Origin of the sequence: Sphingomonas sp. SUN039 (assembly GCF_024758725.1) — a bacterium.
In the GTDB taxonomy this organism is placed as follows: domain Bacteria; phylum Pseudomonadota; class Alphaproteobacteria; order Sphingomonadales; family Sphingomonadaceae; genus Sphingomonas_O.
This window is the reverse complement of the sequence record NZ_CP096972.1, coordinates 55406-111148: the sequence shown is the minus strand read 5'-3', so window position 1 is coordinate 111148 and position 55743 is coordinate 55406. Positions and strand designations below refer to the sequence as shown.

General features: G+C 64.8%; 58 protein-coding genes (1 of these 58 running past the window's edge). 31 read left to right on the top strand and 27 right to left on the bottom strand.

Features of this window, described 5'->3' with window-relative positions; genetic code table 11:
• On the top strand, positions 1-631 hold the 3' portion of the coding sequence (locus tag M0209_RS00580; RefSeq protein ID WP_258886234.1) for an enoyl-CoA hydratase. It extends 143 nt beyond the left edge of the window; the window shows 631 of its 774 coding nt (coding positions 144-774); its start codon lies beyond the left edge, outside the window; its stop codon occupies positions 629-631.
• Between the two features lies 1 nt (position 632).
• Entirely contained in the window at positions 633-1517 is an 885-nt protein-coding gene (gene mmsB, locus M0209_RS00575; RefSeq protein ID WP_258886233.1) for a 3-hydroxyisobutyrate dehydrogenase, read from the top strand.
• Here mmsB and M0209_RS00570 read toward each other — a convergent pair.
• Entirely contained in the window at positions 1514-2542 is a 1029-nt protein-coding gene (locus tag M0209_RS00570; protein WP_258886232.1) for a dihydrodipicolinate reductase, read from the bottom strand. The two genes, mmsB and M0209_RS00570, sit on opposite strands and share 4 nt — an antisense overlap.
• Before the next feature lie 11 nt (positions 2543-2553).
• Entirely contained in the window at positions 2554-4218 is a 1665-nt protein-coding gene (locus tag M0209_RS00565) for an MFS transporter (RefSeq protein WP_258886231.1), read from the bottom strand.
• Between the two features lie 256 nt (positions 4219-4474).
• Here M0209_RS00565 and M0209_RS00560 point away from each other — a divergent pair, with 256 nt between their 5' ends.
• The 3 genes from M0209_RS00560 to M0209_RS00550 all read left to right on the top strand — a co-directional run bounded on the left by M0209_RS00560 (position 4475) and on the right by M0209_RS00550 (position 7466).
• Complete coding sequence (locus M0209_RS00560) at positions 4475-5731, top strand: acetyl-CoA C-acetyltransferase (protein WP_258886230.1); 1257 nt, start codon at positions 4475-4477, stop codon at positions 5729-5731.
• Positions 5732-5811: 80 nt separating this feature from the next.
• Complete coding sequence (locus M0209_RS00555; protein WP_258886229.1) at positions 5812-6957, top strand: aldo/keto reductase; 1146 nt, start codon at positions 5812-5814, stop codon at positions 6955-6957.
• Entirely contained in the window at positions 6954-7466 is a 513-nt protein-coding gene (locus M0209_RS00550) for a heme-binding protein (protein ID WP_258886228.1), read from the top strand. Before M0209_RS00555 ends, M0209_RS00550 begins: the two co-directional genes overlap by 4 nt.
• A gap of 345 nt (positions 7467-7811) precedes the next feature.
• Here the strand turns inward: M0209_RS00550 and M0209_RS00545 are convergent, their stop codons facing one another.
• A complete protein-coding gene (locus M0209_RS00545) occupies positions 7812-8603 on the bottom strand; it encodes an SDR family oxidoreductase (RefSeq protein WP_258886227.1) in 792 nt (263 codons plus the stop codon).
• A 187-nt stretch (positions 8604-8790) separates the two neighbouring features.
• Here M0209_RS00545 and M0209_RS00540 point away from each other — a divergent pair, with 187 nt between their 5' ends.
• The 5 genes from M0209_RS00540 to M0209_RS00520 are packed head-to-tail and all read left to right on the top strand — an operon-like array spanning position 8791 to position 14191.
• Positions 8791-10017, top strand: a complete 1227-nt coding sequence (locus M0209_RS00540; protein ID WP_258886226.1) for a CaiB/BaiF CoA-transferase family protein — start codon at positions 8791-8793, stop codon at positions 10015-10017.
• A 10-nt stretch (positions 10018-10027) separates the two neighbouring features.
• Entirely contained in the window at positions 10028-10318 is a 291-nt protein-coding gene (locus M0209_RS00535; protein ID WP_258886225.1) for a hypothetical protein, read from the top strand.
• An 18-nt stretch (positions 10319-10336) separates the two neighbouring features.
• The gene (locus tag M0209_RS00530) at positions 10337-11833 is read left to right on the top strand and encodes a class I adenylate-forming enzyme family protein (protein ID WP_258886224.1); all 1497 of its coding nucleotides are present in this window, start codon (positions 10337-10339) and stop codon (positions 11831-11833) included.
• Positions 11826-12815, top strand: a complete 990-nt coding sequence (locus tag M0209_RS00525) for a CoA transferase (protein ID WP_258886223.1) — start codon at positions 11826-11828, stop codon at positions 12813-12815. Before M0209_RS00530 ends, M0209_RS00525 begins: the two co-directional genes overlap by 8 nt.
• Complete coding sequence (locus M0209_RS00520) at positions 12809-14191, top strand: amidohydrolase family protein (RefSeq protein WP_258886222.1); 1383 nt, start codon at positions 12809-12811, stop codon at positions 14189-14191. The genes M0209_RS00525 and M0209_RS00520 overlap by 7 nt, the downstream gene beginning before the upstream one ends.
• On the opposite strand, the gene M0209_RS00515 is transcribed toward M0209_RS00520, so the two are convergent.
• Positions 14117-14953: an enoyl-CoA hydratase/isomerase family protein gene (locus M0209_RS00515; protein ID WP_258889528.1), complete on the bottom strand. Its 837-nt coding sequence runs from the start codon at positions 14951-14953 to the stop codon at positions 14117-14119. The two genes, M0209_RS00520 and M0209_RS00515, sit on opposite strands and share 75 nt — an antisense overlap.
• A gap of 42 nt (positions 14954-14995) precedes the next feature.
• Between M0209_RS00515 and M0209_RS00510 the strand changes: the two genes are divergently transcribed.
• The 3 genes from M0209_RS00510 to M0209_RS00500 all read left to right on the top strand — a co-directional run bounded on the left by M0209_RS00510 (position 14996) and on the right by M0209_RS00500 (position 18691).
• The gene (locus tag M0209_RS00510; protein WP_258886221.1) at positions 14996-16474 is read left to right on the top strand and encodes a class I adenylate-forming enzyme family protein; all 1479 of its coding nucleotides are present in this window, start codon (positions 14996-14998) and stop codon (positions 16472-16474) included.
• A gap of 110 nt (positions 16475-16584) precedes the next feature.
• Positions 16585-17391 carry a helix-turn-helix domain-containing protein gene (locus M0209_RS00505; protein ID WP_258886220.1) on the top strand — a complete coding sequence of 269 codons (807 nt, stop codon included), beginning with the start codon at positions 16585-16587 and terminating at the stop codon, positions 17389-17391.
• Between the two features lie 31 nt (positions 17392-17422).
• Positions 17423-18691, top strand: a complete 1269-nt coding sequence (locus M0209_RS00500; RefSeq protein ID WP_258886219.1) for an amidohydrolase family protein — start codon at positions 17423-17425, stop codon at positions 18689-18691.
• On the opposite strand, the gene M0209_RS00495 is transcribed toward M0209_RS00500, so the two are convergent.
• Genes M0209_RS00495 through M0209_RS00485 form a run of 3 tightly spaced genes read right to left on the bottom strand, consistent with a single transcriptional unit; the run spans position 18688 to position 20965 of the window.
• A complete protein-coding gene (locus M0209_RS00495) occupies positions 18688-19398 on the bottom strand; it encodes a DUF2889 domain-containing protein (protein ID WP_258886218.1) in 711 nt (236 codons plus the stop codon). The two genes, M0209_RS00500 and M0209_RS00495, sit on opposite strands and share 4 nt — an antisense overlap.
• Before the next feature lie 2 nt (positions 19399-19400).
• Complete coding sequence (locus tag M0209_RS00490; protein WP_258886217.1) at positions 19401-20561, bottom strand: thiolase family protein; 1161 nt, start codon at positions 20559-20561, stop codon at positions 19401-19403.
• Positions 20561-20965 carry a Zn-ribbon domain-containing OB-fold protein gene (locus M0209_RS00485; protein WP_258886216.1) on the bottom strand — a complete coding sequence of 135 codons (405 nt, stop codon included), beginning with the start codon at positions 20963-20965 and terminating at the stop codon, positions 20561-20563. The genes M0209_RS00490 and M0209_RS00485 overlap by 1 nt, the downstream gene beginning before the upstream one ends.
• Positions 20966-21107: 142 nt before the next feature.
• Between M0209_RS00485 and M0209_RS00480 the strand changes: the two genes are divergently transcribed.
• Genes M0209_RS00480 through M0209_RS00470 form a run of 3 tightly spaced genes read left to right on the top strand, consistent with a single transcriptional unit; the run spans position 21108 to position 24954 of the window.
• Complete coding sequence (locus M0209_RS00480) at positions 21108-21932, top strand: coniferyl-alcohol dehydrogenase (protein WP_258886215.1); 825 nt, start codon at positions 21108-21110, stop codon at positions 21930-21932.
• 10 nt (positions 21933-21942) lie between these two features.
• Positions 21943-24144: an acyl-CoA dehydrogenase family protein gene (locus tag M0209_RS00475; RefSeq protein ID WP_258886214.1), complete on the top strand. Its 2202-nt coding sequence runs from the start codon at positions 21943-21945 to the stop codon at positions 24142-24144.
• 9 nt (positions 24145-24153) lie between these two features.
• Positions 24154-24954 (top strand): enoyl-CoA hydratase/isomerase family protein, encoded by an 801-nt coding sequence (locus M0209_RS00470; protein ID WP_258886213.1) that lies wholly within the window; start codon positions 24154-24156, stop codon positions 24952-24954.
• A 5-nt stretch (positions 24955-24959) separates the two neighbouring features.
• On the opposite strand, the gene M0209_RS00465 is transcribed toward M0209_RS00470, so the two are convergent.
• The 7 genes from M0209_RS00465 to M0209_RS00435 form a co-directional block, all read right to left on the bottom strand.
• Positions 24960-25673 carry a TetR/AcrR family transcriptional regulator gene (locus tag M0209_RS00465; RefSeq protein WP_258886212.1) on the bottom strand — a complete coding sequence of 238 codons (714 nt, stop codon included), beginning with the start codon at positions 25671-25673 and terminating at the stop codon, positions 24960-24962.
• Between the two features lie 30 nt (positions 25674-25703).
• Positions 25704-27170, bottom strand: a complete 1467-nt coding sequence (locus M0209_RS00460) for an aldehyde dehydrogenase family protein (RefSeq protein WP_258886211.1) — start codon at positions 27168-27170, stop codon at positions 25704-25706.
• Positions 27171-27179: 9 nt separating this feature from the next.
• Positions 27180-27920, bottom strand: coding sequence for an SDR family oxidoreductase (locus M0209_RS00455; RefSeq protein WP_258886210.1), 741 nt, complete (start codon positions 27918-27920; stop codon positions 27180-27182).
• Between the two features lie 95 nt (positions 27921-28015).
• Positions 28016-28798, bottom strand: coding sequence for a hypothetical protein (locus M0209_RS00450; protein ID WP_258886209.1), 783 nt, complete (start codon positions 28796-28798; stop codon positions 28016-28018).
• A gap of 18 nt (positions 28799-28816) precedes the next feature.
• Complete coding sequence (locus M0209_RS00445; protein ID WP_258886208.1) at positions 28817-30406, bottom strand: MDR family MFS transporter; 1590 nt, start codon at positions 30404-30406, stop codon at positions 28817-28819.
• Positions 30381-31445 (bottom strand): HlyD family secretion protein, encoded by a 1065-nt coding sequence (locus M0209_RS00440; protein WP_258886207.1) that lies wholly within the window; start codon positions 31443-31445, stop codon positions 30381-30383. The genes M0209_RS00445 and M0209_RS00440 overlap by 26 nt, the downstream gene beginning before the upstream one ends.
• Positions 31438-31884 (bottom strand): MarR family winged helix-turn-helix transcriptional regulator, encoded by a 447-nt coding sequence (locus M0209_RS00435; RefSeq protein ID WP_258886206.1) that lies wholly within the window; start codon positions 31882-31884, stop codon positions 31438-31440. Before M0209_RS00435 ends, M0209_RS00440 begins: the two co-directional genes overlap by 8 nt.
• Positions 31885-32052: 168 nt before the next feature.
• On the opposite strand from M0209_RS00435, the gene M0209_RS00430 reads away from it, so the two are divergent.
• Complete coding sequence (locus tag M0209_RS00430; protein WP_258886205.1) at positions 32053-33369, top strand: cytochrome P450; 1317 nt, start codon at positions 32053-32055, stop codon at positions 33367-33369.
• Positions 33366-33572: a ferredoxin gene (locus M0209_RS00425; protein ID WP_258886204.1), complete on the top strand. Its 207-nt coding sequence runs from the start codon at positions 33366-33368 to the stop codon at positions 33570-33572. Before M0209_RS00430 ends, M0209_RS00425 begins: the two co-directional genes overlap by 4 nt.
• A gap of 14 nt (positions 33573-33586) precedes the next feature.
• Here M0209_RS00425 and M0209_RS00420 read toward each other — a convergent pair whose 3' ends face one another.
• From M0209_RS00420 to M0209_RS00395, 6 genes are all read right to left on the bottom strand, one after another.
• Positions 33587-34012 carry a nuclear transport factor 2 family protein gene (locus M0209_RS00420; RefSeq protein WP_258886203.1) on the bottom strand — a complete coding sequence of 142 codons (426 nt, stop codon included), beginning with the start codon at positions 34010-34012 and terminating at the stop codon, positions 33587-33589.
• A complete protein-coding gene (locus M0209_RS00415) occupies positions 34009-34782 on the bottom strand; it encodes an SDR family NAD(P)-dependent oxidoreductase (RefSeq protein ID WP_258886202.1) in 774 nt (257 codons plus the stop codon). The genes M0209_RS00420 and M0209_RS00415 overlap by 4 nt, the downstream gene beginning before the upstream one ends.
• Positions 34772-36415, bottom strand: coding sequence for a class I adenylate-forming enzyme family protein (locus M0209_RS00410; RefSeq protein ID WP_258886201.1), 1644 nt, complete (start codon positions 36413-36415; stop codon positions 34772-34774). The genes M0209_RS00415 and M0209_RS00410 overlap by 11 nt, the downstream gene beginning before the upstream one ends.
• Positions 36402-37385, bottom strand: a complete 984-nt coding sequence (locus M0209_RS00405; protein ID WP_258886200.1) for an MDR family oxidoreductase — start codon at positions 37383-37385, stop codon at positions 36402-36404. Before M0209_RS00405 ends, M0209_RS00410 begins: the two co-directional genes overlap by 14 nt.
• A gap of 32 nt (positions 37386-37417) precedes the next feature.
• Positions 37418-38104: a TetR/AcrR family transcriptional regulator gene (locus M0209_RS00400; protein ID WP_258886199.1), complete on the bottom strand. Its 687-nt coding sequence runs from the start codon at positions 38102-38104 to the stop codon at positions 37418-37420.
• A 168-nt stretch (positions 38105-38272) separates the two neighbouring features.
• Entirely contained in the window at positions 38273-41026 is a 2754-nt protein-coding gene (locus M0209_RS00395) for a TonB-dependent receptor domain-containing protein (RefSeq protein ID WP_258886198.1), read from the bottom strand.
• A 66-nt stretch (positions 41027-41092) separates the two neighbouring features.
• On the opposite strand from M0209_RS00395, the gene M0209_RS00390 reads away from it, so the two are divergent.
• From M0209_RS00390 to M0209_RS00330, 13 genes are all read left to right on the top strand, one after another.
• Entirely contained in the window at positions 41093-41251 is a 159-nt protein-coding gene (locus M0209_RS00390) for a hypothetical protein (protein WP_258886197.1), read from the top strand.
• A 69-nt stretch (positions 41252-41320) separates the two neighbouring features.
• A complete protein-coding gene (locus M0209_RS00385) occupies positions 41321-41794 on the top strand; it encodes a cytochrome c (RefSeq protein WP_258886196.1) in 474 nt (157 codons plus the stop codon).
• Complete coding sequence (locus M0209_RS00380) at positions 41791-42516, top strand: hypothetical protein (protein ID WP_258886195.1); 726 nt, start codon at positions 41791-41793, stop codon at positions 42514-42516. The genes M0209_RS00385 and M0209_RS00380 overlap by 4 nt, the downstream gene beginning before the upstream one ends.
• Entirely contained in the window at positions 42513-43652 is a 1140-nt protein-coding gene (locus M0209_RS00375; protein WP_258886194.1) for a hypothetical protein, read from the top strand. The genes M0209_RS00380 and M0209_RS00375 overlap by 4 nt, the downstream gene beginning before the upstream one ends.
• Positions 43649-45328 carry a DUF1592 domain-containing protein gene (locus M0209_RS00370; protein ID WP_258886193.1) on the top strand — a complete coding sequence of 560 codons (1680 nt, stop codon included), beginning with the start codon at positions 43649-43651 and terminating at the stop codon, positions 45326-45328. The genes M0209_RS00375 and M0209_RS00370 overlap by 4 nt, the downstream gene beginning before the upstream one ends.
• The gene (locus M0209_RS00365) at positions 45325-46665 is read left to right on the top strand and encodes a DUF1552 domain-containing protein (RefSeq protein ID WP_258886192.1); all 1341 of its coding nucleotides are present in this window, start codon (positions 45325-45327) and stop codon (positions 46663-46665) included. Before M0209_RS00370 ends, M0209_RS00365 begins: the two co-directional genes overlap by 4 nt.
• Entirely contained in the window at positions 46662-47132 is a 471-nt protein-coding gene (locus M0209_RS00360; protein ID WP_258886191.1) for a VOC family protein, read from the top strand. Before M0209_RS00365 ends, M0209_RS00360 begins: the two co-directional genes overlap by 4 nt.
• On the top strand, positions 47116-47421 hold the full coding sequence (locus M0209_RS00355; RefSeq protein ID WP_258886190.1) for a high-potential iron-sulfur protein: 306 nt from the start codon (positions 47116-47118) through the stop codon (positions 47419-47421). The genes M0209_RS00360 and M0209_RS00355 overlap by 17 nt, the downstream gene beginning before the upstream one ends.
• An 83-nt stretch (positions 47422-47504) precedes the next feature.
• Positions 47505-47978 (top strand): MarR family winged helix-turn-helix transcriptional regulator, encoded by a 474-nt coding sequence (locus M0209_RS00350; RefSeq protein ID WP_258886189.1) that lies wholly within the window; start codon positions 47505-47507, stop codon positions 47976-47978.
• A gap of 34 nt (positions 47979-48012) precedes the next feature.
• Positions 48013-49200, top strand: a complete 1188-nt coding sequence (locus M0209_RS00345) for an SRPBCC family protein (RefSeq protein WP_258886188.1) — start codon at positions 48013-48015, stop codon at positions 49198-49200.
• Positions 49197-49541, top strand: coding sequence for a hypothetical protein (locus M0209_RS00340; RefSeq protein WP_258886187.1), 345 nt, complete (start codon positions 49197-49199; stop codon positions 49539-49541). The genes M0209_RS00345 and M0209_RS00340 overlap by 4 nt, the downstream gene beginning before the upstream one ends.
• A complete protein-coding gene (locus M0209_RS00335; RefSeq protein WP_258886186.1) occupies positions 49538-50344 on the top strand; it encodes an SDR family NAD(P)-dependent oxidoreductase in 807 nt (268 codons plus the stop codon). Before M0209_RS00340 ends, M0209_RS00335 begins: the two co-directional genes overlap by 4 nt.
• Positions 50341-50673 carry a nuclear transport factor 2 family protein gene (locus M0209_RS00330; protein ID WP_258886185.1) on the top strand — a complete coding sequence of 111 codons (333 nt, stop codon included), beginning with the start codon at positions 50341-50343 and terminating at the stop codon, positions 50671-50673. Before M0209_RS00335 ends, M0209_RS00330 begins: the two co-directional genes overlap by 4 nt.
• Here M0209_RS00330 and M0209_RS00325 read toward each other — a convergent pair.
• The 7 genes from M0209_RS00325 to M0209_RS00295 form a co-directional block, all read right to left on the bottom strand.
• Positions 50664-51473: an NAD(P)-dependent oxidoreductase gene (locus M0209_RS00325; protein ID WP_258886184.1), complete on the bottom strand. Its 810-nt coding sequence runs from the start codon at positions 51471-51473 to the stop codon at positions 50664-50666. The two genes, M0209_RS00330 and M0209_RS00325, sit on opposite strands and share 10 nt — an antisense overlap.
• A complete protein-coding gene (locus M0209_RS00320) occupies positions 51473-52507 on the bottom strand; it encodes a zinc-binding dehydrogenase (protein ID WP_258886183.1) in 1035 nt (344 codons plus the stop codon). The genes M0209_RS00325 and M0209_RS00320 overlap by 1 nt, the downstream gene beginning before the upstream one ends.
• Positions 52504-52977 carry a nuclear transport factor 2 family protein gene (locus tag M0209_RS00315; protein WP_258886182.1) on the bottom strand — a complete coding sequence of 158 codons (474 nt, stop codon included), beginning with the start codon at positions 52975-52977 and terminating at the stop codon, positions 52504-52506. The genes M0209_RS00320 and M0209_RS00315 overlap by 4 nt, the downstream gene beginning before the upstream one ends.
• On the bottom strand, positions 52974-53786 hold the full coding sequence (locus M0209_RS00310) for an SDR family oxidoreductase (RefSeq protein WP_258886181.1): 813 nt from the start codon (positions 53784-53786) through the stop codon (positions 52974-52976). Before M0209_RS00310 ends, M0209_RS00315 begins: the two co-directional genes overlap by 4 nt.
• The gene (locus tag M0209_RS00305) at positions 53783-54166 is read right to left on the bottom strand and encodes a VOC family protein (protein WP_258886180.1); all 384 of its coding nucleotides are present in this window, start codon (positions 54164-54166) and stop codon (positions 53783-53785) included. The genes M0209_RS00310 and M0209_RS00305 overlap by 4 nt, the downstream gene beginning before the upstream one ends.
• Positions 54163-54633, bottom strand: a complete 471-nt coding sequence (locus tag M0209_RS00300) for a VOC family protein (RefSeq protein ID WP_258886179.1) — start codon at positions 54631-54633, stop codon at positions 54163-54165. Before M0209_RS00300 ends, M0209_RS00305 begins: the two co-directional genes overlap by 4 nt.
• Positions 54634-54736: 103 nt before the next feature.
• Positions 54737-55606 carry an AraC family transcriptional regulator gene (locus M0209_RS00295; protein WP_258886178.1) on the bottom strand — a complete coding sequence of 290 codons (870 nt, stop codon included), beginning with the start codon at positions 55604-55606 and terminating at the stop codon, positions 54737-54739.
• Positions 55607-55743 lie beyond the last annotated feature (137 nt).

Here is a 55743-nt window from a genome sequence, read left to right as displayed (position 1 = left end):
CCAGCGTTGCCTCGTCCTGACTGGCAGCGAAAAGGCGTTCGCGGCGGGCGCGGACATCAAGGAAATGTCGGACCAGTCGTTCGCCTCGATGTACGCCGCGAACTTTTTCGCGGGCTGGGAACGCATCACCGCGATCCGCAAGCCCTGGATTGCCGCCGTCAACGGCTTTGCGCTGGGCGGCGGGTGCGAGGTTGCGATGATGGCCGACTTCATCATTGCGGGCGATAACGCCAAGTTCGGTCAGCCCGAGATCAAGCTGGGCGTCACCCCCGGCATGGGCGGCTCGCAACGCCTGACCCGCGCCATCGGCAAGGCCAAGGCGATGGAGATGTGCCTGACCGGCCGGATGATGGGCGCGGAGGAAGCCGAGCGCAGCGGCCTCGTCGCACGCGTCGTGCCCGCCGCCGATCTGGTCGAGGAAGCGGTCAAGACCGCAACCGCCATTGCGGCGATGCCGCCGCTTGCCGCCATCGCCAACAAGGAAATGGTCAACGCCGCGTTCGAGACAAATCTCGCGCAGGGCATCCTTTTCGAGCGGCGGTTGTTTCACGGCCTGTTCGGCACCGACGACCAGAGCGAAGGCATGAGCGCTTTCGTCGAGAAGCGGCCGGGCAACTGGACGGGAAAATAGCATGACCACGATCGCCTTCATCGGCCTCGGCCACATGGGCGGCGGCATGGCCGCGAACCTGGCGAAATCCGGCCATGATGTCCGCGCGTTCGACTTGTCTTCCGAAGCCCTCCACCGCGCCAAGACCGCCGGATGCCTGCCCGCCGCCAGCGCAGCCGAAGCCGTGGCCGACGCCGAAGCGGTCGTGACCATGCTGCCCGCCGGCAAGCACGTCCGCGAGATCTACGAAACGATCCTCGCCCCGCACGCCAAAGCCGGGACGCTACTCCTCGACTGTTCGACCATCGACGTCACCACCGCGCGTGACGTGGCGACGCTTGCCGAGACCAAAGGGCTGATCGCGGTCGATGCCCCCGTCTCGGGCGGGATTGCTGCCGCTAACGCGGGCACGCTCACCTTCATGGTCGGCGGATCGGCAGAGGCCTTCGCGCGCGCCGAGCCGATCCTGTCGAACATGGGCAAGGCCGTCATCCACGCGGGCGCGAACGGCGCAGGCCAGGCCGCCAAAATCTGTAACAACATGCTGCTCGGCGCATCGATGATCGCGACATGCGAGGCGTTCGCGCTCGCCGACAAGCTCGGCCTCGACCTGCAACGCTTTTACGACATCGCCAGCGTGTCGTCGGGACAGAGCTGGTCGATGACAAGCTATTGCCCCATCCCCGGCGTCGGTCCCGAAACGCCCGCCGACCGCAACTACGAAGGCGGGTTTGCCGCCGCGCTGATGCTGAAAGACCTGTCGCTCGCCCGCCAAGCTGCCGCTTCGGTCGATGCCGACACCCCGATGGGCGCGCGCGCCGCCGAACTCTATCAGGCATTCGTTGACGGTGGCGCGGGGGGCCGCGACTTTTCCGCAATCATCACGACGCTGCGCGGCGAAAGCTAAAGCGCCGCAACCACCTGCGGCAGATCGACGGTTGTTCTGATCCCCGGCGCCGCTTCGCACACCGCCGCCACCGCATTGACCGCCCGGTGCCCGGTCAACCCCGGCGTGAACGCGGCATAATCCTCAGGCGCGACGGGGAAGGTGATGTTGACGTCGAGCGGCGTGTCGCCCTCGACCTGCACCCGCCAGCCGGACTCGCGCAGATTCCAGTCGGTGTCTTCGATATCGGTCGCGCAATACCAGTTGGCGCGAAACCGCAGCCGGGGCTTGCCGTCCTTCATGCCGCTGATGGTGATGCGCTGTGCAGCGACCGTGCCTGCCTCGATGACGCCCGCCGCAATCTCGACGCGGTTGCGCGCGGCGGACAGCTCACCGAAAGCGTCCCAGCTGTCGATCTCGATCCCGATCGCGTCGGCCACCTGCGCGAGCGACCCGGCGAAATCATGTTTCACGTAATCGACCTTGCGCTGGTCGAATTGCCCGGGCGACACGCCATAGCCCATCACATTGAACAGCAGGTCGGGCGAGTTGCGGCTGGTCATGTCGGCATATTCGTCGATCGTCAGGCAATCGAGCCGCCGCGACAGCGACAACAGCGGCAAGACCAGCGCCTCGGTCACGAAACCGGGACTCGATCCTGTACTGTAGATCGACGTGCCGCCCGCCGCGCACGCCGCCTCGATCTGCGCGCGCACGTCCGGGTCCATCGAGCGCGGATGATGGAAATCACCCCGCGTGGTGACGACATTCTTGCCCGAAGCCAGCAACCGGCACAGTTCGCCGATGTCGGTCCCCTGTCGCATGTACAACACGCAATCGGCTTCAGTCGCGACGAGCGCATCGACCGAGTTCGTTGCGATAACGCCGCACGGCGCAGTCCCGGCCAGTTCGCTCGCGTCCCGCCCGACCTTGTCCGGATTGCTCACCCACAGCCCGACGAGGTCCATGTCCGGATGCTCGATCACTGCGCGCAGCGACCGTGTCCCGATATTGCCGGTTGCCCATTGGATGACGCGATATCGCATGGTTTGCCTCCTTAAGGTCCGATGTAGCCGATAGTGCCGTGGCGCGGATCGGGCGTGTCGGCCTTCCACCGCACCGAGCCGAACGGGCGTTCGAGCTTTCGCCGGATGCGCAGATCGCCCGTGTTGCGGTGGAAGCTGCGCGCCGCCTCGTGCAGCGCGATATCGGCCTGGCTGAACCGGTCGCGCATCCTGAGATAGTCGCCCCAGGTCGGGCATTTATAGCGTTCGGTCCACAGCGCCGGATTGGCGATGTCGCGCGACATCGACCAGTCGAACCCGCCGTTCCGCAGGCGCGTTCGCTGGACCTGAAGCATTGCCATGTAGAAATCGCGCGCGCTGTCCGGATCGACGTCGTAGTCGATCTCGATCACGACCGGCCCCGACCGCATGGTCAGCGCCATGCCGACCTCGGGCTGGTGCGCGATCTCGACCGTTGCAACATCGGCTTCGGTCGATTCGGGCAAAGGCATCAACACCGACAACAGCGCCGTCGCGAGCAACGTCACGCCGGAGGCGACGACCGCAACCTGAACATCGGTCATGCTGGCCAGCACGCCCCAGAACACGGCACCGATGGCGATCCCGCCGGTCAGCGCCGAGGTGAACAGCGACAGGGCGCGCGCCGTCACCCATCGCGGCGCGGCCGTCTGAACCGATATGTTGAACAGCGCGATGGTCAGGATGTTTGCGCCGCCGCCGATGAACAGGCCGAGGCAGGTCAGCGGCAGCGAGCGGCTGAACCCGGTCAGCACCAGCGCCAGTCCCCCTGCGATAGCAAGCAATCGCGTCGCCCCTTCGGTGCCGAAGCGATTGCGAAACCAGCCGACCAGCAACGCGCCGGTCACTGCGCCGACGCCGCCCGCACCCAGCAATATGCCATAGGTATCGGCGTTGCCGCGCAGCAAATCCTTGGCGATCAGCGGTGCCAGCGCGGTTGCCGTCGCGCCCGCCAGTCCGAACATGAACGTGCGGAACAAGGCAGTGCGGATCGGTCCCGAATGGCGGATATAACGCATGCCCGACACGATCGCGCGGTCGAGCCGTTCAGGCGGCAAGCGCGACGGGACCTGGCGGCGCTTCCAGAAAAAGAACGCCAGCAGCAAGGGAAGGTAGAACAGCGCGTTGATCGCGAACGCCGCCTTCGCGCCGGCCGCCAGCACGATGAACCCCCCGATGGCCGGACCGAAGCTGCGCGCGACGCTCGAGCTGATCGTGCCGAGCGCGATGGCAGCGGGCACATTCGGCCCCTCGACCTGTTCGCTGATCGAGGCCTGCCAGGCGGGCGCATAGATCGCGACACCCGCGCCGATCAGCGCGCAAAAGGCAAGAATGACCCAGGGAGTCGTCAGCCCGGCAAAAGCGAGGGCAGTCAGCATCGCACCGCACAGCGACGAAAGGGCGAGACCCGACATTGCGATGCGACGGCGGTCGAACATGTCGGCAATTGCGCCGGCCGGCACTGCGACCAGCATCAGCGGCAGCATCGATGCGGTCTGGACGAGCGCAACCATGCTGGGCGACGAGGTCAGCCGCGTCATTTCCCACGCCGCCCCGACCGCAAGAATCAGCTGGCCGAAATTGGAAAGCAGGCTCGCCGACCAGATCGTGCGGAAAGTGCGCTCGCGCAGAGGCGCGAAGGTGCCGCCGAAGGGTGCGGCATCGGTGCTTTCCGTCATTGCCGCCCCCTTTCCTTCTTCGAGCGTTAGCGAGAAGCCCCACCGAGCGTCAGCGAGGTTTCCCGCAATGGTTCTCGCTAACGCTCGAACGAGCACCTCGCTGGCGCTCGGCGAAGAGCAGTTGTTCTAAACACCACGCGAGACGCTGAAAGCCCGCGCGCCATCAATCGCCTGCACGATTGGCGAAGGCGCGGCGGCCATGCCATATCGATCAGCGAAGGGCCGCGCGCCCGCTGCACATCCACGGAGCACCGACATGGCCGAAGCCTATATCATCGACGCCGTCCGCACGCCGCGCAGTATCGGCAAGATGGGCAAAGGCGCGCTGTCGCACATGCACCCGCAGCATCTGGCGGCGACGGTGCTCAAGGCGCTGAAGGACCGCAACAATCTGAACACCGCCGATGTCGATGACATCATCTGGGGCACAAGTGCGCAGATGGGGCAACAGGGCGGCGACATGGGCCGCATGGCCGCGCTCGACGCGGGATACGACCAGAAAGCCAGCGGCGTCACGCTGGATCGTTTCTGTGGCTCGGGCGTCACCGCGACCAACCTCGCCGCCGGGCAGATCATGTCGGGTATGGAAGACCTGGTCATTGCCGGCGGGACCGAGATGATGTCGTACGTAGCACATTACGGCGGCAAAGTCCGCGAGGCGGGTCTTGGCTCATCGGGCGGCATGAGCAACGGCAATGCGCGACTACAGGCGGCGCATCCGCAGTCGCACCAGGGCGTCGCCGCCGACGCGATTGCGGCGAAGGAAGGCATTTCGCGCGCCGAACTCGAAGCCTTCGGCGTGGAAAGCCAGCGCCGCGCAGGGGTCGCGATCAAGGAAGGCCGCTTCGCCAAATCGGTGGTCCCAGTGGTCGACGACGACGGCAATGTCGTGCTCGATCACGAGGAATATCCGCGCCCCGACACGACGGCGGAGACGCTTGCGGCGATGAAGCCCGCATTCGAGATGTTCGGCGCGATGCCCTCCGCGCCCGACGGTCCGACCTTCGCAGGGCTGATCAACCAGAAATACCCCGACCTGAAGATCGAGCATGTCCACCATGTCGGCACGTCATCGGGGGTGGTCGATGGCGCGGCGGCGATCCTGCTCGCGTCGAAGGACTATGCCGACAAGCACGGCCTCAAACCCCGCGCGCGCATCGTTGCGATGGCAAACGTCGGCGACTGCCCGACCCTGATGCTCAATGCGCCGGTTCCTGCGGCCAAGAAAGTGCTCGCCAAGGCCGGGCTGACCGTCGCCGATATCGATGTGTTCGAAGTCAACGAGGCTTTCGCGGTCGTGACCGAGAAGTTCATCCGCGACCTCGGCATCGACCGCGCCAAGCTCAACATCAACGGCGGCGCGATTGCGCTCGGCCACCCCATCGGCGCGACCGGCGCGGTTCTGATCGGCACCGCGCTCGACGAACTCGAACGCAGCGGCGGGCGCTACGCGCTGATCACGATGTGCGCGGCAGGGGGGATGGCCCCGGCAATTGTGATCGAGCGGGTCTAAAACAAAGGGGAAGCCGCCGTTGGCGCAATGCAGCAGAATGCTGGTAGGCAGGAGGAATTGCACAACGGGAGTGAGTCGAGATGTCTGACGAACGCACGACCGGGATAGGTCGTCGGGCAATCCTCGCCGCCGCCGCCGCCGGGCCACTTATGACACAAGCGGCCCGCGCCGCAGCCCCGCGCGCCGGTCGTTCGACGCAAGGCACCGTAGCGGGACGACGGCGGCTGGGTTCGCTCGAGGTTTCGAGCATCGGCCTCGGCGTCCAAAACAACCGCCGCAAGTATACGACCGAGACGCCCTATCGCCCCGAACAGGTCGCGCTGATTCGGACCGCGTTCGATCATGGCGTCACATTCTTCGACTGCGCCGAAGCTTACGGGCCGCACGAATGCGAGCGCATCCTCGGTGAGGCGATCCAGCCGTTCCGGGACCGGGTCGTGATCACCTCGAAGTTCGGCTGGAACATCGACCAGCAAACGGGCGAGCGGCGGCCGGGCCTCAACAGCCGCCCCGACCATATCAAACTGGTCGTCGATAATATGCTGCGACGCCTCCGCACGGACCGGATCGACCTACTCTACCAGCACCGCGTCGATCCCGACGTGCCGATAGAGGAGGTCGCCGGTGCGGTTCAAGACCTGATGCGACAGGGTAAGGTGCGGCATTGGGGCCTTTCGGAAATGGGCCTGAATACGCTGCGCCGCGCCCATGCGGCATTGCCGGTCACGGCAGTCCAGAATGAATATTCGATGCTGTGGCGCGGGCCGGAAGCCGAAGTGCTGCCGCTGTGCGAGCAACTGGGCATCGGCTTCGTCCCTTGGAGTCCGCTCGGCGCGCAGTTCCTGACCGGCTGGATCGATGCGAACACGCGGTTCGCGCCCGGTGACATCCGCGCGGTGGAAGGGCGGTTCACCCCCGAGAACCTGCCGCATAACCTGCAACTGGTGGCGGTTCTCACGCAATGGGCCGCGCGCAAAGCGGCAGCCCCGGCACAGATCGCCCTCGCCTGGCTGATGGCGCAAAAGCCCTGGATCGTCCCGATTCCGGGGACAACGAACGCGACTCACATGTTGCAAAATATCGGAGCCTCCAGCGTGCATTTTTCTGGCAGCGAATTGGTCGATTTGAACGCTCAGGTTCGTGCCATCGAGGTACGCGGGCAACGACTGCCCGATGCGGTCCTCGTTCATTCGGGCCGCGAGGCACCCTTGGCGGCCCGTAAATGATCAGGATGGCAATTGCTGCATCGGTGTTGGCGGGCTGCGCCATTCCGGCGACTGTCTTGGCGCAAACGGCTGCAGCCGGGGCGAACCCCGGCGCTCCCGCACCTGCCGTGCGACTGACGCGCTACGGCCTCGCGATATCGGTCGACGACGCCTTGGCGCTCATCGGACGCGCGCGGGCGTTTGCCACGGAAAAGAGCATGTCGATGGCCTTCGCTGTGGTCGATCCGTCGGGCGAACTTATCGCCTTCGCCCGGATGGAAGATGCCCCCTATGCGTCGATCCGGCTTGCCCAACAAAAGGCGCGCACGGCCGCACGGCTGAGGGTGTCCACGGCGACACTTCAGGAACGCGTGACCGCCGGTGAAGTACGGCTAATGTCGTCGGACGAGGTGATCGCGATCGGCGGTGGCGTACCGATTATCGTGAATGGTCGCGTCGTCGGTGCGCTGGGTGTCTCGGGTGGAACGGCAGCCGAAGATGCTGCACTCGCTGCGGCCGCTACGCGCTGATCACGATGTGCGCGGCGGGGCGTATCCGCTTTCGAGTGAGCAGATTACGCGCTGGAACGAGCGAAATGTCGGCGACAACCGAGATGCGACCAACCGGTCCTATTTCGGTCCAAAACGTGAACAAAAATGCTTTCCTACACTTGCGCCCTCAGCCAGCATGTTACGTGATTCGATATCCGTGCCGCTCTTTCAAACCTGTCTATCCGTCCCACGGACGCAGAATTCGCACCGCGCGCGCGGTCGAGCGCACGGGGCTTCGCAAGCACCTCGGCTATATCGTTTCAGGTGTGACCTTTGTGACCTTTGGCGGAAATCTGCCAAAAACGGCGCGTCAGCGCCGATCCCTTATCGCGGCGGCATCCGGATTGCGCCATCCAGCCGCACGCACTGACCGTTGAAATAGGTATTGCGGACCAGTTCCATCATCAGGCTGCCGAACTCGTCGGGCTTGCCGAGGCGCTTCGGGAACGGCACCGCTGCCTCCAGCCCCGCGAACACGGCGGGCGCGCGGTCCTTCACCCCCAGCATCGGCGGGGTCGCGAAGGTACCGGGGAGGATCGCGTTCACGCGGATGCCGAGGTCCATCAGGTCGCGGGCCATCGGCAGGACCATCGCGTTGACGGCACCCTTGCCCGATCCATAGGTCACCTGCCCGATCTGCCCGTCCTGCGAAGCACAGGACGAGGTCAGGATAATCGTCCCGCGCTCGCCGTCGTCGTTGAGCGGATCCTCACCCGCCATGCCGAGCGCCGCAATCGACGCCATGCGGTAGCTCGCGACTGCGATGCCCAACATGCCGCGCTCGAACCCCTCCGTCGGCGCACGCTTGAAACCGCCGGTGGTCTTGTCGAAGCCGACGGTCTTCCCCCCGCCCGCGACCATCGCGCAGTGAACCAAAATGCGTTCCTGCCCGTTCGCCGCGCGCGCCGCGTCGAAGCCGGCGACCACGCTCTCCTCCGACATGATATCGACCCGGTGGAAAGTCGCGCCGATTTCTTCCGCGATGGCGGGACCAGCCTCGGCAATGTCGAAAATCGCCACCTTTACCCCCGCCGCGCGCAACGCCTTTGCGCTCGCGAGCCCGAGGCCGGATGCGCCGCCGGTTACGACAGCGGCAAGTGAGGACGTGATTTCCATGGCAGCTCTCCCGACTAGTGCCCGATCCGTTATCGCCCTGACGCTCGATAGCAAATCGCGTCCGTCCGGCATCGTGCGAGCGATAGCGCCCGCGACAGCCGCGATGCGGGGTTGCGGCGCGGGGGACAGCTTCTAGTCGTAAGGCAACAAGGGTGCGGCTGCCGCGCCGAGGGGAGATCGAGCGACCATGACCCATGTCATGAAAGGTGTGCGTGTGCTGGAAGTAGCGCAGTTCACCTTCGTGCCTGCTGCAGGCGGCATCCTCGCCGATTGGGGCGCGGACGTCATCAAGGTCGAGCATCCCAAGCGCGGCGATACCCAGCGCGGTTTCCTGAATATGGGGGGCGTGACGCTCGATCCGCTGCGCCACACGCTGATCGAACATCCCAACCGCGGCAAGCGCAGCGTCGGCATCGATATCTCGACGCCCGACGGACAGGAAGTGCTCTACGAGCTCGCCAAGACCTGCGACGTGTTCCTGACCAATTACCTTCCGCAGGTGCGCCAGAAGAACAAGTTCGACGTCGAGCATATCCGCGCGGTCAATCCCGACATCATCTATGCGCGCGGCAGCGCGCTGGGCGACAAGGGCGACGAGCGCGAGGTCGGCGGGTTCGACGGCACCTGCTTCTGGTCGCGTAGCGGTATCGCCCACGCCATGACACCCGAGGAACTGCCGGGGCCGCTGGGCCAAGGAATCCCGGCATTTGGCGACTCCATCGGCGGTATGTTTATCGCGGGCGGCATTTCGGGCGCGCTCTACCACCGCGAAAAAACGGGCGAGGCGACCGAGATCGACGTCTCCCTGCTTAGCACGGCATGGTGGGCATCGGGCGCGGTCATTTCACAGCTGATGGAAACCGGCGTCTCGGTCCGCAACTCGATGCCGGTTTCCGGCGGTGGCGCGCGCAGCCCGTTCAACGGCAATTACCGCACATCGGACGGGGGGACGATCAACCTGTGCATCAACAGCCCGACCGGCCTGATCCGCGACACCTTCGAGCATTTGGGTATCCCCGAACTCGCTGACGACCCGCGCTTTTCCGAGCCGCTGGCACTATTCGACAATGCCCGCACCGCCAGCGACCTGATGGTCGAGGCGTTTGCCAAACAGCCCTTCGCTTATTGGAAAGAGCATTTGCGGACGATGCGCGGGCAATGGGCCCCAGTGCAGAGCTTCGAGGACTTACTGAAAGACAATCAGGTGCTCGCCAACGACATGATCGTCGAGGTCGAGGCGGCGGACGGCGGCGCGCCGCTGAAACTGGTGCGCGGGCCGGTGCAGTTCGATCACAAGCCGCTCGAAACGACGCGCGCCCCGCAGGCGTCGGAGCACACCGAACTGGTCCTGATGGAACTCGGTCTTGAATGGGACCGGATCGAGGACCTAAAAGCCAAGGGCGCGATTGCTTGAGGATGATATCATGAAGCCCGGAACCAAACTCAAGAGCCAGGTCTGCGATACGGAGGTGATGGTCATCCGCGCAGGCGCCGGGACGATCGAGTGCGGCGGCACGGCGATGGCCGAGGGCAAGCCGGACACGCCGGGTTCGCTGAGTAGCGACCATGCCAACGGATCGCTGATCGGCAAGCGCTACGTCGATGCGGCGAACACTTTCGAACTGCTGTGCGTCAAGCCGGGCAAGGGGTCGCTGTCGGTCGATGGCGCCGCGCTGGGCATCAAGGACGCCAAACCCCTGCCTGCGTCCGACTGATCGGCGAGCGGCAGCCCAATGAACATCGCGCTGCTGCTTGAAATGGCGGGGGACTCGGCTCCTGACCGCATCGGCCTTGTCTGCGATGGCACACGCTGGACCTATGGCGAACTGCTGACCGCTGCGCGCGGCGCCGCAGAGTTGATCGAGGCCAGCGGCGCGAGCCATGTCGCTCTGCTCGACGAAAGCAGCGAAGCCGCAGTGATCGCGCTGTTCGGTGCAGCGCTCGCGGGCGTGCCCTATTGCCCGCTCAACTATCGGCTCGCCGATGCCGATCTTGCCGCGCTGCTCGGGCGGATTGCGCCTGCGCTGATCGTCGGCGATGTCGCACGGGTCGAGGCACTGGCCGGGGGGCAGGTGCACAAGACCTATGCCCGCGCCGATTTCACCGCAGCGGCGCAGGCCGCGACCGTAGCCGAAGGCCGCGATTACGACAGCGGCAAGGGCATCGCCGTCCAGCTGTTCACCAGCGGCACCACGGCCGCGCCCAAAGCGGCAATCCTGCGCCATGCCAACCTGCTGTCGTACATCCTCGGCACGGTCGAGTTTGCGTCCGCCGAGGAGAGCGATGCCGCGCTGGTCTCGGTGCCGCCCTATCATATCGCGGGCATTTCCGCGTTGATGAGTTCGATCTACGCACAGCGCCGCATCGTCATGCTCCCCGCCTTTTCACCCGAAGGCTGGGTCGCACTGGCGGGGACCGAGCGCGTCACCAACGCCTTTGTCGTGCCGACAATGCTGTCGCGGATCATCGAGGCGATGGACAAGGGGACATCGGCGGACATCTCCAACCTGCGCGCCATTTCCTATGGCGGCGGCAAGATGCCGCTCGAACTCATCCACCGCGCGCTCGACCTGTTTCCCGCGACCGGCTTCACCAACGCCTATGGTCTTACCGAAACCAGCTCGACCGTCGCCCTGCTCGGCCCCGACGAACACCGCGCGGCGCATGCCTCCGACGACCCGACGGTTCGCGCGCGGCTATCGTCAGTGGGGCGGCCGCTGCCGACCATCGAGCTCGAAATCCGCGACGAGGACGGGCGTTGCTGCCCGGTCGGCGAGGCAGGCGAAATCTACCTGCGCGGCGACCAGGTGTCGGGCGAGTATCGCGAGAAGAGTGCGCTGGACGCCGACGGCTGGTTCCCGACACGCGACGCCGGATACATCGACGACGAGGGCTATCTGTTCCTCAGCGGCCGGGCCGACGACGTCATCGTGCGCGGCGGCGAGAACATGTCGCCGGGCGAGATCGAGGACGTGCTGCTGGCCCACGACGCCATTGCCGATGCGGCGGCGGTTGCGGTGCCGTCGGTCGAATGGGGCGAAGCAGTCGGCGTGGCGCTCGTTGTCCGCGACGGCCATACGCGCCCTGCCGAAGCCGACCTCAAGGAACTCGTCCGCGCCCGCCTTCGCTCCTCGCGCGTTCCCGAACGGCTCCTGTTCGTTGACGCCTTGCCCTACAATGAAATGGGCAAGCTGCTCCGCCGCGAAGTCAAAACACTATTCGGTGGATGACCTCCACGCTTCGCTGACGCGCTGGGCCGACAAGCAGCTTGCGGCGCTGGCCGCACTGACCGGATCGAATGCGATTTCGTGTATGAGCGGCGCGCAGACGATGAAACGAACACCTCGCCAAAGCAGCTGCCGTTTCCACGCTGCTAGCGACGGACATGTGGCGCTTAACCTGGCGCGGGCCGACGATCTCGACCTGCTGCCCGCGCTGTTCGGAGAGAAGGACGTTACCGAGGCCGACATCGCGGCGCACATGACAGGGGTGCAAGCTGGCGAAATCGTGGCGCACGGGCGCGCGCTGGGGCTTGCCGTCGCGCATCTCGACGAGCAGCCGGTGAGCCTCGCGTGCATTGTCAAAACGGTCGGCCTGCCGCGCGGGCCATCGCGTGAACGGCCGCGCGTCATCGACCTTTCGGCGCTCTGGGCAGGGCCGCTCTGTGCGCATCTGCTCGGGGCAAGCGGTGCGGAGGTGGTCAAAGCCGAAAGCCCGAACCGTCCCGACGCGCTGCGCTCCGGCGATCCGGCGCTCTACACCCGGCTCAATGGTGCCAAGGAGCATCGAACGCTCGACTTCCGCACGGCGGAAGGTCGCGACGCCCTAATCGCGCTGATCCGTGGCGCGGATTATGTAGTCGAGGCCGCGCGACCGCGTGCGCTGCTGCAGACGGGGATCGATGCCGATGCGCTGGTGCGCGAAGTGCCGGGGCTGATCTGGATCACGATCACGGCGCACGGCATCGCGGGCGATGCCGCCAACTGGATCGGGTTCGGTGACGATTGCGGCGTGGCAGGCGGGCTGAGCGCTGGGGAATTTCGGGCGACGGGCAAGGTCGGCATCGTCGGCGATGCGATCGCCGATCCGCTGACTGGACTCTACGCGGCGCGGATGGCGCTGGAGCAGCGACAACGCGGCACCGGCGCACGCCTTGTCCTGTCGATGAGTGGCGTAGCTGCGCTGGCGCTGAGCGAAGCGCGGTTATGCTGATCAGAGGCGCCGAGGTCTGGCAGCAGGGCATTGCCGATGTCCGCATCGCCGGAGAGCGGATCGCGGCGGTCGGGCGACTGGATGCGAACGATGGCGAGCCCGTGATCGAGGCGCAGGGCGGCGCACTGCTCCCTGGCCTGCACGACCATCATATCCATCTCGCCGCGCTGGCCGCCAAGGCTGCATCGGTGGCGTGCGGTCCGCCCGAGGTCTCGGACGAGGCGGCACTGGCCAAAGCGCTCGCGCGACCCGGCGAGGGCTGGATGCGCGGTATCGGCTATCACGAGAGCGTCGCGGGGATGCTCGACACGGCGATGCTCGACGGACTCGTGCCGCATCGCCCGGTTCGCATCCAGCATCGTTCGGGGCGGATGTGGTTTCTCAACAGCCTCGCAATCGACGAACTGCTCAGGCGTGCCGCGCCGCCGCCGGGGTTCGACCGCACGACCGGGCGATTGTTCGACGAAGACCCCTGGCTGCGCGAAACACTCGTCAGCATCCCGCCCCGATTCGAAACGGTCAGCGCGCAACTCGCCGCAATGGGGGTGACCGGCCTGACCGACATGACCCCCGCCAACGACATCGCGACCGTCGCGCACTTCCGCACGGAACAGGCGGCAGGTCGGCTCGTCCAAAAAACGGTACTGGCCGGGTCGTTGATGCTGGCAGGTGCCGATTTCGACCCGTGTCTGATGCTTGGCCCGGCCAAGCTGCATCTGCACGAAGCCGCCTTCCCCGACCTCGACGCCACGATTGCCTTTGCGCGGGCCGCGCATGAACAGGGACGCGGCGTCGCGGTGCATTGCACGACCGAGGCCGAACTGGTGTTCGCACTCACCGTGCTCGACGCCGGCGGACCGATGCGCGGCGATCGCATCGAACATGCCGGAATCGCGCCCGATACGCTGGTCGCCGAAATCGCACGGATGGGTTTGTGGGCGGTGTCGCAGCCGCATTTCATTGCCGAGCGCGGCGACCGTTATGCGCGTGACGTCGAGCCGCGCGATCTGCCCGCACTCTACCGGCTGCGCGCCTTCACCGATGCGGGCGTAACCTTGGCAGCGGGCAGCGACGCGCCGTTCGGCGGGGCCGACCCTTGGGCGTCGATGGCCGCCGCCGTTTCGCGCACGACGCGTGACGGGCCGATGCTCGGTGCGGCGGAGGCGTTGACGCCCGAGGCGGCGCTCGGCCTGTTCCTCGCCGACCCGCACGATCTGACCTGCGAACGTCGCATCCAACCGGGCGCGCCGGCCGATCTGTGCCTGCTCGACCGCGACTGGGCGGCGGCGCGGATACGGCTGTCAGCCGCCGATGTCCGCCTGACCATGATCGACGGGAACATCGTCCATGATCGCGTCGATCAGGCCCCAGGCTAACGCCGTGCGCGCACCGATCCGCTTGCCCGACAGGATCATCGCCGCCGTCCGCGCGCGCCCGATGCGGCGCGGCACCGACACGCACCCGCCTGCGCCGGGGATCAGCCCCATCGCCAGTTCGGGGAGCTGGAACCAGGCATCGGCTGTCGCCGTGAAGCGATGCGCGAACGCCGCCATCTCGAGCCCGGCGCCGACGCAGCCGCCCTGCACATGCGCCGTGAACTTCCCGCCGCATCGGACGATGGCATGCGCGGGAAGTGTCTCCATCCGGATCGCATGGGCCACCGCCGGATCGCGGGTCGTGCCGAATTCGTCGAGGTCCCCCCCTATACAGAACGCCCGCCCCGCACCGCGCAAGCGGACCGCCATCACTTCCGGATCGAGCGCGGCAACGGTGAACCCCTCATGCAACGCATCGCGCATCGGGCGATCGATAGCATTGAGCGCCCACGGTCGGTCGAGGACGATGTCGATGACATTGCCAATTCGTTCGATCCGGACGCGCCCGGGTTCGCGGTACACAGCAGCCGGTATGCGCTGTGCCAGCCAACGCCCGTGCGCGTCGCTTCCCTGCAGCCGGCCATATTCAAGCGATTCCTGCTCCAGCCCGTGCATCGCATCATCGAGATCGATCATGGCCAGCAGATCGAGCAGCGCGCGCGCCGCCGCCGGTTGCGCCGCCATCCCGGCGCGCACGGCGTCTGCCGATATCGGCGGCGCGGCGAGGAGAGCGGGATCGTCGGAAAGGCTATCGGGCCGCATCACCGCGACTTACTCCCGAATACGTCCGAAGGAACTGTCCGATTGACCAGTCTGCAGCAACTGAGCACCGACGCACTGGCACGTGATCCCGCCCGTCCGGCGATCGAATTCGGCGGGGATTGGTACGGCTGGGGCGATCTCGCGCGCGTGGCGGGCGAAGTCCATGCGTTGCTCGTCGCCAGCGGAATCGGCCCCGGCGCGCCGGTCGCCTTTATCCCGCGCAATCGCCCCGCCGCGCTTGCTGCCCTGCTCGCGCTCATCGCGGACGGACGCACGATCCGCATGGTCTATGCGTTCCAGTCGGGCGCTGGCATGGCCCGCGACGTCGCACGGTTGCAACCGGCGGCGCTCATCGTCGAGGCGCAAGACTTCGCCCCCGAGCTTGACGCGCTAGGGATACCGGCCATCATCCTCGACGGCATGGGCGCGCGTGCGGCACCCGAGTCTGGCCCGAAGGGGCGATCCACGGCACCGTCCGGCCCGCCACAGATCGAAATCCTGACCAGCGGCACCACCGGTCCACCCAAGCAGTTCGCGATCCCCTATGCGCTGATCGAACGGCATTTCGTCGACAGTGCGCTCGCGCGGCAACAGGGAAACAATCCCGAAACGCTGCCGCCGTTCCTGCTGTATTTCCCGCTCGGCAACATCACCGGTCTGTATTCGACGTTGCCGATGCTGCTGCGCGGGCAGCGCATCGTCCTGCTCGAACGCTTCGCGCTGGCGGATTGGCACACTTATGTGAAGCAATACCGACCGACCCATTCGGGTCTGCCGCCGTCGTTCGTGCAGCAGGTGATCGATGCGGATGTGCCCGTTGACGACCTGTCGTCGCTGCGGGTGCTGGGCGTCGGCGCCGCGCCGCTCGACCCCGTAGTGCAGGCGGCTTTCGAGGATCGCTACGGCATCCCGATCCTCATCTCCTATGGCGCAACCGAATTTGCCGGGCCGGTCGCGGCGATGACGCTGGACCTTCACGCGGAATGGGGACGCCGCAAGCTCGGAACCGTCGGGCGCGCGATGCCCGGGGCACAGCTGCGGATCGTCGATCCGTATAGCGGCATCGTCCTTGCCGCCGGTCGGGAGGGTCTGCTCGAAGTCGTCTCGCCGCGACTCGGAGCCGACTGGATCCGTACGTCGGACATCGCGCGGATCGATACCGACGGCTTTCTGTACATCCACGGGCGCGCCGACGGGGCGATCATGCGCGGCGGTTTCAAGGTGCTGCCCGAGTCGGTCGAACGCGCGCTGATGCTGCATCCCGATGTCGCCGAAGCCGCCGTCACCGGCATCGCCGATGCGCGTCTGGGACAGGTCCCGGTTGCGGCGCTGCGCCTGAAACCCGGAGTCGCGACTCCCGCCATCGACTCGCTCGACTCGCATTTGCGTCGTCATCTGCTCGCGCCCCATATCCCGACCAAGTATCTGTTTTTCGAAGATATTCCGCGCACGCCATCGCTGAAGATCGACCGGCCCGCTGTCCGCCGCCTGTTCGAGTCCGACAAGATAGTCCGTGCCTGAAAGATCGAAAGACCGTGTAAAAACGACATGATGTCATTTTTCGTTTGACAGACCCCCGTCGCTTAATGAACAACCCTGTTCATATAAAAAAGAGCGAGAGGAGAAGGACCGTGGCGTCAGTCGAGTCGAACAAGGCAAAAATTGCCAAGCGCGTAATCGAAGTGCTCGAATTCTTTGACGAGGAGCATCCCGAGGCCACGGTGATGGACATCGTCCGCCGCTTCAACCGCCCGCAGTCGAGCACCTCCGAACTTCTCTCCAGCCTGGTCGATCTCGGGCTGCTCTACAAAAATCCCTGTTCCCGCTCCTATGCGCCGACGCCGCGGGCCGCGATGCTCGGCACGGCGGTGCAGCCCGGTATGGTCCGCGACGGTCGCCTGACCGGCCTGATCGACCGCCTGTCGGCACAGACAGGACTCGGCGTTGCCGTGTTCGGTATGGTCGGGCTGAAGGCGCAGATCTTCAACTGGCGTGCCGGCAAGCGCCCACTGCGGACCTCCGGTCCCGCCGGCTTCTGCGGCGGCCAGCAGGAACATCTGTCGGACAGCGCCATCGGCTGGTTGCTCCTTTCGACCGTCGCCGCGCCGCGCCGCGAAGGGATGATCCGTCGCCTCAACGCCGAGGCTTCGCCGGAACGGAAGTTCTCGACCTCGGAAATGTCGGCCATCGTCCAGCAGTGCCGCGACCATGGGCATGCCAGCGGCGTTGCCGGGTTCGGTTCGATTGCCGATATCACTGCCGTACTGCTCCCCGACCAGCCCGAGAACCAGCCGCTGGCGATCGGCCTTGTGTATGAGCCCTCGGCTGCCATCGATGCCTCGGCATTGCTCCACAGCCTGTCCGATGCAGTCGGGCGTTCGGCCGAGGGCGACACCGCCCCCGTTGCCATGGTCCAGCCGCTGTTCCACGCCGCCTGAACCCGCCCGAAATCGCGAACGGAGAGCAATCATGGCTGAAACCGATGCCGCCGAAATGGCGCAGGCCGCGAAGAAATACTGGTCGGCCGAAGGATACACCGAAGGCGGCGTGATCCGCGAGGTCGATTACGCGACCCAGTCAGGCGGTCTCGACCCGTCGCTGGCGGGGATCAAGATCGTCGATACCGACACCCACATCACCGAAGCACCCGATCTGTTCACCAGCCGCGCGCCCGCGCGCTACAAAGACAAGGTGCCCTATGTGAAGCTCGACAATGATGGGGTCGAGCGCTGGTATGTCGGCGACCGCAACTTCGGGTCGATGGGCGGCAATGTCATCCGCAAGGACAACAACAAGCTGCTCGGCCGACTTGCCTTCCCCAAACTCGAACAGGCGCACCCCGGCGGCCATTTGATGAAGGAGCGGCTGCAGGCGATGGATGACATGGGCGTCTATGCCCAGGTCTGCTATCAGAATAGCGGCGTAACCCAGGCGGGGTCGCTGATGTCCCTCGGCGATCCCGAACTCGCCGAGACGATCATCCGCATCTACAACGACGCATCGATGGAATTTCAGCAGGTTTCGAACCAGCGCATCTTCAACATGGGGCACCTACCCTTCTGGAGCCAGGAAGCGCTCAACCGCGAGGCACGGCGCTGCATCGACAACGGGATCAAGGGCTTCGTTCTGCCCGACACGCCCGAGCGCGTTGGCGTGCCGAGCTTCCTCAGCGATTACTGGACGCCGTTCCTCGAAATGTGTTCGGACACCGGCACGCCGATCAACTTCCATCTCAATTCGGGCGTAGATCCCAACACGATCACCTGGGAGGGCTTCGGCTTCGAACAGACGCTGGCGGTGGTGGCGACGATGTTCAGCATCGGCAATGCCGCGACGCTGGGTAACTGGATGGTGTCGGGACGGCTCGACCGCCATCCGAACCTCAAGATCGGCCTGATCGAAAGCGGCATGGGCTGGGTGCCCTTCGCGGTCGAGGCGCTGGAGCACCAGTTCCGGGAGATGATGCCAAGCAGCAAGGCGAGCCTCTCACGCCGCCCAAAGGAGTATTTCCGAGACCATTTCTGGTGCACCTTCTGGTTCGAAAGTGCTGGACCCAAGCTGCTTCTCGAGGAGATCGGTGTCGATAAGGTCATGTTCGAAACCGACTTCCCGCATCCGACCTCGCTCTACCCGGGCGTGCAGGCACACATCGTCGATGTGCTCGGCGGCTATTCGTACGAGGTGAAGAAGAAGGTGCTACAGGACAATGCGGTCGCGCTGTACAATCTGCCCTTCTAACGCGCGAACCGCCGCCCGTCGAAATGGTCGAGCGGGCGGCGTGCGCTGTCGCTGAAATCGACAATCTCACCGGTCCGCTGCGCGCGTTTGGCCCGGTCGGGCTGGAAGGTGAAGCAATTGGGCGGCATCCGCGTTGCGTCGGACTGATCGGCGAGCGGGATATCGCGACCGTGTGCGATCAGCGACGCCCATTGCAGGACACGCGCCGCCTCTCGCGTGGCCGGATCGAGCGACGCGATCCAGTCGCGCAGTTGCATCACATGCGTTCCGGCAAGCGTTTCAGGCGTAACGAGAACGTCGTGCTCCATCGCCCAGTCGAGAACGACCGCGTCATTACGGCGGATTTCGCAGTGCTTGCGCCCCGCGACCTTGTCGCCGACGAACACGTCGTAAATGGTCGCATCGGCCTCCCTAGCGTGTGCGGCAGCGAACACCGCGAGGTCGTAGAGATGGGTGCAGTTCGAGTTCTTCAGGCCGCGCCTCGCGACCTCGGCCAGCGCGGTTCCGGTGAAGGTCTTCGCCAGTTCCGTCGTTGCGCCTGGGCAGGTCGTCCAGGGCCAGCGGTCCATGACCGCATCGACACTCGCGATGGTGGTACCGTCATGTGCCAGCGTCACTGCCATACAGTGAAAATCGTCCTCGACCGCCGCCGTCACACTGTCAGCGCGCGGGGTAATGCGAAACCGGCGGCGAAAACCGGTGCTCAAGTTCAGTCCTTCGCGAGCAGCAGCGCCGCCGCCATCGGCCCGCCGCCCGACGTCGCGACTGCAACCTTGGGGTCGCCAGCGATCTGGCGTGCCCCGCCGTCCCCGCGCAATTGCACTACGCTTTCGAAGGCGAAGCCGAAGCCGTGCAGACGACCCCAACCCAATTGCCCGCCGCCGGTATTCATCGGCAATTCGCCGTCGCGGGCGATGCGCGTGCCGCCCTCGATGAAACGCCCGCCCTCACCGACCTCGCAGAAGCCGAGGCCCTCGAGCCAAGTGATCGGCTGGAAAGCGAAGCCGTCATAGAACTGGACGGTATCGACGTCCTTCACAGAATAATCGGTGTTCTTCCACAGATCGCGCCCGGTCGGATAGGCGCTCGCCCATTCGGCCTGATCCCAGCTGTAGCGTTCGAGCGACCCGGCCGAGGCGGCGATGCGGATCGGCTGCGACTTGACCTCGTCGAGTGCATCGCCCGCCGACACGATCACCACCGTCGACGCATCGGTGAAGCGGTCGCAATCGTAAAGACAGAACGGCGTCGTAATCATCCGCGCGGACATGTATTTGTCCATCGTCAGCGGCTCGCGGACGATAGCGCGCGGGTTGAGCGCGGCGTTGCGGTGATCGTTGAGCGCGACCTGCGCGAGCTGTTCGCGCGTCAGGCCGTAGCGCTTCATGTGGCGCGTCGCGAATTGCGCGGTCCAGCAGGCAGCCGAGAACGCGCCGAACGGCGACACCCATTGCGAGCCGCCGGTGATGTCGTTGCGGCGCTGCATCGGCGGGTATTCGTCGGGCCGCGCCAGCGCCGCTGCCTCGTATACGGTGCGGAAACAAATGACATGCCGTGCGAGGCCCGCCTTCACCGCGCTCGCCGCGTCGGTAATTGCCCCGAGTTGCGCTGTCGCCTCGCCGGTCCCGGCGTGCCAGCGCGTCTTCAAACCGAGCACTTCGATCAGATCGTCGGTGCTGATCGGCGAGAAGCCGAGGAACGCTTGCATCTTGCCCGGATAGGTCGAGACGCCATCGATCTGGTCGAGCGTCAGCCCGGCGTCGGCGATGGCTTCCTTCACCGCGTCGACGGTCAAGCCGATGGCCGAGCGGGTCAGCCGCACGCCTACCTCCGACATGCCGATGCCGGTGATATAGGCCTCGCCCGCCATCAGGCGACCTTCTCGAACAGTGGATACCAGATGCCGTCCTGCTCCTCGAACACGACCTTCACCCGATCGTCGATATCGACCGCATCGACCGGGCAGTTGACGATGTTTGTCGTCAGATAGACGCCCGGCACATCGTCGAGCCGCACCCGAGCAATGACGAAGGGCACCTCCATGTCCTTGGCCCACGCCTGGTAGTTGACCGTATAGGTATCGACCGCACCCGTCCCCGCGACGGCATGCGGCGCGACATTTTCCGACTGGCAATGGCGGCAGATTTCGCGCGGCGGATGGGTGAACTGCCCGCAATCGTCGCACCGGACGATGTTGAGCTTGCCTTCGGCACCGCCGGTCCAGAAGGCGCGATTGTCACGGTCCAGCCGGATGCGCGAGCGTTGCCATGTCATACGCCAAGCTGTCGCGCAGGGGATACGCGATGGCAAGGAGGCGCGCCCGCCGTATCGCCGCGACGATTAGGGCGCGCGGCAGTTGATCGGTCCGCCGTTCTCTTATCTAGAACAGGCACGAGACAGCTTGGCGGAGACGGTGATGACCGACGTTTTGGGATATAAAGGCAAACGCGTCATCGTCAGCGGCTGCTTTTCGGGGATGGGCGAAGCGACCGCCAAATTGTTGCTCGATCTGGGTGCCGAGGTTCACGGACTCGACTTCAAGCCCTGCGCGCTGCCGCTCGCCTCTTTCAACACCGTCGATCTGCGCGACCCCGAGTCAATCGATGCGGGCGTTGCGGCCATCGGTGGCAAGGTCGATGCGCTGTTCAACTGCGCGGGCCTGCCGCAATCCTTCCCGGCGATGGACGTGATGAAGGTTAATTTCATCGGCACGCGGCATTTGACCGAAGCGGTACTGCCGTTGATGGGCCGGGGCGGCGCGATTGCCAGCATTGCGTCCACGGGCGGGCTCGGCTGGAGCCGCCGTATCCCGACGAGCATGGAAATCATCGCAACGCAGGGTTTCGACGCGGCGGTCGCGTGGTGCGAAGCGAATATGGCGACGGTCGACAATGGCTATGCCTTCTCGAAAGAGAACATCATCGTCTGGACGCAGTTCATGGGTGCGAAGCTCATCAAACAGGGCATCCGGATCAACTGCACGCTGCCCTCGCCGACGCAAACGCCGATGATGGCGGCCTTCCACGCGGCATCGGGCAAGGACGTCGTCGATGCCGCCGCTGAACCGATGGGCCGTTATTCGACGCCGGAGGAACAGGCGGGCGGGCTGGTGCTGCTCAACAGCGCACTGGCGAGCATCGTCAACGGCGTCGTTTTTCCCGTGGACGGGGGCTTTATGGGCGGTGTGGCAACCGGCCAGGTCGATCTCAGCGTCATGATGCGCCGCGCTAAGCCAGAATAGGCAAGATGATATGAACTTCGCCCTCACCGACGATCAGGAGATGCTGCGCGACATGTTCGCGCGGTTTCTGGACGAGCACAGCAGCACGGCAGGGGTGCGCGCAGCGATGCCGTCGGGTTTTGATTCTGCACTGTGGACAGGATTGGGCGAACTCGGAGCTTTCTCGATCCGCGTTCCCGAAGCCGCAGGCGGCCTTGGGCTCGGACTGTTCGACGCGGCGTTGCTGATGGAAGAGGCCGGACGGACTCTGGTGTCGGGTCCGCTCGCCGAAACGCTGGTAACCGCGCGACTTTTGGCTCAGTTCGGCGGGGCGGAAGATCTGCTTGCGCGCGTTTCGACCGGCGAGGCAGTCGCCACGGTGGCGCTGCATGATGTCGCGGCACAGCCGGTGCAATGGGTAGCGGGTGGGGCAGTTGCCGAAGCAATCGTCGCGCATAACGGGGATCAGGTCGTCCTCGTCAATGTGCCCGAAAGCGCGCGCACCGCAGAGGACAATCTCGCCTCGACACCGATAGCCGAAATCGCCCTCGGCGCGCATCCGCACATCGTGCTCGGTTCGGGCAGCGAGGCGCTCGCGACGTTCGCGGCAGCAGTCGAGGAATGGAAACTGCTCATCGCGGCGGGTCTTGCCGGGATCGGGCGCGAAGCGTTGAAGCTCGCCTCAGCCTATGCTTGCGAGCGCAAGCAGTTCGACCAGTTCATCGGCCAATTCCAAGGGATTTCGCATCCGCTCGCCGACAGGCTGTGCGACGTCGACGGTGGCAAGTTCCTCATCTGGCGCGCAATCCGCGACATCGCCGATGGCGCGGCGACCGCAGGGGCTGCGATTTCGCTTGCGTCCTGGTGGAATGCCGATGCCTGTGCGCGGACAGTGGCGCAGGCGCTGCACACCTTCGGCGGCTATGGCCTTACGACCGAATACGACATCTTCCTGTATAACCTGCGCGCCAAGGCCTGGCCGCTGGTGCTCGGCGACCCGCAGCGCTTGATCGAGGAAGCCGGACGGCGTCTGTATTCGGGCGAAACGACCGCCCTGCCCGATGTCGGCGACATGCCCATCGATTTCGACCTCGGCGAAGATGCCCGCGCCATTGCCGACGAGATCGCCACGTTCTTCGCCAAGAACGTGACGCCCGAAATGCGCGACACGTTCCATTACAGCTGGGAGGGCTATAATCCCGAGCTGAACCGCAAACTCGCCGCCGAAAACCTGCTGTTCCTCGGGCTACCCAAAGACGTCGGCGGGCGCGGGCTATCCGCCTATGCCAAGACCGCCGCGATGGATGCGCTGGAAATCGAGGGGTACAACAACCCGGCGGCGGGCGTATCGCAGATGGTGTCGCTCATCATCAACCGCTTCGGATCGGACGAGCTGAAGGCCGAAGTGTTGCCACAGATCATGTCGGGCGAGGTGATTTGCAGCCTCGGCTATTCGGAGCCGGGCTCCGGTTCGGATGTCTTCGCTGCACAGTGCAAAGCCACCCCCGACGGCAACGGCTGGCGGATCGACGGCACCAAGATGTTCACCAGCGGCGCGAACCTGTCCACCTATGTCCTGATGCTCTGCCGCACCAACACCGAAGTCGCCAAGCACAAGGGGCTGACGATGTTCATCGTGCCCCTGAAGGCGGAGGGCGTAACGATCCAGCCGGTTTACACCTTCCAGGACGAGCGCACGAACATCACCTTTTACGACGGCGTCAAAATCCCCGATAGCTGGCGGCTGGGCGAAGTCGATGGCGGGGTGAAGACGATGAGTGCCAGCCTGGAACTCGAGCACGGCGGCGGTTTTGCGAAATACCAGCGCAAGATGCTCGCTGCGGCCGAAGAACTGTGCCGCGAGATCGTCTATCGGGGCAAGCCGCTGATCGAGGATTCCTCGGCGCAGGTGCGGCTCGCCCGGACGACAGCGAACACCTGGGTATCCGAGCTGATCACGTTCCGCGCCAACTGGGCCGCGACCGAAAAGAAGCCCAATCTGGCTTACGGTCCGATGGCGAAGATGTTCTCTTCCGAAGTGTTCCAGTCCGACGCGCGCGATTTGCTCGATCTGACCGCGCCGTTATCGCTGTCGAAGCGCAAGGGTGCGGCGGCGGAGATCAACATCTTCTACCGCCACGCTCAGGGCGCGACGATCTATGGTGGCACCAGCGAGGTCCACCGCAGCATGATCGCCGAACGCGGGCTGGGCCTGCCGCGTACACGAAGCTAGGGTGGGCGCATGGCCGAAGAACCGCACCTGCTGACCGAGGAAGCCGACGGCATCCTGATCGCCAGCCTCAACCGCCCCGACAAGCTCAATGCGCTGTCGGCAGAGACGATGGCGCTGTTCGAAGTCGCGCTGCACCGCTTCCGCGACACGCCCGAATTGAAAGTCATGCTGGTCCGCGCCAATGGCCGCTATTTCAGCGCCGGGGCCGATATGAAAAGCGGCGCACCAGCCAGCTATCCCCGCACGCCGAGCGGCATCCGCGAGAACCACCGCCGCGGCCTGCACGGTATGCACCGCATCTACGACGAGATGGAGCATATCGAAAAACCGATCGTCGCGGCCATCCATGCGACCTGCGTCGGCGGCGGTCTCGAACTCGCGCTGTCGTGCGACTTCCGGCTCGCGGCGAAGTCGGCGTCGTTCTCGTTTCCCGAAGGGCTGTTCGGCGTGCTGCCCGCGAGCAACGGCGTCAGCCGCTTGACCCGCATCTGCGGCCCGCACTGGGCGCGCTGGCTGATCATGGCCAACCAAAAGGCCGATGCCGACAAAGCGATGGTGATGGGCCTCGCCCATGACGTGCTGCCCGACGAGGGGTTCGACGCCGCAGCACTCGATTTCTGCCGCCATCTGAGGAAGAACAACCCCGAGCAGATGGGTGCGGCCAAGATCGCCATCGACATGGCCGCCGAAGTCGGCCGCGACACCGCGCGCCATGTCGAGCGCATGGCCAACAGCGCGCTGATGCTGAACCCGGCCTATCTCGAAGGGGTGGAGCGCTACATCAAGAACATCGGCGGCAATGACGAGTAGCGGCGCTACCCTTTCGTGGCGAGCAGCCGGTAATCCCGGATTCCCAATTCGAGCAAGCGCGCCTCAGCACGCAGCAGCGGTTCGCGGCGTTCCCATACCGGGCCGCGCACCACGGCGGGAATGTTGGCGTCGGTCGTTACCGTCGCGACGCGTTCAAGCCCGGTCATCAGCGCAGTCGCCATGCTTACCGCAGGGGCCTCGGGGTTCGATAGATCGCCGTCCATCTGTTCGACCATCAGCCGCATCACCGGCTGTGCGGCGCGGATGCGGTGAATCATCATGCGGTCGTCGTTGCGGTCGGACATCGAGTTACGCAGGTGGAGCAGGTTCGAGTGCTGCACCCAGAATCCGTGATAGGCGCAGACGAAGTCATAGGTCCGCGCGCCGAGCTCATTGTCGCTCCACCGGTCTCGCGCCAGCCCGACATAGGCGTCCTCGGCGGTCGCCATCACCGGTTCGAGCATCGCGAGCACGAGTTCGGTCATGTCGGCGAAATAGAGATACAGCGACCCCATCCGCAGCGAGGCACGTCGTGCGACCTCGCTCAGCGTCAGCGCCGTTCCCGGCTGTTCGGACAGGATTTCATGCGCCGCCGCAATGATCCGGTCGCGCGTGTCGCGCCCCTTGCGGCCCAAGCGCTGGCCCGCGAGATTGTGGCTGACCGCCTTAGCCCGTGCGCCAACCGGCCCCGGTGCTACGATACGTTGCGCTGCTTCCACTTAACCCGTCGAACCCCCGGCGAATGACCGTCACAAACGAACTGCAATCAGTTTCGTTTCGAGGAATTCTTCGATTCCCTCAACCCCCCATTCGCGGCCCATGCCGCTGGCCTTGTAGCCGCCGAAGGGGATGTCGCCCGCGATGCTCATGCCGCCATTGACGCTCATCGTGCCGGTACGCACGCGGCGCGCGATCTTCATCGCGCGGTCGAGGTCGGCCGAGGCGACACCGCCACCCAGGCCATAGGCGCTGTCGTTGGCGATGCGGATCGCGTCCTCGTCGTCCTCGAACGGGATCACGACCAGCACGGGGCCGAAGATTTCCTCCTGCGCGATCCGCATGTCGTTGGTGACATCGGCGAAACAGGTCGGCTCGATGAAGAAGCCGCCGCCCTTGTCGGTTGCCGCCTTGCCGCCCGCGATCAGGGTCGCGCCCTCCTGCTGGCCGAGCTCGATATAGCTCATCACGCGGTCCTTCTGGCGCTGCGACACGACCGGACCCATGATGTGTGTGGGCTCGTCAAACGCGCCCCATTTTTCGGAGAACGCCGCGTACGCGCCTTTGAGGATAGCCACCGCCTCGGCGTAGCGGCTCTTGTGCACCAACAGCCGCGACTGGACCGCGCAGCCCTGCCCCGCGTGAAAGACAAGCATCGACGATGCGATTTCCATCTGGAAATTCGGCGCATCCTCCAGCACGATCTTGGCCGATTTGCCGCCGAGTTCGAGGAAAACGCGCTTCAAGGTCGCCGCGCCCTTTTCCATGATGCGCTTGCCGACGCCGGTCGAGCCGGTGAACGAGATCAGGTCGACGCGCGGGTCGGCGACAAGCATCTCGCCCACCAGCGCCGGGTCTTCCGAGGTGATGACGTTGAGCACGCCCGCCGGGAAACTCAGTTGCGCGGCAAACTCACCGAAGATCGCGCCCATGCCGGGCGTATTGGGCGCAGGCTTCAGGATGACGGTGCAGCCCGCGAGCAGCGCGGCGGCGACCTTCCCAACATTCACATAGAACGGCACGTTCCACGGCGTGATCGCGGCGACCACGCCGACCGCCTCGCGCACTGCCTTGCGGTCGTGGTCGAAGCCAAAGGCGGGGCGGACGCCGTAATCCTTCTCCCATTCGACCTTCGGAAAGATGCGGATGTAATCGGCGAATCCGTCCATCGCCATATCGACATGCGCGCGCCCTACCGCGCCCATCGCCGCGCCCGCTTCGTTCCGCGCCAGATCCGACAAGCGGTCGCGGTTCGCGTCAAACAGGTCGTAGAGCTTCTGGACGAGATCGACGCGCAGCGCGGTGTTCGTCGACCAGTCGGTGTGGTCGAACGCCCGCCGCGCCGCGGCGATCGCTGCCTCGACGTCCGCCGCAGAGGCATCCGCCGCCACCCCGACCGAGGCACCTGTCCACGGGCCGATAATGTCGAAGGTCTTGCCGCCCTCGGCATCGCGCACAACGCCATCGATATAGAGTTTCGCGTCGGGGAGTACGGTCATGCTTGTTCCTTAGGCTTTCTTGCGGCCGCTGAGGGTGACCATGCCGATGTGGAGGTCGGGCGGCATATCGAGCACCGCGCGGAAGGCGTCGGTGACCGAATTATAGTGCGAGATCGGCCGCTCGCGCAGGTTTAAGCCGACCTTGGCATTCTCGGTGGCGAAGCGCACCGAAACATCCATCGGCCAGCTCGATCCGGTCTTGGTCTCGTCCATCATCATGCCCGCGCGAACCACTGTCACGCGCACGCCCTGCGCCGCCAGCTCGTTACCCCACATATCGGACATATATTCGAGCGCGGTCTTGGTCCCGGCATAGAGCCAGAGCATCGGCATCTTGATGTGCGACGATTCGCTGCTGACGTTGAGGATATGCCCGCCGCCCGCCATCAGCGGCAGTGCCTCGCGTGAACAAAAAATCGGTCCCGCGACGTTCGTCGTCAGCTGTCCGGTGATCTGATCGTCGCGCACTTCGGCGAGCGTGAACGGTTCGTAGATCGCAGCGTTGTTGATGAGCACATCGATCTTCGGATGTCGCTTGGCGATCTCGGCAAAGGCCGCGCGCACGCTGTCGGGATCGCCGACATCGCAGTGGATCGCGAAATGCGGCGCACCGATCTCGTCGGCAACCGCCTGCACTTTCGACAACGTCCGCCCGAGCAGCACTACCGTCTCGCCATCGGCAGCAAACCGCCGCGCAAGCGCACGGCCGAGGCCGTCGCCCGCGCCGGTAATGACGATCGTCTTGCCCACTTCAAACTCCGTAAATCGACTAGAGCCACGAGCCTTATCGCGCTGCCGCTCCGCATGACAGCGGGCCACCGGGCCTTATCGCGCGCGCGATGGCCCTACCCAGCCGGTCGCGCAAAGTCCGGCGGATACACCGACAAATCGCCATCATACGCTATCCCGCCGTCCCAGAACTCGGCCCCGCTGATCTTGCGGAAGAAATGCACCGTCCGCGCGGTCGAGCCTGACGACGAGCGCGGCTCCATCGCGATGCCGCTGGGGCTGCGTCCGCCAGCGCGCGCGCTGAAATCGCGGATGGTGAACATCAGGTCGTCGGTCTGGTGCGCGCAGAAGACGAGGTCGCTGCCGGGGCAATAGCGGCGCGGCTCGATCTGGAGCGGCGAGATGCGGCCCCGCTTCATGCCGACGAAGCCGGGGACCAGCGACACCTCGGGCATGTGCACGTCCTTGTACCATGTGTGGTACTCGGCTTCGCGCCCCGCGACGAAATTGGCGAGGATGATGAACACGCTGGAGAGCGGCTTGCCCGCATGATGGTTCGCGCTGAATACCCAATCCGAATACATCGCATAGCTGTAGATCCGCTCGCTGTCGGTCGCGGTCTCGATCAGCCCCGCATCACGCGCCTCCGCCAGCAGCGGCCCGAGCGCGGGTAGGTCAATTTCGGGTGCGGGATAGTCGAACTCGTAGACGCTCATGAACCGCCACGGCTGCGGAATGTCGGGCATGATCTGTTCGGGCGTGACCTCGAACCGGTCGGCGCTGCGGAATCCGCGCAAGGCACCGACATCCGCCGCGTGCTTGCCGTCGAACCACGCCGCATAATCGGCTTCGCGCCCGGCGGGCACATTGTGGAGTTGGATCGTCGTGTACAGGCTCATTGCATCGGTCCCCCAGGATCAATCGACATGGACCGCCTCCTGCCGGATGGCACCGCCAGGCCGCTTGAGCAGCCAGGGCAGCGGCACGATGGCGAGCAGCAGCCAGAACAACATGTAGAAATTGTCGAGATAGGCGATCATCGCCGCCTGCCGCGTCACTTCGCCGTTGAGCATAGCCATCGCCGCCTCGCCGATGCTGCCCAGCTGCGCCGCCGTCGAGGCCGGATCGACCGGCAGATTGTACGAGGTGACGGCGCCCGCGATATCGGCATGGCTGGTCTGCATATTGCGCGCCAGCGTGGTAACGATCACCGAAATGCCGAAGCTGGACCCCAGGTTGCGGAACAGGGTCATCAACGTCGTGCCGTCGGTGCGGTGGCGCGGCAACAGCGTCGAAAACGCGATCAGGTTGATCGGCACGAACACAAAGCCCAGTCCCAACCCCTGGATAAACGCCGACACGACGATCTGTTGCGCGCCCATATCGAGCGACCAGCGGGTCATCGTCCACATCGAGGCGGCGGCAACCAGATAACCTGCGCTGATCAATATGCGCGTGTCGACCTTTCCCATGAGCCGGTTGGTGATGAGCATCGTCAGCAAAACCCCACAGCCGCGCGGGGCCATCAGCATGCCCGTATCGATCACGTCGTAGCCGTACACATTCTGGTACATCGTCGGCAGTACCGAGGAGAGCGCGACATTGGTGACGCCGAGCACGGCCATGAACCCCAAGGCCGCGAGGAAATTCGGATCGCGGACCATCGCTCCTTCGAACAGCGGATGATCCACCGAGCGCGTATGGACGATGAAGACCCAGAAACAGCTGAGCGCGAACAGCAATTCGACCACAGTTTCGCGCGATTCGAACCAGTCGTTGTTCTGCCCCCGGTCGAGCATCAGTTGTAGGCCGCACAGCCCGAGTCCCAACATTACGGCTCCGAAGACGTCCAGCCGCCGCCGCACGACCGGACGCGACGGCAACAGCCACCACAGCAATGCCAACGCGGGGATGCCGACCGGCAGGTTGACGTAAAACACCCAGCGCCAGTTGAGCGTTTCGGTCAGATAACCGCCAAGGAACGGCCCGCTGATCGGCGCGATCATCACCACCATCCCCCAGATCGACATGGCATTCGCCTGTTTGCTCGGCCGGTTGATGTCGAACATGATCGTCTGCGACAGCGGCCCGATAAATGCCGAGGCCATCCCCTGGATTGCCCGGAAGACCACCATTTCCTCGAGCGAGGTCGCCGCGCCGCACAGCATCGAGGCGATCACGAACACGACCGACGCGCCGAGAAACAGGTTACGCGACCCCAGCCGGTCGGACAGCCAGCCGGTCAGCGGCAGCACGAGCACACCCGCGATGATGAAGCTGGTCAGCACCCAGCTGATCGACTCCATCGATGCACCCAGGCTGGTTCGCATGTGCGGCAGGGCGACATTGGCAATGGTCAGGTCGAGGAACTGGCATATCGAAATGCCCATGACCGCAGCCATGAGTAGCCCCGTATGCTTGCTCGGCAGGGTCGCGACATCGGCGACCGACGCTGTAATCGGCGCGGGCCTCGCGGCGGCGCTACTTGGCAGTGTCGATACGGACATGCGTCGATAGCCCTGCGATCAACGCGCGTGACGGCTTGCCGTCGATGGCGATGCGTACCGGAATACGCTGCGTCACCTTGACCCAGTTGCCGTTGGCGTTCTGCGCGGGCAGCACCGAAAATTCCGCGCCGGTCCCCGCGCCGATGCTGGCGATATGCCCTGTCAGCTTCAGATCGGGATAGGCGTCGAGGGTGAGCTCGGCGGGTTGTCCGACGCGCATGTTCCTGAGGTCGGTTTCCTTGAAATTCGCCTCGACCCAGCTGCGGTCGCTGACGACGATGCTGACGGCCGGCAGCCCCTGCGTCATCATCTGGCCGACCTGCAGCCGGTCCGCCTGGCTGACGACACCGGCCACAGGTGCACGCGCCTCGGTCTTGGTCAGATTATACGCCGCCTGCCGTTTTTGCACCTGCCCGGCCAGTACCGCCGGATTGACTCCGGGCGCCGCCGATCCGGTTGCCAGCGCCGCGCGCGCCTTGATCGCGTCCCCTTCGGCATTGGCGAGCTTGGCACGTGCGTCGGACAGCGCATGTTCCGCCGCCTCGAGCCGCGCTCGCGTCGTAAAGCCGCTCTGCATCAGCTCGGCCTGACGGCGATATTCCGCCGTGTAAAAGGTCACGCCCTCGCGCGCGCTGGCGATATCGACCCCAGTCGTCTGATAGGCGGTTTCCGCGCCGATCACCTTGACCTGCGCGGCCGCGATCGTCGCATCGGCCTGCGCCATGGCGATACGGAACGGCTCGGGGTCGATGCGGAACAGCAACTGCCCTGCCCTGACCGGCTGGTTTTCCTTGACGCCGACCTCGACGATCCGCCCGCCGACCTCCGCGCTGACCGACACCTTGTCCTGACGCACATAGGCATTGTCGGTCGACACATAATGGTCGTTGGCGGTGTAATACCAGACCGCGCCCGCAACGAGCAGCAGCGGCACAAACGCCATCAGCGCAACCTTGCCGAACCGCTGCCGCAGGGTACGCTTCGGCGGGTTCAGCACAGGCGCCGTCCCGACGTCGATGCGGGGATCGCTGTCAGCCATGCGACACCATTGGCTCAGGGGGGCGGCGTGACAGATTCTGGTGGATGCGATCGAGCGTTGCCATCAGGCGGACCCGGTCGTTCTGATCCACGCCATCGAACGCCTCCTCGATCATCTCCTCGGCAAGCGGGCGCAGGTGGCCCAACAGGTCATGCGCCTTGGCCGTAAGATAAAGCCGCCACGACCGCCGGTCGGCGGGATCGGTGCGGCGCTCGACCAGATCGGCCTCCTGCAACCGGTCGACCATGCGGCACACGGTGATCGGTTCGACGTCGAGCAGGTCGGCGAGCTTGCCCTGATTGACACCCTCGTGACGGCGCAGCGCCGACAAGACCTGCCATTGCGGCCGCGTCACGCCGATGCCGCGTGCGCGCGCGTCGAAAGAACGGCGCATCAGCCGCGCGACATCGGCCAGCCGTGATCCGGGATTCTCGTCCATAAGCGTGGAATTAATAACGATGCTTACTATTGTCAATCGTTCGGGCGATAAGCGTGGGGCCGACGGCCGCTCCGGTAGCCGATGCGCGGCAAGCCGGTTAGTCTCCGGCACAGGTTTTCAGACATTCGCGACCCGACATTCTGCGGCGGGACGCGCGAGGGAGAGATCATGACCGAGACGCTCAACGACTTCGACGCGCATAATTTCTTTCTGAGCGACCGGTTCGTCACCGATCCCTACACCTATTTCGACCATCTGCGCGACCAGTGCCCGGTCATGCGCGAGCCGCACCAGGGCATAGTCATGGTCACCGGCTATAACGAGGCGCTGGAGGTCTATAACGACCCCGCCCGCTTCTCCAATGTCATGTCGACCAGCGGCCCGTTCGCGGGTTGCCCGATCCCGCTGGAGGGTCGCGGGAACGACGACATTTCGGAACTGATCGAGGAATATCGCGACCAGACCGCCTTCCACGATCAGTTGCCGACGATGGACCCGCCCGAGCACACCAAGCACCGTGCCCTGCTCATGTCGCTGATCACGCCGAAGCGCCTCAAGGAGAATGAGGACTTCATGTGGAAGCTGGCCGACCAGCAGATCGACACGTTTCTGGCGCGCGGCGAATGCGAGTTCCAGAACGAGTTTGCCCAGCAATTCGCGGTGCTCGTCGTCGCCGATCTGCTCGGCGTGCCGCCAGAGGACCGCATCGAGTTCCGCAAGCACTTGATCCGCGTCGAGCAGGACAGCGGCGGGGCAGTTGTCGGCGGCACCGATGGCGAGGTCAACCACGGGCCGCTCGAATGGCTCTACGACAAATTCTCCTGGTATATCGCGGATCGCAGGGTCAACCCGAAGGACGGCATCCTGACCGAGCTCGCCGCTGCCACTTTCCCCGGCGGCGATGTGCCCGAACCGATCGAGGTCGCGCGCATTGCCGCCAATGTGTTTGCCGCCGGACAGGAAACCACAGTCCGCCTGCTCAGCTATGCCTTCAAGACGATCGCCGAACGCCCCGATATCCAGAAAACCCTGCGCGAGGACCGCAGCCTGATCCCCAATTTCGTCGAGGAATGCCTGCGGATCGAAGGGCCGGTGAAGGGCGATTTCCGCTTGGTGAAGAAGCCGACGACGCTGGGCGGCGTCGATGTGCCCGCAGGCACTTTTCTCTACGTCGCCAACGCTGCCGCCAACCGCGACGCCCGCAAGTTCGAGAACCCGGGCGAGTTCCAGCTCGACCGCAAGAACGCGCGGCTGCACATCGCCTTCGGCGCCGGTCGCCACGCCTGCCCCGGTGCCCCGCTCGCGCGAGCGGAAACAGTCGTCGCGCTCAACCGCATGTTCGACCGGACCAGCGACATCCGCATCGACGAGAGCGTCCACGGCCCGGCGGACGCGCGCCGCTACAGCTACCTGCCGACCTTCATCCTGCGTGGCCTGACGCATATCGCAATCGAGTTCGACGCGGTGGAAGCAGCGCCGCGATGAAAGTCCGCATCGATCCGGAGGTCTGCGCGGGGTTCGGCATCTGCGTGGGGATCAGCCCCGAAGTGTTCGAACTCCACGACGACGGCTATGCCACCATACTCGTCGGCGAGGTGCCAGCGGAGCTCGAGGATTTGGTCCGTCGCGCTGTCGACCAATGCCCGTCGCGGGCGATCTCGCTGAGCGACGAAGCATCCAACGGCTGAAACCGTTCTTTACGTCACGTCGGGGTGGAGCCGTCCCCGACATAGTCTATATGCAACCGCGTGAGCCGCGATTCCGCGATCCGCCATTTGCCGTCCGTCCGGACATAGCGCTCGTGATAATGCCCGAAGCCGAGTAGCGCGCGGCCCTCGGGCCAGATGTTGCGGTCCTGCATCGCCCAGATGGCGGTTGCCGTGTCGCCGTCGACGAGGATCTCGGGGTTGTGGACGTGATGCGTCGTGATCGCGCGTTCTACAGCAGCGCGGACACCCGCAACGGCGATGTCGCGCCCCTCGAATCGCGGTCCGCCTGCCGCCGTGGTGTCGATGACGACGTCATCGGTAAAGACCGCCGCGTAGCCCGCCCAGTCCTTGGTATCGAGGCATCGGCAATAACGCGCCTTCAGTTCACAGATCGCTCGCCAGTCATCGAATTCGGTCACATCCGGAAACCGCGCATCGCGTTGCCGCCATCGCACAGGATGACCTGGTTGTTGACGAAGCTGCCCTCGTCGGAGGCGAGAAACAGCCCGAGGTTGGCGATATCCTGTGCCGTCCCCTGGCGCTTGACCGACTGCATCCCCTTGATCCGTTCCCAATTGTCGTCGGCAACGCCGCCCTTCGACGCGGGCGTTTCCATCAGGCCGGGCGCGATCGCGACGCAGCGGATGCCGTCGACGCCGAACTGGGCGGCCATGGCATGGGTGAAGATGTTGAGCGACGCCTTGGTGATGCCGTAGGCGGTCTGCGGCTGGTAGCTCGCCATCGACGATTTGTTGATGATGAGGCCCTCTGCCTTGGCGAGCGCGGGGCGCAGGGCCTCGGCGAGCAGCAGCGGGCCGATGACGTTGACCGCGTAGAAATACTGCCACTTCGCCTGACCGAGCCCGAAGAAGCCGCGCGCGATTTCGCCCAGATGCAGTCCGGCATTGTTGATGAGCACATCTAGCCGGTCGTGCTTGCCCAGCACGGCAGCCCCCAGCGCGTTGATCTGCGCCTCGTCGGACATGTCGCAGCGATGCCATTCCGCCGTCGCACCAAGCGCTTCCACCAGCCGCTGCGTTTCCGCCATTCCGGCTTCATCGATGTCGGCGAGGATCAGATGCGCGCCCTCGGTGGCGAAGGTCTCGGCGTAAGCGCGGCCCAAACCTGCGGCCCCGCCAGTCACGAGCACTATCTTGCCGGTGAACTTGCCCATGTCGTTATTCTCCATCCAGCCGCTTCGCGGCGAGCGCGCGCAGATCGGCGGTCTTGATCTTCGATGTCCCCGTCAGCGCGATCTCGTCCTCGGCGAAGAACAGGACGCGGCGCGGCACTTTGAAACTGGCGAGCTGCGCCTTGGCGAAGGCCTGCACCGCCGCTTCATCGAGCGTCGCATCCGCGTGCGGGACGATGCAGCTGACCACCAGTTCGCCGAGCGTATCATGCGGCACGCCGACGGTCTGGCACACCTTCACGCCCGGGCAGGTCTTGATCAGCTCGTCGACCTCGATCGGCGACACATTCGCGCCGCCGGTCTTGATTATGTCGTTGAGCCGCCCCTCCCAATAGAGCCGGTTCTCTGCATCGACATAGCCGCCGTCGCCGGTGCGGAAGAATCCCTCGCTGTCGAGCGAGTCGGCGAGCGGGATTCCGAGATAGCCCATCATCAGCGTCGGCCCCTTGACCGCGATCTCGCCGCGTTCGCCCATCGGCACGACCGCACCGGTCAGCGGATCGACGATCTTGAAGACATTGCCCGCCAGCGGCTCGCCATGGCTGTTGTTGATCCGCTCCACCGGCGTCCCCGAATCGAAGATCGAATTGATCGTGAAGGTCTCGGTATTGCCGTACGCGTGCCACGGCTCCTGCCAGTCGGTCTTGACGGTCGGGTGCTTGCCGAACGCATAGGTGGTGTTGACGTAATGCAGCGCCGATAGATCGACTGAGAGCCAGTTCGGTGCGGCCTCGAGCTGGGCATATTGATGCGGCCAGGCATAGGCCATGGTCACGCGCTCCGCCTCCATCAGCGTAAGCGCTTCTGCGGGATCGAAGGTCTTTTGCAGGACGAGGCTGCCTCCCGCCGTCAGCGCGCCGCCCAATGCCATGCAGAAATTGCCCGACCAGAAAAACCCGTTCGCCGACCACGCCCGCGCGTCGGATTCCGCCTTATTGAACCGCCGCCAGCGCCACAGTTGCAGCGTGACCCCGCGATGCGAACTCAGCACGCCTTTCGGCTTGGCGGTCGATCCCGAGGAGAAGAACAGCACGCCGGTATCGGCAGGCGAAACGCCGGCTGCGCGTGCATCGACCTGTGCCTGTGGGACAGCGTTGCCGCGCGCAACGAAAGAGTCCCAGCCCTCGACGTCGTCGGTCGGCGTGCCGACGGTGGCGACGTAAGTGAGGTAGGGATAGTCTTCCTGCCCGAGCCCGGCGAGCATTTCGACAAAGTCCTTCTTGAGAACTTTGCGCTCGACGAGCAGCACCGACACGCACGACGCCTGAAGCAGGTAATCGAGCTCGGCTTGCGTCGAAAACGTGCTGAAGGTCGTCGCGACCCCGCCCGCAAGCGCCGTCCCGAACGCCGCCGCCAGAAATTCGGGCCGGTTGGTCATCAGCACGCCGACCCGCGTGCCCTTGCCGACGCCGCACGCGATCAGCGCGCGCGCGACCGCATTCGCCTGGTCCCAAAGTTCGGCATGGCTCCAGCGGATCGCCTGCCCGTCCTCGTGCAGGACCAGCGCTTCGCGCTTGCCGCCCTGTGCCGTCGCCGCGCGCAGCCATCCACCGAGCGTGAGATCGCCGATGCCCTGCTCCTCGTCGAGCGGCGGGCCGTAAATGATCGAAGGCGTGCTAGCGGTTGACATCGACGAGCACGCGCCCGCGCACCTTGCCGTCGATCAGGTCGGCCGCGGCGGCAATCGCCTCGCCCAGCCCGATCTCGTGCGCGATCACGTCGAGCAACGCGGGGTCGAGGTCGCGTGCCAGCCGGGCCCATGCCGCCATGCGCGGCCCCTTGGGCGCCATCACGCTGTCCACGCCGAGCAGGCGCACACCGCGCAGAATGAACGGCATGACCGTGGCGGGGAAATCCGCGCCGCCCGCGAGGCCGCAGGCCGCGACCGCGCCGCCGTATTTGGTCGCCGCACAGGCATTGGCGAGCGTCGTGCTGCCGACCGAATCGACGACACCCGCCCAGCGTTCGCGCTGCAATGGCTTGCCACGCTCGGACAGGGTCGCACGGTCGATGATCTCGTCGGCGCCGAGCTGCGTCAGATACGCGTGTTCGGATGCTTTTCCGGTTGAGCCGACCACTGTAAACCCGGCCTTTTTGAGCAACGCCACCGCGACACTGCCGACCCCGCCGGTTGCGCCTGTCACCAGCACTTCGCCCTGATCGGGCGTCACGCCTGCAGCAACCAGCGCATCGACGCACAGAGCTGCGGTGTAGCCCGCCGTGCCGATCGCCATCGCCTGCTTGCCGCTGAACGCAGCGGGCAGCGGCACCAGCCACTCGCCCTTCAACCGTGCGACCTGCGACAGGCCGCCCCAATGCCCCTCGCCGACGCCCCAGCCGTTGAGCACGACCCGGTCGCCTGCCTTCCAGTCGGCATGGCTGCTGTCGCGCACCGTTCCGACCAGATCGATGCCCGGTACCATCGGAAACTTGCGGGCAATCGGCGACTTGCCCGTGATCGCCAGCCCGTCCTTGTAGTTCAGCGTCGAATAGTCGACGTCGATCGTCACATCGCCTTCGGGAAGTTGCGCCTCATCGACCTGCTGGAGCGAAACGCTCTGCTGGTCGTCGGTCTTGTCGATCACAATGGCTGAAAACATGGCTTGTCCTTCGAATGCGATGGGAAAATAGCTCAGCCGCCGACGGCGCGGAGCTTGACCGGCACCTTGGGCGCGCGGCCCAGCCGTTCGGCGATCAGCGGATAGTTCTCGCTTTGCAGCGATCCGTACATGCTGAGGCGGAGCGCCTCTTGCGAAAAGCGCACCGCAAGGCTGCGCCGGTCGTCGTCGCCATGCGCATGCGACCGCGCCCACACCGGCCACAGGAAGGCCCCCGCCAGGTTGAGCACCGACAGCGCCTCCGTATCGATCCCCGGCTGGGCGAATTCGGTCGCCGCGAAGCGGGCGAGCGACCCTTCATATTCGCGCCAGAACGGATCGCGCGACGGTTCTGGCGAGGACAGCAATTGCAACAACCAGATCCGGCACAGTTCGGGATTGTCCATCGCGAACATGTGCAACCGGTCGGTCAGGCTCGCGATATCGACTTCGCCGACATTGCGTTCGCCCAGCGTCTCCGGATCGCCGAACACCGCGCGGAACATCTTGTCCGACACCCATTCGGTGGTCGCCTCGATCAGCTTTTCACGCGTTTCGAAATGCTGGTAGGCGGTGCCGCGGTTGATACCTGCAAGCTTGGCGACTTCGGACAGGCTGATCCCCTCGGGCCCGTCCTTGGCGAGCAGCGTGCACGCTGCTTCCAATATGTCCGCACGCGTTGCCACCGGATCGCGCGACCGGCGTTTGCGGGGCTCGGTCATTGTCGCATCCTTCGTCACCTATGCGCCACTCCTGATCGGCCGGCGTCGAGAGTCAAGGCAAGCCGCCGTCTATCGCCGTGGCGAAAACCCTGTTTCGCAAAGCAAATCGGCCGGACAGCGAACTGCCCGGCCGATGCCCCTGAACCGGGAAAGCGGGTTAACGCCGGATCAGAACTTGAAGCTCGCGCCCAGCTTGACCACGCGACCCAATGTCCAGTTGTTGTAGCTTACGTTGTTCGTGTTTGCGCGCCTGATCGTCTGCGGCGTCGTTTCAAACGCATTGTCGATGTTCAGCCGCACCGACAGACCGCTGAGGGGGCCATCGACATTCCTGAAGCTGTACCCAACGCTTACATCGGTCGTCGTGAAAGGATTCACTTCTTCGGCAACGCCGAGATTATTCAGGGAATTGTCGGTGAAGCGGCCAGAATGGTTGAACGCAATCCGGGCGGTAAACGGCCCCCCGCTGAGCGCGAGATAGGTTATCGCGGTCAGCGCCGGACTACCACGCGACAGCTCATTCGTGAGCAAGCCGTTGGTAGAAAGCTGCGCACGGGTCTGGCGTGTCCCATCCAGGCCGAGTGTCAGCTTGTTCACATCATCCAGATCCCATGTGATCGCCGCGTTGAAATCCACACCTTCCAGCCTCGCTGCATTCAGGTTGGTGGTACGGGTATCCACGATCAAAGCGATGTTACCGGACGGCTGCTGCGCGCCGAGTTGAGCACCGTTCACAAGCGTCCCCAAAATGGCAGCATATTGGGTCGATGTGACGTTGTAGGTGTAGAACGTCGGGTTCGTCGTGTAGGTCGTGCTGTCGGCCGGGTTCACACTGCCCAGCGTATTCTTCAGCGCAATGGAGTAGAACTGACCGCCGAATTTGATGTTGCGTGTCGGTGTCACTTCAAAGCCTACAGCCCAGCTTGTGGCAGTTTGCGGCTTCAGGCCCGGTCGCGACCCTTGCAAGACCATGGCGCAGGTCCCCTGCCTGCTCGTGTCGCGCCCCAGCGGATCATTGGGACGTTGCGAGGCGACAGTACTCCCCGCCACATAAATCCCGCAGACAAAACGGCCGGTACCGAACGCAAACCCGTCAATGGCAGTCGGCGCGTTGAACGACGTGTTCCAGTGTCCGAACAGCTTGAGCCAAGGTGCGGGTGTCAGCTTGAAACCGATGCTCGGATTCGTCGTGGTGCCGAAGTCACTATAGTCGTCGTAGCGAACCGACCCGTTTACCGTAGCAAAGGTCGTGATCGGCAGCGAGACTTCTGCGAAAGCCGACTTTGCGTTGCGGCTGTAGCTGCTGAACGGAACGGCGCTGATCGAGCCGAACGTGCCTGCATTGATCCGGCTCTGCGCCTTGTTGTTCTGAAATTCGATGCCGCCAGCAATCTTCGCTTCGCCACCGGGCAAAGTGAAGAGCGAGCCGTCGATAACCGCCCGAGCATAGAACAATTCGTGCTTCGTGTCCTGTGCGCTCGTATAGTTGAGGATGTCGTTGATGACGGCGGCGCTCGCGGCTGCGGCGTTCAGCGGATTGAGCTGGCCGCCGGCGATCCCGTTGCATGCAGCGGTACTGCCGCCGCTCGTTCCGCTGATATAGCACTGCGCCTTGACGGCATCGGTGCCAGGGAAGCTCTGCGAGTTGGTCGAGCGACCGTAATGGGTGCTGACCCGCAACTGCCAATCTCCACCCAGCTTGACCTTCAGTTCGGGCGAGATGCCCCAAGTCTCGAACCCGACGGTCTGAAACGCGTTGCGATAGGCCGCATTGGGCAGAAAAGAGAAACCTGTGCCGCCCAGAATCGTTGTTGGCGAGGTTGCCGGCGCGCCTAGCGTCCCCGGCGCGCCCGACGGGGCGGCCTGTGCCGGAGTCGTGTAACCGCGTGCAAAGGAATTGATGTAGGTATCGCGCTTCACCCAATAAGCCGTGACGCGCAGGTCGACATTGTCACCGAACTGCTGCGAAACGGCGGCAAAGACGTTCATACGCTTTTGTTCGGGCAGATAGGTGCCGGTGGCGACATCGTCACAAGGCGTACCGATAGGCGTCGTGGCACCGCCCGCTGCTGGATTGTTGGTCCAGCCGGTGAACACGCCGGGAATCGCAAGATAGCGGTAGGTGATCTGCGTACCAACGGGGCTGTTGCACTGGGTGCCAGAAAAACTGCCTATGCCTGCGGCGGTGTACGACAGGCCCGACGTCCAGGGGGCCTGAAAATTCTGGATGAGGTTGCGGTGCGAGTAACCGCCCGAAATATAGGCATTGCCGGTTGCCCAGCTCGTGCCGACCGTCAGCGCAGCATCCCAGGCCTTATACCCCCTGATCGTCGTCCCATGGGCGGAATTGCCGTCGATCTTGATACCGTCGAACTTCCGCATCGAACGGAAGTTCATGACGCCCGCAACCGCGTCTGCGCCATAAAGCGAAGAGCCGCCATCGGTCACGATATCGATGCCTTCGAGCACAGCAACGGGAATAACGTCGGGATCGACCGAGGCCTGATTCACACCGACCGGGGTGAGGCGCATGCCATCGACCATCAACAGGGTAAGCGCACCCGACGACGCGCCGGTCGACGGAATGTTACGGAGATTGGGACGCGTGATCGACGTGCCATTTCCGGAGACGCCACGCGGGTCACCCTCGATCCGGCCGTTGAACGTATTTGCAATTTGCGGGATGGCCCGCAGCAATTCGTTGGTCGAGGTCGCGGCCCGCTCGGTGATCTTGGCGGCATCGACCGTTAGGGTTTGCGATCCGACGACCTGTGTGTTGCGAATCAGCGTGCCGGTAACGACGATATCGGCGTCCTTGGCATCGGCCTCTGCGGGCTTTGGCGCCTGCGCTGCGACCTGAACCGGCACCATGAGCGCGCCAAGGCTGACGCCGACCAAAGCAAGTTTCTGAATGGATTTCACGAGACGATCCTCCCCTCCGAGGTCTTTGCGGGTCGGTTGTCGATCCCGTCATTCCTGACAGCGGGTATGCGCGAAACGGGCAAAGGTGAAGAACCGACGCACCGTCATTTCCCATATATCGCCGCCGCGATTGTGAGAACATCCGGCATCGCCGATGGCGCTTTTGCGGCATTTTCTGTCGTTTCCGAAAAATTTCGCCTGAAACGCAACGGCATCGCAACGTGACGGCGTGGCTTTACAGGTTCAATTGTTGAACTATCACGAGTATGAGAAAATAGATTGAGGATCGGCAGGATGCAGTGGACGAGGGGAATATACCGCAATGTCGGCGCTGCCGCAGTTGCGACGCTGGCCCTGACGGCCGCGCCCATCGTTGCGGCCGGTGCGGACCCGTACAAAGCGCGCATCGACAGCTATCGCGAACTCGGCGCGGCGTTCAAGAATGTTAACGACGAGCTCCGCAAGCCCGCGCCGCAAGTCTTTATCGTGCAGCTCTCGGCCCGCCAGATCCGCAGCACGGCGCAGGCGCAATACGGGTTTTTCCCCGCCGGGAGCGGCCCGCGTCCCGGCGTGAAGACGGCTGCCAGGCCCGAAATCTGGACGCAACCCGCACAGTTCAAAGCCGCCCAGGATAATTTCGCCAGACAGGCACAGGTCTTTGCCGCCGCCGCGCAATCGGGCGATGCGGCGGCGATACGGGTTCAGGCCAAGGCGCTCGGCCAGACCTGTGCCGCTTGCCACAAGGCGTTCCGGGTCGAAAAGACATGATGCGCGTACGCCGATTGCTCGCGCTGGGGCTGGCGCTTGCCATAACATCGGGGGCTGTTGCGGCAACCCCGGACGCTGCAGCATTTCCGTCGGGCGTGTCGACCGGTTCCAGCCCGCTGGGACGTGTCTATGTCGGCAAGGACGGGCGCACGCTTTACGGCCTGAGCCTGCGCAGCGTGCGCGCGCGAACCAGCTTGACGCTGACTTATTGCACCGGGCCGTGCGCGGCGGCTTGGACGCCGCTGAAGGCACCGGGCGACGCCAAACCGGTCGGCAGCTGGACGGTCGTTCAGGGAGCGCAAGGTCCGCAATGGGCATTCGACGGGAGTCCGGTCTTCGCCTTTAACGCCGACGCAAAGCCGGGAGACATCGGCGGCGACCACTGGAAGGATCTGTTCCTGGCGCTCGGCTATATCCCTCCCAAACCCGAGATCGTCGCACCGCCGTCGGTCGATGCCCGTCTGACCGACGTCGGCTATGTCCTGGCAGATTCCGGCGGGCGTGCCTTGTTTGCGTCGGCGTGTGCCAGCGCGTGCGGGGCGCGCACGCCTTTCGCTGCCGCAGCCGCAAGCCTTCCCGTCGGCGACTGGACCATCCTGCGCGACCGCGACCGCCCGCAATGGGCGTGGCGCGGATCGGCGGTGTTCGTTGCCGCCGACGCGTCATCGACCGACGTGGCTGCCGGCGATGTCCTGCTCACCCTCTCGACGGAGCGACAGTGATGCGCTTTTCCAGCCTTGCCCGACCGGCGCTTGCCGTCGCTGCGCTCTTCACACTCGGCGCGGCGGACAAAGCTCCGGTCGGCCCCCCGCTGCCCACCGACGGCGAGCTGGGTTTCGTCATCACCGAGTTCGCGCCCTCGATTTATCAGGGCAAGGACGATTGCCCGGAAGGGCTCGCCGGGTCGCTGCGCGAGAATTTCCTCAAGACGCTCGCCCCGCCCGATCGTACGCGCATGTCGGCACCTGCGGGTGAGGCCGAACTCGTCAAAGCCTCCGCAGCCTGGGCGTTCGGCCCGAACAACACCAATATCTGCGCCGATCCCGAACTCTTCCCCGAACGTGCGACGCAAGCCGAATATAAGGGCAAGACCGCGATCGGCCTCGACATGGACCAGGAAAAAGGCGGCTGCGGCCATACCGAGTTCGTCGGACCCAGGGGCGAGCGCGGCATCGACAACCAGGCCTATCGCGCGATGGGCTGCACGAGAAATTATCGCGGCGTCGACGGCAAGGCGGGCGATATCGTGCGCGGTGCCAAGATCAACCTCGTCACCGGCGAACATGCGATGGTCATGATCGTGCGCGGCATCGACAGTTTCGACCGCGACGAAAACGTCGAAATCGTCTTCGCCTCGACCGACGACCTGCCGATTTCCGACAGCCGCCAGAACATCCTGCCCGGCGCGAGTTTCACCGTCGGCCACACCGCCAAATGGCGCAATGTCCTGCACGGGCGGATCGACAAGGGCGTTCTGACCAGCGCACCGGTCGACATGCGGCTGCGGCGCATTTTCGGCCACGGGGGTTTGCGCGGCCAGCGCGGCGAATACGATCTGCGCGACGCGCGCCTGCGCCTGAACTTCGCGCCAGACGGATCGATCTCGGGATTGATGGGTGCCTATCAGACGCCGCTCAACGTGATCCTGTCGACGGTCACCGGCGGCTTCGGCGCGGCGGTCGGCGCGGGGATGGACTGCGCCGCGCAATACAACACGCTCAAGAAACTCGCTGATGGCGGCCGCGATCCCACGACCGGGCAGTGCACGACGGTGTCCGCCGCGTTCGACGTCGCTGCCGTACCTGCGTTCGTGTTCGACCGCGTCCCGGCGGCGCAGATCGCGGGAGCAACGAAGTGAAACGGCTCGCCCTCATCCTTGCCGCGCTCGCACTCCCGTCCTGCGCGCCGAAGGAGGAGGTGAAGGTTAGCGCCGCCGCGCCGGCGGCCGCCTCCCGCCCACTCGGGCAGGTCGTGGCGATGCGGCGGCTGACCGAAGCGCAATATCGCAACACCATCGCCGACATCTTCGGTACCGACATCCGGGTCGCGGGTCGTTTCGAGCCGATCGTGCGTCCACAGCACCAGCTGATCGCGACCGGCGCGACCAGCGCCACGATCTCGCCGACCGGCCTCGAGCAATTCGACGCGATGGCGCGCAGCATCGCCGGGCAAGTGTTCGATGACGCGCATCGCGCCTCGTTCCTGCGCTGCACGCCCAGGAACGCGACCATGCCCGACAATGGCTGTACGCGTGCAGTCCTCGCCCACATCGGCCGCTACCTGTTCCGTCGCCCGATGACCCAGGGCGAGCTTGCTGCCTATGCCGCAATGGCCGACGCGGGCACGCTCAAGACCGGATCGTTTCACAAGGGACTCGAACTTGCTCTTGCCGCAATGCTTGTCGCGCCCGACTTCCTCTATGTCATCGAAACCGCCGAGCCGGACCCAATGCATGCGGGCGAGCTTCGGATCGACGATTATGCCCGCGCAGCACGGCTCAGCTTTCTCCTGTGGAATTCGGCGCCGAACGATGTCCTGCTGACGGCAGCCGCTAACGGCGACCTGAACGACCCCGCCAAGCTCGATGCCATCGCCCGGCACATGGTCGCCTCGCCGCGCTTCGAGGCGGGCGTGCGCGCCTTTTTCGCCGACATGCTGCTGTTCGAAAAGTTCGACGAGATCGCCAAGGATCCGCTCGTCTATCCGCGTTTCAACCGCGATGTGGCGATGGCGCTGCCCGAACAGATGCTGCGCACCATCGTCGACCAGCTCGTGACCCGCGGCGGCGATTATCGTGACCTGTTCACGACGCGCCGCACTTTCATGACGCGTGCGCTGGGCACGGTCTATCAGGTGCCGGTGCGCGCAGCCGTCGGGTGGGAAGCCCAGGAATTTCCCGCCGACGGAGACCGGGCCGGGCTGTTGGCGCAGGCCGGATTCCTCGCGCTCTATTCGCATTCGGGGCGCAGCTCGCCGACGATCCGGGGGCGCGCTGTGCGGGAACTGCTGCTCTGCCAGCCGGTCCCGAACCCGCCGGGCAATGTGAATTTCACCGCCGTGCAGGACATCAACAACAAGACGATGCCGACCGCGCGCATCCGGCTGAGCGTGCACAACAGCGATCCGGTCTGTGCGGGGTGCCATACCCTGACCGATCCCATCGGCCTGCCGCTCGAACGATTCGACGGGATTGGGTCGGGGCGCAAGACCGAGAATGGCGCGCCCATCGACGTGTCGTCGAAGGTCGAGGATGTCGCGGTTACGGGTGCTGCGGGACTGGGTCGGGCGCTCGCCGCCAATCCCGCCACCACCGAGTGCGTCGCCAACCGCGCGCTCGAATATGCGACGGGCCGCTCGACCGAGGACGCGCTGGAGGCCTCTGCCGTCCTGCAAAAGACCTTCGCTGCCAAGGGCTACCGGATCGCCGACCTGTTCCAGCAGGTCGCGACCATGCCCGATGCCTGGCGGGTCGCCGTCAAGCCATTGGGCGCCCCCACCACCGTTGCCTTCTCGAACATGGGAACACGCCGATGACCTTCGATTTCAACCGTCGCAGCCTGCTGCGCGGCTCGTTGCAAGGGGCGGCCGTCGCGGTCGGCCTGCCGCTGCTCGACATTTTCCTCGATGGGAACGGCACGGCGATGGCCGCGACCGGTGCGCCGATGCCGGTCCGCTTCGGCGCGTGGTTCTGGGGTCTCGGCGTCAACCCGAACCGCTGGTACCCCGACAAGGTCGGCAAGGATTACGACCTCAAACCCGAACTCGAACCGATCCGCGCGCTGCAGCACAAGATCAACATCCTGTCGGACTTCAACATTCCGCTCGATGGCAAGGCCAACCTGCCGCACACCAGCGGCGGCATCGGCATCCGCACCGGTATGGCGGCGACGGCGGAGGGCAACCTTCCCGCCGCCTCTTTCGACGTGCTGATCGGCGACGTCATCGGCACGCGCACCCGCTTTCGCTCGCTCGAACTCTCCTCGACCGGCGACCCGCGCAACTCGCTCAGCGGACGCGGCAACGGCAATCTCAACCCGGCGGAAGGGTCGCCCGCTGCGCTCTACGCGCGGCTGTTCGGCACCGGCTTCCGCGATCCGAACAAGGCCGACTTCACGCCCGATCCCGCCACGATGGCACGGCGCAGCGTGCTGTCGGCCATCGGCGACCAGCGCCAGGCGCTCGACGCGCGGCTCGGGGCCGCCGACAAGGCCAAGCTCGACCAGTATTTCACTTCGCTGCGCCAGATCGAAAAGCAGCTCGACGTGGAACTCACCAAGCCCGAGCCGAAGCAGGCCTGTGTCGTCCCCGCCGCGCCCAATGAGCGCCCGGTGACCGCCGACATCGAAAACGTCATGGTCAACCACAAGCTCATGACCGACCTGCTGGTGATGGCGCTGGCGTGCGACAACACGCGGGTGTTCAACATGAATTTCAACAACGGCGCGTCGTCGCTGACCCGCATCGGCAGCACGATCACCCACCACCAGCTGACGCACGAGGAACCGCTCGATAGTCGTTTGGGCTATCAGCCCGACGCGACCTGGTTCGTCAACAAGTGCATGGAAGGATGGACGACGTTCGTTTCGGCGCTCGACGGGGTGAAGGAGGGCGACCGCACATTGCTCGATAACACGCTCGTCTTCGCGCACAGCGAGACCGAATTCGCCAAATTCCACACCATCGACAATATCCCGATGATGACTGCCGGCAGCGGCGGCGGTCGCGTGAAGACCGGCCAGCATATCAAGGGCGAAGGCACCTCGGTCGCGCGCGTCGGGCTGACGCTCCAGCAGTTGATGGGCGTGTCGGTCGACAAATGGGGCGCGGCGAGTCTGGAAACCAACAAGAGCATCGGCGAGTTGGTCGCATGAGGCGGATTGCCGCGCTGTTGCTGGCCGTTGCGGCGATCCCCGCGACGGCGCAGGAACTTCCGACCCTGATAGGACCGAGTCTGCGGACCAGCACAATCGACACGTCGCTGCGTTTCTACACGGCCGGACTCGGTATGGTCGTTGTGGCGGAAATTCCGCGCGGCACAGCGCGCGAGATCATCCTGGGTTTCAGCAAGGAGCACCCGCAACCGGGCATCATCCTGCTCAACGAAGGCAAGAGCGGCGCGAAGATCGTCCAGGGCAACGGCCTCAGCCGCATCGCGCTGCGCGTGCCCGACCTCGACGCGATAGCTGCGCGGCTCAAGGCGGCGGGCTATGCGCCCTCCCCCATCCGCGACGTGATGAAGGGGTATCGCATCATGACAATTGCCGACCCTGACGGCTATTTGTTCGAACTGGTCGAACGCCGCATCAGCCCGGAGCCGAGCCATGCCCCCCAGCACTAGACGTACTTTCCTCGGCCTTGCGGGCGTCGCACCGCTCGTCGCTTTCGGGTTCGCAACCGCAGCGCGCGCCGCCGATGCGGTATGCTTCAACCCCGACACGCTACCCGCCAGCCAAAAAAGCATGCGTAAGGCATTGGGGTTCGTGCCGGTATCGACAGACCCCGCCAAGGCCTGCGGCCAATGCGCCTTCTTCACAGCGACGGCGGCAGGCTGCGGCAAATGCCAACTGCTGACGGGCGGACCGGTCGGCGCGACCGGCGTCTGCCGGTCCTGGGCTAAGAAGGGCTGAAATCCGTGGACAGCGCAGTTAGCCTTGCGCCGAAGGCGCGCAGGCGATTAGGGCAGGCCCGCCACTCAAGGGAACAGTCAGCGGTGCCGCTTCGCGCAGTCGAAAATTCCGGAACGGCTGAGCGCGCGCTCAGCCATGAGGATATGCGCGCCTTCACCCATGCGCTGACTTCGGCGCGGGGTCAGTTTACCCATGCCACCAAAGCGCTCTGCGTCGAGTTCTCGCTGGGACCACGCGGGCCGTGGATCATCGGGATGATCGGCAGAGGTCCGATTGCGCCGCATGAACTCGCCGAGTTCTACAAGGTCGGACGCAGCCTGATCACGGCCGAGCTCAACAAGCTCGCCGATGCCGGGTTGATCGTCCAGGGGCGCGACAAGACCGACGGTCGCCGCGCCACGCTGTCGCTCACCCCGGCGGGACGCAAGGTCTTCAATCGTCTCGGCGATGATCTCGATGCTTTCCTGTCGGATCGATTGTCAGGCTATTCGCGCGACGACATCATGCTGTGCGCGCAAATCCTCAACGATTTTGCCAGAGGCGGGCGAATGACCTGACCGACCCTTCGCGCGGGGAAGCGAGGATGACGCGATGGCCGATGCGGATCAGATGTTCGAACGGGTGAAGGACGCCGATGTCGCGTTCCTCGGCACAGAGCCCATTCCCGCCGCCCCCTATTACGATCCCGATTACTACGAGCTCGAGCGCAAAGCCGTCTTCATGCGGAGCTGGATCGAGATCGGTCATGTCTGCGAACTGCCCGAACCCGGCAGCTTTATCCGGCGCGAGATCGAGTTTGCCAAAGCCTCGCTCCTTATTGTGCGCAGCAAGGATGGCGTGATCCGCGCATTCCACAACGTCTGCACGCACCGGGGGACACAGCTGGTCGAGGAGGCGCAGGGGAAACGGTCGAAGTTCAGCTGTCCCTATCATATGTGGACCTTCGGCACCGATGGCGCGCTGCTCTCGGCACCCGATTTCGCTTCGTTCGGCATCGACAAAAAGGACTGCGCGCTCAAGCAGGTTACGGCCGATGTCTGTGCAGGGTTGATCTTCATCAACTTCGCGCCCGACCCGCCGCCGCTGCGTGACTGGCTACAGGGGCTTGCCGAGCAACTCGAAACGCTGCCGGTGGCGCAGGCCACGACGTTCAGCGAATATGTCTATGACATCGATGCCAACTGGAAGCTGACCTACGATAATTTCCAGGAGAACTACCACCTGCGCTTCATCCATTCGCGCTCGGGCGAAGCCGCGTTCAGCGCGGAAAATCCGTTCGCCTATCCGGCAGCGTTCGGCTTTCACGGGCCGCACCGGACGCAAACGCTCTATTCCAACCCCGACCCGGCGGTGAAGCCGTTCGCGGCGCTCGGTTTCGGGCGCGGCGCAGTCGCAGCGGCGAAGCGTAATCTGGTATCAGGGGCGCACGGCCGCAGCTATTTTGCGCTGTTCCCGAATTTCTTCATTCTGGGCACAGCGGTCCAGCACTTCTCGCATGTCGTCTATCCGGTCTCGGCATCGAAATCGCGGGGCGTGATCCGGCTCTACTGGGTCGGCGACGACGCCAGCGCCAGCGAACGCTTTGGGCGCGAATATGCGATGGCGACGGCGCGCGACATTCACGCCGAGGACCGCTCGGTCATCGCGGCCGGACAGCGCGGCCTGGAGAGCGGCGCGCTGACGCATATCCATTTCCAGACGCAGGAAGCGCTGTGCCGTCACCTGTTCGTGTCGGTGGACAAGGCGGTCGCCGACTATCGCGCGGAGACCGGGCAGTGATTCTGCTACCGGCGGGGTTCGAGGCACTGAAGCCATTCGTCGAACGATGGGCGGTCGAGGGAAGCGCGAACCGCGCCGCCCTGCGCGGGGCATCGAGCGAGGACGATCGCGCAGCGTTCTTTGCTACAGGCGCGCCGTTGGCTGCCGCCGCACTCGACCGTCTCGACGCCCGTCCGCTCGCCGACCATGACGCCGCCGAACAGCGGCTGATGAACCTGATGCTCAGCCTCGCGCATGTCTCGCTCGCGGTCGACGTCCAGCGCGACGACGAGGCGCGGCACACGCCTTTGCGCGATGCGATGGTCCTCACCCGCGCACCTGCCGACAGCCCTGCCGCATGAACACCGGGCTGGCCGGAAAGGTCGTCGTTGTCACCGGCGCGACCGCCAATATCGGGCGCGCAACCGCGCTGGAATTTGCGAGCGAAGGCGCGAATATCGTCGCAGTCGGGCGTGACGAAGCGGCAGGCGCGAAGCTTGTGGAACTGGCAAAGGAACGCGGTGCGCCAGACGCCCGCTTCGTTGCGGCAGACATGCTCGACCCCGCCAGCCCCGCCCGCATTCTTGCCGTTGCGGCGGAGTTCGGCCCCGTCGATGTGCTGGTCAACAATGTCGGCGGCAATGTCGGCGCGGGGTTCTTCGCCGACTCCGCGTCCGAAAGCTGGATGGCCGACATCGATCTCAACCTCGGCACGACGCTCCGCATGACCCACGCCGTCCTGCCCGGCATGATCACGCGGAAATCGGGCAGCATCGTCAACATCGGATCGACGGCCGGGATCGTCGGCGATTACATGCTGCCGGTCTATTCCGCCGCCAAGGCCGCCGTCCACGGCTTCACCAAGGTGCTGGCCAAGGAAACCGGCCAGCACGGCATCCGCGTCAATTGCGTCGCGCCCTATGGCACGGTGTCGAGCGACCCCGCCGCGTTCAGCGCAGGGAGCCGCTTCCGCGACGGGTTCTTCAAGCGGGCGTTCGAGGGAACGAGCGCGAAAGACATGGCCAAACGGTCGCGCCATACCGTCATCGGCAGGCCGGTTGCGACACCCGAAGAGGTCGCGTCGCTGGTCGTCTGGCTCGCCTCAAACGGGGCGGGGTTCGTCACCGGCCAAATCTATCCCGTCGATGGAGGGAGTTTGCTATGAGCCGCACCGATGCCGTCGCCGCCTATTTCGCCGCCATGCGCGCGCAGGACCTGGAGGCCTTCGCCGCGCTGTTCTCCGATAACGCCGAGATCGTCTGGCCCGACGGACGCGCCGTTTCGGGCATCGACGCCATCCGCACCACTTATGCGCGGCTGTTCGAACACCCGTCGAACAACCCCCAGCCCGGCCCGGTCATGATGGCCGACGATTGCTGCGCGACCGAGGTGCATTCGAAATTGCCCGACGGCAGCGAGCGGCGCACGATCAACGTGTTCCACTTCGGCGCGGACGACCGGTTCATCCGCATGGCGAGCTATCGTCAGGGCTGAGGTTTCGCCTTTTCGGCAAGCAGGTCGACCATCGACTGCGCCGCCGCTAGCAACGCCTTCATCGACGGCAAGCTAGGGTCGGCCAGCGCTCGCGCATGCGCGACATCCTTGTCGAACAAGGTCAGCATGTTCGGCGCGCGCTCGGGCGACACGAACCCTGGCGCGACCCGCATCGCAAACCCCTGTGCCGATCCCGCCATCAGCATCTCGCGCAGTTGCGCGCGGTCGAAACCGAGATGCTCGCCCAGCTCCAGGATATGCGCCGCCATGCCGTAATTGGCGATTGAGACGAGGTTGTTGAGCAGCTTGCCCTTCATCCCCGAGCCGACCGGCCCGAGCAGCTGATACGTCCCGAGGCAGTCGAGCAGCGGCTTCACCTTCTCCACCGTTGCAGCATCGCCGCCGAGATAAATCGACAAATCGCCATTCACTTCCGCCCCGCCCCCGCCACGCGACACGCCGCAATCGAGCACCGCCACGCCGTGCCTTGCTGCCTGTGCCGACAATGCCTCCGCAAGCTCGGGGGCGATGGTCGAATGAACGATGAAGACGCCGCCCGCCCCCAGCGCGGCAAACACGCTGCCGCTCTGTGTCAGCTCGACCATATCGGCGTCAGTCCGCACGCAGGCGCACAGCACGTCGGAGGCGAACGCCGCCTCTTGCGGAGACGCTGCCTTGCTAATGAACCCCTCCATTGCGGCAGGGACGATGTCATAGACGGTCAGGGGAAACCCGCCCCGTGCGATGCACCGGGCAATCGGGCTCCCGAGCGAACCCAGGCCGATATAGCCGATCTTCATCACAGCCGCCGCGGGTCGACCACAGTCCGAACCGGAGCGAGCGGACCGGACATTTCGGCCAAAGCGCTCCCGACCCCGCTAAGCCCGATCCGCGCGCCGATCCACGGCAAAACATCGACCCTGCCGTCGGCAATCGAGCGAAGCGCCAGTTCCATGTCCTGCGCTTCCTCCCCGCCCGCGAAATGGACGGTCAGCCGCTTGTTCTGCGCGGCGAAGACGAACAGGCTGTCGGCCTCCATGCAATAGCCGCCCATCACGATCCGCGCGCCGAAGGCGACCGACTGGATGATCTGCTGCAACAGCCCCGGCACGCCCGCGCATTCGTAGACCAGATTGGGCTGGCGGTTGCCGAGGTCGGGGATCGGCGCATAGGGCGACAAGGTGCGCGGATCGACCGCAATGTCGGCCCCCATGGCAATCGCCTGCGCGCGCCGGTCCTCGTGATAATCGGCCGCGACGATGGGCGCGATGCCCATCAGCTTCAGGCCCGCAATCACGCCCAGCCCGATCGCCCCGCACCCGATGACCAGCGCGCAATCCTCCTTCGTGGGGATTCCGCGCCGCGCATGTTCGAGGCCAACCGCGAGCGGCTCGGTCATCGCCGCGAGATCGTCGTCGAGGCCCGACGGCACTTCGATCAGCATGTCCTCGTCGAGCAGCATATACTCGCCGAACCCGCCGGGGCAGTCGTTGTTGAACCCGATGACCGAATGGCTGCCCGATTGCCGCATGATGGGAACCGACGTGACCTTGCGTCCCGGCTTGACCGGGCGCTTGCTGCCCGGGCCATAATCGATCACTTCGCCGACATATTCATGGCCGGGGACGAAAGGCCGCGACTGGTCGAGCGCAGCGTACGGCCCACCGAACTGTTTCGACAAGTCGATGACGTTCTGTCCGGCGTGAAGGAAATGCGCCTCCGACGCGCATAGCCCGCAGCTGCGCGTGCGGACCAGCGCATGGCCTTTGCCCGGCACCGGATCGGGCAGATCGCCCACCTCGACCGTACCGTTCAGGATATAGGCGGCTTTCATTCCAGCACTGTATAGGACGGGTCGTTGTGGTCGCGGCGGCTGCGCTGGTCGTCGCTCATCGGGGTGACGGCACGGATGTCATCGAAATCGCGGAGGGCGATGCGGTGATCGATGCCCCAGCGCCCGTCGCGCTTCGACCAAGTGTCGATATAGCGGCCCCAGACTCGGATTTCGTGCGCGACATCTTCGCGCATCATGCGGAGTGCGGTCGTGTAATAGCTTTCGCTGCCTGCCCGGTCGCCATCGACTTCGAGGATGATGTTGGTCACTTGATGCGAGTGGCGCAGCATTCGGGCGTGCTGTTCGCAGACCTGATCGACAAAGCCGCGCGCACTGCCCTGATAGACTTCGGCGCCGTAATCGGCGGTGCCGTCGGGGTGCCAGATCGCATAACCTTGTTCACGGTCGATGCGGTCCATCGCGCGGCAGTATCTGTAGATCAGGTCGGTGATCGCCTCGCGGTCGGTCATTCTTTGGCCTTCAGATATTGTCCCGTCATGGCTTCGATGCGCTCAATCCGCACACGGCGCTCGTCGGGCGAATTGGGGGCGTAGCCCGCGACATCGTTCGCCTGCCCCCAATTATAGACAGGGCCGTGCGGCAGTTGCTCCAGCCCGATCCGCGCGACATCGGCGGCGCTCGCCATGCCGGTCGGGTCGAACGGTCGTCCGTTGGCTTCGGAAATGCGGTGGTGGGCAGGCGTATTCGTGCGACCGAGGATCAGGTTGAGGACGTCGACACCGACATGGCGCATTTCGGCCCATAGTCCTTCGCCGAAGCAAATGTCGAACGCCTTGACCCCGGAATAAACCCCCATGCCGTGCAGTCCGCCATAGCACGAACCCGAGCCGACGAGGATCATCCCGCCCCGCCCCCGTGCACGCATCCCCTGCCCGAAATGGTGGCAGTTCCGCATGGTGGTGACGATGTTGAGAGTAACGAGCCGTTCCCAGTCGCCGACTTCGCGGTCGAGGAACAGCGACGAATTGGTGTCCGCCCCGGCATTGGCGATGAACAGGCCGACTTCGCGCGTCCCCACCGCCGCGACGATGCGGTCGGTTGCGTCGGGTGCGGTCAGATCTACACTGGCGGACACGCAATCGACGCCCTTGGCGCGGACCTGTTCGGCAAGGTCGGCCAATGGCCCCTCGCGTCGCGCAATCAGGATGCAGTTCAAACCCGCATCGGCGAGCCGCAGCGCAAACTCTGCGCCGGTCCCTTCGGATGCCCCGGTAATCAGTGCCCAAGGACCGTATTTCGCGGCGTCGAACCCGCTCATGCGTCGGGCGGGCCGAAGCGGAAAGCGACCAGCTTGTTGCCGTCGAGGTCACGGAAATAGGCACCGTAAAAGCCGTTCGGGTCGTCGCCGCGTATCCCCGGCGCGCCCTCGTCGCTGCCGCCGAGTTCGAGCGCCTTGGCATGAACGGCGTCGACCAGTTCACGGCTCGATACCTGAAACCCGGCCATATTGCCGTTGCCAACCTCATGCTCGCCCTTCAACGGCACACCGATCAGCAACATGCTCCCCGTCTCGCCCCGGAACGAAATCATGTTGTCGCGGTCGTAGATCGTCTTCGCCCCGACCATTTCCGCAATCGGACGCCAGAACGCCTTGGCACGCGCAATATCGCGCGTGCCGAACCGTGTCGTCGTCATCATATCCGTGCTCCCATCGCCGCCCAGCGCTCGGGCACCATCCACACATATTCGGTGTAGTGGCCGAGCCATTCGCGCGTATCGATATAGCAGAATTCCAGCATCCCCGGCGTGCCACCCTTGAGCACCACCGGATAGGGCTGTGCCTGCACCCGCCCCCAGAGCGCGTCCCAGTCGTCGACGACATGGCAGACATGATGGAATTGCAAGCTGTCGTCGGCAGGCAGCGCGTCGCGGTAGATGGCGAGCACATCGCCTTCCTTGGGCTCGATCAACTCGTAGTTGAGATCCTCGACCCAGACGAAAGCGAGCTTTTGCACGCCCACTCCTTCGCCCTGCGGCGTCCAGACCTTCACCGGCGTTTCGATTTCCATGACCGTGCGGACATCGGCGCGTTCGCGGAATTCAGCGACTGCCTTGTCGACGTTGCGGGTCACATACGCATTTTGGTAGTGGCGTCCGGTGATCATCGGCCTGTCCTCATCCTGTTTTTCGGCGCATCATGCGGCGTCGGCGCCGACGGGCCTATCGCGCAAGATATAGAGATAGAGACAAACTATCGACTTCGGGCCATTAGCCCCGCTTGCCCATCTGACGCTGGCGGAACTGGCGCGGGGTGATCCCGGTCGCGCGGCGGAACGCATAGGCGAAGCTGGAAGGGGACGCGAAGCCCAAGCCGAAGGCGATGCCCTTGATGCTGTCGTCGCTCCCCAATTGTCGCTTGGCCATCTCGATCCGCGTATGCGCGATATGTTCGCCGATGGTGCAGCCCCGGCTCGACTGGAACCCGCGCGTCAACTGTCGCACCGATAGCGCACAATGTTCGGCGAGTTCGCCGAGCGTCGGCATCGGCCCCGGCCTCTCGAGTCGCCGATCGATCAGGCGCAACCGCCATGACGCGAGGCCGCCGGTGATCGGTCCCTCGGCGATCGCCTGGCAATAACGCGCGACATCGATGGCAAGCTGGCCCGCGATCATCTTGGTCAGAATATCGCTGCCCGCGCCGGGCTGGCGCGCCTCGCCGGCAAGTCGGAACAGGCACGACCGGATGTGCGGGTGCACGATGTCGAGGCTCGCGGCGAGCCGCCGGTCGGTCCATTCGATACCCCCGCCCAGCCAGCGGTCGATGGCGCGACGCTCGATCTCGCACACCACCGAAATCTGTTCGCCCTGCCCGTCGGTCCGGATGTGCAGTGTCTCGCCGGGCGGCAGCAGCAAGATGTCGCCGAGCCGTTCGAACCGGTGCGGTCCCCAGCGCTCGCTGTAGCAGCCGCGCGCCTTTTCAGGGCGGGGGGACAGACACAGATCGAGCCAGTAATGATCGTCGCGGTGGAAAATCCGGTTGGTCGGTTCGTCGAGATGGAAGCGGACGATCTGCACGGTCGCACCCGTGATCGCCAGTTCGGCCTCGACCACCGACGTTCCGAAACTCTCCTGCGCCACGGCATGCCCCCGAATTATCGAGCTTGGCTATCTGCCGATAAAACGGCCTGGTGTCGATACTATGGGCGATTGCGGCGGCGCGGTTGCTGGCGGAAGGTCCGTGACAGGAAGCGCCGCGAACAGGCGCAGGAGAGGTT

Excerpts from the sequence above, each read along its gene's own strand:
- M0209_RS00365 (WP_258886192.1), top strand. The coding sequence starts at position 45,325 with ATGACCTTCGATTTCAACCGTCGCAGCCTGCTGCGCGGCTCGTTGCAA.
- M0209_RS00320 (WP_258886183.1), bottom strand. The coding sequence starts at position 52,507 with ATGAAAGCCGCCTATATCCTGAACGGTACGGTCGAGGTGGGCGATCTG.
- M0209_RS00475 (WP_258886214.1), top strand. The coding sequence starts at position 21,943 with ATGAACTTCGCCCTCACCGACGATCAGGAGATGCTGCGCGACATGTTC.
- M0209_RS00530 (WP_258886224.1), top strand. The coding sequence starts at position 10,337 with ATGAACATCGCGCTGCTGCTTGAAATGGCGGGGGACTCGGCTCCTGAC.
- M0209_RS00325 (WP_258886184.1), bottom strand. The coding sequence starts at position 51,473 with ATGAAGATCGGCTATATCGGCCTGGGTTCGCTCGGGAGCCCGATTGCC.
- M0209_RS00425 (WP_258886204.1), top strand. The coding sequence starts at position 33,366 with ATGAAAGTCCGCATCGATCCGGAGGTCTGCGCGGGGTTCGGCATCTGC.
- M0209_RS00315 (WP_258886182.1), bottom strand. The coding sequence starts at position 52,977 with ATGACCGACCGCGAGGCGATCACCGACCTGATCTACAGATACTGCCGC.
- M0209_RS00380 (WP_258886195.1), top strand. The coding sequence starts at position 41,791 with ATGATGCGCGTACGCCGATTGCTCGCGCTGGGGCTGGCGCTTGCCATA.
- M0209_RS00555 (WP_258886229.1), top strand. The coding sequence starts at position 5,812 with ATGTCTGACGAACGCACGACCGGGATAGGTCGTCGGGCAATCCTCGCC.
- M0209_RS00500 (WP_258886219.1), top strand. The coding sequence starts at position 17,423 with ATGGCTGAAACCGATGCCGCCGAAATGGCGCAGGCCGCGAAGAAATAC.
- M0209_RS00300 (WP_258886179.1), bottom strand. The coding sequence starts at position 54,633 with ATGATCACCGGACGCCACTACCAAAATGCGTATGTGACCCGCAACGTC.
- M0209_RS00385 (WP_258886196.1), top strand. The coding sequence starts at position 41,321 with ATGCAGTGGACGAGGGGAATATACCGCAATGTCGGCGCTGCCGCAGTT.
- M0209_RS00400 (WP_258886199.1), bottom strand. The coding sequence starts at position 38,104 with ATGACCGAGCCCCGCAAACGCCGGTCGCGCGATCCGGTGGCAACGCGT.
- M0209_RS00305 (WP_258886180.1), bottom strand. The coding sequence starts at position 54,166 with ATGATGACGACGACACGGTTCGGCACGCGCGATATTGCGCGTGCCAAG.
- M0209_RS00430 (WP_258886205.1), top strand. The coding sequence starts at position 32,053 with ATGACCGAGACGCTCAACGACTTCGACGCGCATAATTTCTTTCTGAGC.
- M0209_RS00355 (WP_258886190.1), top strand. The coding sequence starts at position 47,116 with ATGCCCCCCAGCACTAGACGTACTTTCCTCGGCCTTGCGGGCGTCGCA.
- M0209_RS00445 (WP_258886208.1), bottom strand. The coding sequence starts at position 30,406 with ATGTCCGTATCGACACTGCCAAGTAGCGCCGCCGCGAGGCCCGCGCCG.
- M0209_RS00470 (WP_258886213.1), top strand. The coding sequence starts at position 24,154 with ATGGCCGAAGAACCGCACCTGCTGACCGAGGAAGCCGACGGCATCCTG.
- M0209_RS00540 (WP_258886226.1), top strand. The coding sequence starts at position 8,791 with ATGACCCATGTCATGAAAGGTGTGCGTGTGCTGGAAGTAGCGCAGTTC.
- M0209_RS00560 (WP_258886230.1), top strand. The coding sequence starts at position 4,475 with ATGGCCGAAGCCTATATCATCGACGCCGTCCGCACGCCGCGCAGTATC.
- M0209_RS00480 (WP_258886215.1), top strand. The coding sequence starts at position 21,108 with ATGACCGACGTTTTGGGATATAAAGGCAAACGCGTCATCGTCAGCGGC.
- M0209_RS00515 (WP_258889528.1), bottom strand. The coding sequence starts at position 14,953 with ATGCGGCCCGATAGCCTTTCCGACGATCCCGCTCTCCTCGCCGCGCCG.
- M0209_RS00485 (WP_258886216.1), bottom strand. The coding sequence starts at position 20,965 with ATGACATGGCAACGCTCGCGCATCCGGCTGGACCGTGACAATCGCGCC.
- M0209_RS00330 (WP_258886185.1), top strand. The coding sequence starts at position 50,341 with ATGAGCCGCACCGATGCCGTCGCCGCCTATTTCGCCGCCATGCGCGCG.
- M0209_RS00405 (WP_258886200.1), bottom strand. The coding sequence starts at position 37,385 with ATGTTTTCAGCCATTGTGATCGACAAGACCGACGACCAGCAGAGCGTT.
- M0209_RS00435 (WP_258886206.1), bottom strand. The coding sequence starts at position 31,884 with ATGGACGAGAATCCCGGATCACGGCTGGCCGATGTCGCGCGGCTGATG.
- M0209_RS00390 (WP_258886197.1), top strand. The coding sequence starts at position 41,093 with ATGCGCGAAACGGGCAAAGGTGAAGAACCGACGCACCGTCATTTCCCA.
- M0209_RS00410 (WP_258886201.1), bottom strand. The coding sequence starts at position 36,415 with ATGTCAACCGCTAGCACGCCTTCGATCATTTACGGCCCGCCGCTCGAC.
- M0209_RS00570 (WP_258886232.1), bottom strand. The coding sequence starts at position 2,542 with ATGCGATATCGCGTCATCCAATGGGCAACCGGCAATATCGGGACACGG.
- M0209_RS00415 (WP_258886202.1), bottom strand. The coding sequence starts at position 34,782 with ATGGAGAATAACGACATGGGCAAGTTCACCGGCAAGATAGTGCTCGTG.
- M0209_RS00460 (WP_258886211.1), bottom strand. The coding sequence starts at position 27,170 with ATGACCGTACTCCCCGACGCGAAACTCTATATCGATGGCGTTGTGCGC.
- M0209_RS00360 (WP_258886191.1), top strand. The coding sequence starts at position 46,662 with ATGAGGCGGATTGCCGCGCTGTTGCTGGCCGTTGCGGCGATCCCCGCG.
- M0209_RS00345 (WP_258886188.1), top strand. The coding sequence starts at position 48,013 with ATGGCCGATGCGGATCAGATGTTCGAACGGGTGAAGGACGCCGATGTC.
- M0209_RS00520 (WP_258886222.1), top strand. The coding sequence starts at position 12,809 with ATGCTGATCAGAGGCGCCGAGGTCTGGCAGCAGGGCATTGCCGATGTC.
- M0209_RS00490 (WP_258886217.1), bottom strand. The coding sequence starts at position 20,561 with ATGGCGGGCGAGGCCTATATCACCGGCATCGGCATGTCGGAGGTAGGC.
- M0209_RS00545 (WP_258886227.1), bottom strand. The coding sequence starts at position 8,603 with ATGGAAATCACGTCCTCACTTGCCGCTGTCGTAACCGGCGGCGCATCC.
- M0209_RS00535 (WP_258886225.1), top strand. The coding sequence starts at position 10,028 with ATGAAGCCCGGAACCAAACTCAAGAGCCAGGTCTGCGATACGGAGGTG.
- M0209_RS00450 (WP_258886209.1), bottom strand. The coding sequence starts at position 28,798 with ATGAGCCTGTACACGACGATCCAACTCCACAATGTGCCCGCCGGGCGC.
- M0209_RS00440 (WP_258886207.1), bottom strand. The coding sequence starts at position 31,445 with ATGGCTGACAGCGATCCCCGCATCGACGTCGGGACGGCGCCTGTGCTG.
- M0209_RS00550 (WP_258886228.1), top strand. The coding sequence starts at position 6,954 with ATGATCAGGATGGCAATTGCTGCATCGGTGTTGGCGGGCTGCGCCATT.
- M0209_RS00335 (WP_258886186.1), top strand. The coding sequence starts at position 49,538 with ATGAACACCGGGCTGGCCGGAAAGGTCGTCGTTGTCACCGGCGCGACC.
- M0209_RS00310 (WP_258886181.1), bottom strand. The coding sequence starts at position 53,786 with ATGAGCGGGTTCGACGCCGCGAAATACGGTCCTTGGGCACTGATTACC.
- mmsB (WP_258886233.1), top strand. The coding sequence starts at position 633 with ATGACCACGATCGCCTTCATCGGCCTCGGCCACATGGGCGGCGGCATG.
- M0209_RS00565 (WP_258886231.1), bottom strand. The coding sequence starts at position 4,218 with ATGACGGAAAGCACCGATGCCGCACCCTTCGGCGGCACCTTCGCGCCT.